Origin of the sequence: Streptococcus sanguinis, from assembly GCF_003943655.1 — a bacterium.
Taxonomy (GTDB): Bacteria; Bacillota; Bacilli; order Lactobacillales; family Streptococcaceae; genus Streptococcus; species Streptococcus sanguinis_F.
The window spans coordinates 1-55479 of record NZ_RJMM01000015.1; the positions used below are offsets into that span (position 1 = coordinate 1).

General features: G+C 42.1%; 54 protein-coding genes and 1 tRNA gene. 50 read left to right on the plus strand and 5 right to left on the minus strand.

Translation table 11 applies throughout. The features are described from left to right. Positions 1-348 precede the first annotated feature (348 nt). From D8886_RS07235 to D8886_RS07255, 5 genes are all read left to right on the plus strand, one after another. Positions 349-588 carry a GlsB/YeaQ/YmgE family stress response membrane protein gene (locus D8886_RS07235; protein WP_002920347.1) on the plus strand — a complete coding sequence of 80 codons (240 nt, stop codon included), beginning with the start codon at positions 349-351 and terminating at the stop codon, positions 586-588. Positions 589-643: 55 nt separating this feature from the next. Beyond that, the gene (gene amaP / locus D8886_RS07240) at positions 644-1225 is read left to right on the plus strand and encodes an alkaline shock response membrane anchor protein AmaP (protein ID WP_002899157.1); all 582 of its coding nucleotides are present in this window, start codon (positions 644-646) and stop codon (positions 1223-1225) included. Positions 1226-1236: 11 nt separating this feature from the next. Further along, entirely contained in the window at positions 1237-1407 is a 171-nt protein-coding gene (locus tag D8886_RS07245; protein WP_002899156.1) for a DUF2273 domain-containing protein, read from the plus strand. A gap of 17 nt (positions 1408-1424) precedes the next feature. Further along, positions 1425-2015 (plus strand): Asp23/Gls24 family envelope stress response protein, encoded by a 591-nt coding sequence (locus D8886_RS07250; RefSeq protein WP_125434828.1) that lies wholly within the window; start codon positions 1425-1427, stop codon positions 2013-2015. A 76-nt stretch (positions 2016-2091) separates the two neighbouring features. Then, entirely contained in the window at positions 2092-2295 is a 204-nt protein-coding gene (locus tag D8886_RS07255; protein ID WP_125434830.1) for a CsbD family protein, read from the plus strand. 113 nt (positions 2296-2408) lie between these two features. On the opposite strand, the gene D8886_RS07260 is transcribed toward D8886_RS07255, so the two are convergent. Continuing rightward, the gene (locus D8886_RS07260; RefSeq protein ID WP_125434832.1) at positions 2409-3467 is read right to left on the minus strand and encodes a TIGR00341 family protein; all 1059 of its coding nucleotides are present in this window, start codon (positions 3465-3467) and stop codon (positions 2409-2411) included. 1213 nt (positions 3468-4680) lie between these two features. On the opposite strand from D8886_RS07260, the gene D8886_RS07265 reads away from it, so the two are divergent. From D8886_RS07265 to rpmH, 14 genes are all read left to right on the plus strand, one after another. Next, positions 4681-5382, plus strand: a complete 702-nt coding sequence (locus D8886_RS07265; RefSeq protein ID WP_125434834.1) for a hypothetical protein — start codon at positions 4681-4683, stop codon at positions 5380-5382. 15 nt (positions 5383-5397) lie between these two features. Further along, positions 5398-5532, plus strand: coding sequence for a hypothetical protein (locus D8886_RS11820; RefSeq protein WP_260468403.1), 135 nt, complete (start codon positions 5398-5400; stop codon positions 5530-5532). A 222-nt stretch (positions 5533-5754) separates the two neighbouring features. Then, positions 5755-5916: a hypothetical protein gene (locus D8886_RS11700; protein ID WP_002908616.1), complete on the plus strand. Its 162-nt coding sequence runs from the start codon at positions 5755-5757 to the stop codon at positions 5914-5916. A 264-nt stretch (positions 5917-6180) separates the two neighbouring features. Beyond that, on the plus strand, positions 6181-7848 hold the full coding sequence (locus D8886_RS07275; RefSeq protein ID WP_002916602.1) for a ribonuclease J: 1668 nt from the start codon (positions 6181-6183) through the stop codon (positions 7846-7848). A gap of 74 nt (positions 7849-7922) precedes the next feature. Beyond that, positions 7923-8702, plus strand: a complete 780-nt coding sequence (locus D8886_RS07280; RefSeq protein WP_125434836.1) for an alpha/beta hydrolase — start codon at positions 7923-7925, stop codon at positions 8700-8702. 106 nt (positions 8703-8808) lie between these two features. Next, a complete protein-coding gene (gene gltX / locus D8886_RS07285) occupies positions 8809-10266 on the plus strand; it encodes a glutamate--tRNA ligase (RefSeq protein WP_002916599.1) in 1458 nt (485 codons plus the stop codon). An 89-nt stretch (positions 10267-10355) separates the two neighbouring features. Beyond that, a complete protein-coding gene (locus D8886_RS07290) occupies positions 10356-10991 on the plus strand; it encodes a DUF6287 domain-containing protein (protein ID WP_125342134.1) in 636 nt (211 codons plus the stop codon). A gap of 174 nt (positions 10992-11165) precedes the next feature. Beyond that, positions 11166-12365 (plus strand): argininosuccinate synthase, encoded by a 1200-nt coding sequence (locus tag D8886_RS07295; RefSeq protein ID WP_125434838.1) that lies wholly within the window; start codon positions 11166-11168, stop codon positions 12363-12365. A 14-nt stretch (positions 12366-12379) separates the two neighbouring features. Then, positions 12380-13765: an argininosuccinate lyase gene (gene argH, locus D8886_RS07300; protein WP_125434840.1), complete on the plus strand. Its 1386-nt coding sequence runs from the start codon at positions 12380-12382 to the stop codon at positions 13763-13765. Between the two features lie 148 nt (positions 13766-13913). Further along, the gene (gene rnpA / locus D8886_RS07305; protein ID WP_125434842.1) at positions 13914-14273 is read left to right on the plus strand and encodes a ribonuclease P protein component; all 360 of its coding nucleotides are present in this window, start codon (positions 13914-13916) and stop codon (positions 14271-14273) included. Then, on the plus strand, positions 14257-15072 hold the full coding sequence (locus D8886_RS07310) for a YidC/Oxa1 family membrane protein insertase (RefSeq protein ID WP_124764983.1): 816 nt from the start codon (positions 14257-14259) through the stop codon (positions 15070-15072). The genes rnpA and D8886_RS07310 overlap by 17 nt, the downstream gene beginning before the upstream one ends. A 21-nt stretch (positions 15073-15093) precedes the next feature. Beyond that, complete coding sequence (gene jag / locus D8886_RS07315; protein ID WP_002893912.1) at positions 15094-16119, plus strand: RNA-binding cell elongation regulator Jag/EloR; 1026 nt, start codon at positions 15094-15096, stop codon at positions 16117-16119. 49 nt (positions 16120-16168) lie between these two features. Beyond that, on the plus strand, positions 16169-16801 hold the full coding sequence (locus D8886_RS07320) for a ribonuclease P (RefSeq protein WP_125434844.1): 633 nt from the start codon (positions 16169-16171) through the stop codon (positions 16799-16801). Between the two features lie 138 nt (positions 16802-16939). Beyond that, a complete protein-coding gene (gene rpmH / locus D8886_RS07325) occupies positions 16940-17074 on the plus strand; it encodes a 50S ribosomal protein L34 (RefSeq protein ID WP_002893904.1) in 135 nt (44 codons plus the stop codon). A gap of 268 nt (positions 17075-17342) precedes the next feature. Here the strand turns inward: rpmH and D8886_RS07330 are convergent, their stop codons facing one another. From D8886_RS07330 to D8886_RS07340, 3 genes are read right to left on the minus strand one after another with little or no spacing between them, the layout of a single operon-like run. Further along, positions 17343-18755 (minus strand): DUF4153 domain-containing protein, encoded by a 1413-nt coding sequence (locus D8886_RS07330; protein ID WP_125434846.1) that lies wholly within the window; start codon positions 18753-18755, stop codon positions 17343-17345. A 2-nt stretch (positions 18756-18757) separates the two neighbouring features. Continuing rightward, positions 18758-18973, minus strand: a complete 216-nt coding sequence (locus D8886_RS07335) for a helix-turn-helix domain-containing protein (protein WP_125434848.1) — start codon at positions 18971-18973, stop codon at positions 18758-18760. 8 nt (positions 18974-18981) lie between these two features. Further along, complete coding sequence (locus D8886_RS07340) at positions 18982-19458, minus strand: DUF2975 domain-containing protein (protein ID WP_125434850.1); 477 nt, start codon at positions 19456-19458, stop codon at positions 18982-18984. A gap of 205 nt (positions 19459-19663) precedes the next feature. On the opposite strand from D8886_RS07340, the gene D8886_RS07345 reads away from it, so the two are divergent. The 7 genes from D8886_RS07345 to D8886_RS07380 all read left to right on the plus strand — a co-directional run bounded on the left by D8886_RS07345 (position 19664) and on the right by D8886_RS07380 (position 25770). Then, entirely contained in the window at positions 19664-20746 is a 1083-nt protein-coding gene (locus D8886_RS07345) for an ArsR/SmtB family transcription factor (protein ID WP_125434852.1), read from the plus strand. Between the two features lie 130 nt (positions 20747-20876). Further along, positions 20877-22118, plus strand: a complete 1242-nt coding sequence (locus tag D8886_RS07350; RefSeq protein WP_049552864.1) for an MFS transporter — start codon at positions 20877-20879, stop codon at positions 22116-22118. A 96-nt stretch (positions 22119-22214) separates the two neighbouring features. Continuing rightward, positions 22215-22985 carry a TatD family hydrolase gene (locus tag D8886_RS07360; RefSeq protein ID WP_049552865.1) on the plus strand — a complete coding sequence of 257 codons (771 nt, stop codon included), beginning with the start codon at positions 22215-22217 and terminating at the stop codon, positions 22983-22985. Beyond that, on the plus strand, positions 22978-23547 hold the full coding sequence (rnmV, locus tag D8886_RS07365; protein ID WP_373083178.1) for a ribonuclease M5: 570 nt from the start codon (positions 22978-22980) through the stop codon (positions 23545-23547). The genes D8886_RS07360 and rnmV overlap by 8 nt, the downstream gene beginning before the upstream one ends. A gap of 11 nt (positions 23548-23558) precedes the next feature. Then, positions 23559-24413: an SDR family NAD(P)-dependent oxidoreductase gene (locus D8886_RS07370; RefSeq protein ID WP_125434856.1), complete on the plus strand. Its 855-nt coding sequence runs from the start codon at positions 23559-23561 to the stop codon at positions 24411-24413. 20 nt (positions 24414-24433) lie between these two features. Beyond that, on the plus strand, positions 24434-25306 hold the full coding sequence (gene rsmA / locus D8886_RS07375) for a 16S rRNA (adenine(1518)-N(6)/adenine(1519)-N(6))-dimethyltransferase RsmA (RefSeq protein WP_125434858.1): 873 nt from the start codon (positions 24434-24436) through the stop codon (positions 25304-25306). Positions 25307-25362: 56 nt separating this feature from the next. Further along, entirely contained in the window at positions 25363-25770 is a 408-nt protein-coding gene (locus tag D8886_RS07380; protein WP_125434860.1) for a hypothetical protein, read from the plus strand. A 15-nt stretch (positions 25771-25785) separates the two neighbouring features. Here the strand turns inward: D8886_RS07380 and D8886_RS07385 are convergent. Beyond that, positions 25786-25868, minus strand: a tRNA-Leu gene (locus D8886_RS07385). 194 nt (positions 25869-26062) lie between these two features. Between D8886_RS07385 and D8886_RS07390 the strand changes: the two genes are divergently transcribed. The 24 genes from D8886_RS07390 (at position 26063) to D8886_RS07510 (ending at position 55274) form a co-directional block, all read left to right on the plus strand. Beyond that, the gene (locus D8886_RS07390) at positions 26063-30745 is read left to right on the plus strand and encodes a Cna B-type domain-containing protein (protein WP_125434862.1); all 4683 of its coding nucleotides are present in this window, start codon (positions 26063-26065) and stop codon (positions 30743-30745) included. A 234-nt stretch (positions 30746-30979) separates the two neighbouring features. Continuing rightward, positions 30980-31858: a ribosome small subunit-dependent GTPase A gene (rsgA, locus tag D8886_RS07395; protein WP_125434864.1), complete on the plus strand. Its 879-nt coding sequence runs from the start codon at positions 30980-30982 to the stop codon at positions 31856-31858. An 11-nt stretch (positions 31859-31869) separates the two neighbouring features. After that, a complete protein-coding gene (gene rpe, locus D8886_RS07400) occupies positions 31870-32529 on the plus strand; it encodes a ribulose-phosphate 3-epimerase (RefSeq protein WP_125434866.1) in 660 nt (219 codons plus the stop codon). After that, a complete protein-coding gene (locus D8886_RS07405; protein WP_185761271.1) occupies positions 32522-33154 on the plus strand; it encodes a thiamine diphosphokinase in 633 nt (210 codons plus the stop codon). Before rpe ends, D8886_RS07405 begins: the two co-directional genes overlap by 8 nt. A 1-nt stretch (position 33155) precedes the next feature. Further along, on the plus strand, positions 33156-34412 hold the full coding sequence (locus tag D8886_RS07410) for a DNA recombination protein RmuC (protein ID WP_125434870.1): 1257 nt from the start codon (positions 33156-33158) through the stop codon (positions 34410-34412). Then, a complete protein-coding gene (locus D8886_RS07415) occupies positions 34402-35346 on the plus strand; it encodes a 3'-5' exoribonuclease YhaM family protein (protein ID WP_002916559.1) in 945 nt (314 codons plus the stop codon). Before D8886_RS07410 ends, D8886_RS07415 begins: the two co-directional genes overlap by 11 nt. A gap of 92 nt (positions 35347-35438) precedes the next feature. Next, entirely contained in the window at positions 35439-36254 is an 816-nt protein-coding gene (purR, locus tag D8886_RS07420) for a pur operon repressor (RefSeq protein ID WP_032909974.1), read from the plus strand. A 21-nt stretch (positions 36255-36275) separates the two neighbouring features. After that, on the plus strand, positions 36276-36740 hold the full coding sequence (locus D8886_RS07425) for a hypothetical protein (RefSeq protein WP_125434872.1): 465 nt from the start codon (positions 36276-36278) through the stop codon (positions 36738-36740). A gap of 215 nt (positions 36741-36955) precedes the next feature. Then, positions 36956-37369: a 30S ribosomal protein S12 gene (rpsL, locus tag D8886_RS07435; protein WP_002893867.1), complete on the plus strand. Its 414-nt coding sequence runs from the start codon at positions 36956-36958 to the stop codon at positions 37367-37369. Between the two features lie 19 nt (positions 37370-37388). Beyond that, positions 37389-37859: a 30S ribosomal protein S7 gene (rpsG, locus tag D8886_RS07440; RefSeq protein ID WP_125434874.1), complete on the plus strand. Its 471-nt coding sequence runs from the start codon at positions 37389-37391 to the stop codon at positions 37857-37859. Between the two features lie 276 nt (positions 37860-38135). Then, positions 38136-40217 (plus strand): elongation factor G, encoded by a 2082-nt coding sequence (gene fusA, locus D8886_RS07445; RefSeq protein WP_125434876.1) that lies wholly within the window; start codon positions 38136-38138, stop codon positions 40215-40217. A 322-nt stretch (positions 40218-40539) separates the two neighbouring features. Beyond that, complete coding sequence (gap, locus tag D8886_RS07450; protein ID WP_002893859.1) at positions 40540-41547, plus strand: type I glyceraldehyde-3-phosphate dehydrogenase; 1008 nt, start codon at positions 40540-40542, stop codon at positions 41545-41547. Between the two features lie 351 nt (positions 41548-41898). After that, positions 41899-43713, plus strand: a complete 1815-nt coding sequence (glmS, locus tag D8886_RS07455) for a glutamine--fructose-6-phosphate transaminase (isomerizing) (protein WP_125434878.1) — start codon at positions 41899-41901, stop codon at positions 43711-43713. A gap of 248 nt (positions 43714-43961) precedes the next feature. Further along, positions 43962-45737 (plus strand): PTS mannitol transporter subunit IIBC, encoded by a 1776-nt coding sequence (locus D8886_RS07460; RefSeq protein WP_125434880.1) that lies wholly within the window; start codon positions 43962-43964, stop codon positions 45735-45737. A gap of 17 nt (positions 45738-45754) precedes the next feature. Next, positions 45755-47710, plus strand: coding sequence for a BglG family transcription antiterminator (locus D8886_RS07465; protein WP_125434882.1), 1956 nt, complete (start codon positions 45755-45757; stop codon positions 47708-47710). Position 47711: 1 nt separating this feature from the next. Beyond that, positions 47712-48149 carry a PTS mannitol transporter subunit IIA gene (locus D8886_RS07470; RefSeq protein WP_125434884.1) on the plus strand — a complete coding sequence of 146 codons (438 nt, stop codon included), beginning with the start codon at positions 47712-47714 and terminating at the stop codon, positions 48147-48149. Between the two features lie 61 nt (positions 48150-48210). Next, complete coding sequence (locus tag D8886_RS07475; protein WP_125434886.1) at positions 48211-49353, plus strand: mannitol-1-phosphate 5-dehydrogenase; 1143 nt, start codon at positions 48211-48213, stop codon at positions 49351-49353. A 272-nt stretch (positions 49354-49625) separates the two neighbouring features. Next, on the plus strand, positions 49626-50672 hold the full coding sequence (locus D8886_RS07480; RefSeq protein ID WP_125434888.1) for a uroporphyrinogen decarboxylase family protein: 1047 nt from the start codon (positions 49626-49628) through the stop codon (positions 50670-50672). Positions 50673-50728: 56 nt separating this feature from the next. Next, on the plus strand, positions 50729-50929 hold the full coding sequence (locus tag D8886_RS07485) for a hypothetical protein (protein WP_125434890.1): 201 nt from the start codon (positions 50729-50731) through the stop codon (positions 50927-50929). An 88-nt stretch (positions 50930-51017) separates the two neighbouring features. After that, positions 51018-52019, plus strand: coding sequence for a uroporphyrinogen decarboxylase family protein (locus tag D8886_RS07490; protein ID WP_125434892.1), 1002 nt, complete (start codon positions 51018-51020; stop codon positions 52017-52019). 15 nt (positions 52020-52034) lie between these two features. Beyond that, positions 52035-52919 (plus strand): transporter substrate-binding domain-containing protein, encoded by an 885-nt coding sequence (locus D8886_RS07495; RefSeq protein WP_125434894.1) that lies wholly within the window; start codon positions 52035-52037, stop codon positions 52917-52919. Positions 52920-53114: 195 nt separating this feature from the next. Next, a complete protein-coding gene (locus D8886_RS07500) occupies positions 53115-53807 on the plus strand; it encodes an amino acid ABC transporter permease (RefSeq protein ID WP_002916549.1) in 693 nt (230 codons plus the stop codon). Between the two features lie 3 nt (positions 53808-53810). Next, positions 53811-54497, plus strand: a complete 687-nt coding sequence (locus D8886_RS07505; protein WP_002928001.1) for an amino acid ABC transporter permease — start codon at positions 53811-53813, stop codon at positions 54495-54497. Between the two features lie 12 nt (positions 54498-54509). Continuing rightward, positions 54510-55274 carry an amino acid ABC transporter ATP-binding protein gene (locus D8886_RS07510; RefSeq protein WP_125434896.1) on the plus strand — a complete coding sequence of 255 codons (765 nt, stop codon included), beginning with the start codon at positions 54510-54512 and terminating at the stop codon, positions 55272-55274. The last annotated feature ends 205 nt before the right edge of the window (positions 55275-55479 follow it).

Below are 55479 nucleotides of genomic sequence, written 5' to 3' on the forward strand. Positions count from 1 at the left end.
TCTTTATATAGTGTTTTTATTATCAGGCAATTATACCATATTTTGTGCATTTAACCTCGTTTAACAACTTCTTTATATAGTGTTTTTATTATCAGGCAATTATACCATATTTTGTGCATTTAACCTCGTTTAACATAGTACAGATAAACAGAAAGAAAACCAAGTTGAATTATTATGTTTCCAAGTTGGAAAATTATATAACTATAGTACAGATAAACAGAAAGAAAACCAAGTTGAATTATTATGTTTCCAAGTTGGAAAATTATATAATTATGTTAATCAAAAAATAATAGTAAAAAATATTATTAAACAATTTTGATTTAGAAAAAATTAGAAAGGAGAATCAATATGCTTTGGTCTATTATTGTTGGAGGAGTTATTGGTCTTATTGCTGGATCAATCACTAAAAAAGGCGGCTCAATGGGTGTTATTGCAAACGTTGTTGCAGGTTTAGTTGGTTCTGCTGTCGGTCAGTCACTTTTGGGAACTTGGGGTCCTAGTTTGGCTGGTATGGCCTTGCTTCCTTCTATCATTGGTGCAGTTATTGTAGTAGCTGTTGTATCATTTTTTGTAGGTAAAAATGCATAAATTGTCTTTTTACTTTCAAAATACAATTTAAAATTTAATGATGTGAGGATTCAATATGTCAAAATCAAGAAAAATACTTTCCCTTATTTTCTGTATTTTAATCTTGACAATTTTGATTCCTGTTTTGCTAGACTTTCATAAAGTCAGCGGTCTGGGGCTCCAGTTATTTAGTTGGAAGTTATTCACGTGGAAGCAGATTCCTTTTGTGGGCTACTATCTTTCTAGGTATGTTTTCTGGGGCACTGTGGTTTTAGCAAGCTTAATCTTACTACTAATGTTAGTGATAGTTTTTTATCCTAAGAGACGTTTGGAAATTCAGCTAGCTGATGCGGATGGGAAACTGATGCTGAAAAATTCAGCGATTGAAGGGTTTGTTCGTAGTCTGTTAACAGAACACGGTTTAATTAAAGATCCTACAGTTTCAGTAAATAGCCGTAAAAACAAATGCATGGTTTCTGTTAAAGGGGCAATCGTTCCTTCGGAAAACATCATTAAGAGAAGTCAGTTGATTCAAGAAGAAATTGCGTCTGGATTGACAGAATTCTTCGGAATCAATCATAATGTCAAGCTTAAAATCTCTGTCTCAGACTTCAAGCCAAAAGAAGCGGCTAAAAAAACTACTAGTCGTGTAAAGTAAGGAAGTAAAAAATGGAATGGTTTAAAAAATATCAATATCCAATCTTGTCTGGATTAGCAGGCATTATTCTAGCATGTTTTATCCTATCCTTTGGCTTCTTTAAGACTCTATTTGTCTTGATTTGCGCTACTCTAGGGGCAGGAATCGGATATTATATTCAAAACAAAAATATATTTAAATAAGAATAAAGGAGTTTAACATGTCAAATAAAGATGTTAAAGATGTTGCTAAAAAAGAAGTCGCTCAAGAAGTTCACGAAGTAAAAGGTGAATTGACTTACGATGATAAGGTCATTCAAAAAATTATCGGTCTCTCTTTAGAGAAAGTTTCAGGTTTACTGGCTGTTGACGGTNGCTTTTTCTCTAATATAAAAGATAAATTGGTCAACTCTGACAACGTGACTCATGGTGTCAATGTTGAAGTTGGTAAAGAACAAGTAGCTGTTGACTTGAATGTGGTTGCAGAATATCAAAAGAATGTTCCTGCTTTATACAAAGAAATCAAGAAAGTCGTTGCAGAAGAAGTTTCTAAGATGACTGATTTGGAAGTTGTTGAAGTAAATGTCAATGTTGTTGATATTAAAACAAAAGAACAACACGAAGCGGATTCAGTAAGCCTTCAAGACCGAGTGACAGATGTTGCTGAATCAACAGGCGAATTTGCTTCTGAGCAATTCGAAAAAGCAAAATCTGGCATTAGCGGTGGTTTCTCAGCTGTTCAAGAAAAAGTTGGCGATGGTGTAGAGGCTGTTAAAGACGCTGCATCAAATGAAAAAGCTCGCGTTCATTAATCCTCGAACTGGAATTAGAGATTCTTATATTGTTTCATTTCTTTAAAAATTGAAACTGACAATGGAGGTCTAAATTATGTCTACAGAAGAAAAATTCAACCAAGCTAAAGGTTCTGTTAAAGAAGGCCTAGGCAAATTAACTGGTGATAAAAAAACAGAAAAAGAAGGAGCTGCTGAAAAAGTAGTTTCTAAAGTTAAAGAAGTTGCAGAAGATGCCAAAGATGCTGTTGAAGGAGCCATCGAAGNCGTTAAAAATATGGTTAAAAAAGACGATAAATAAAACCAATAGTTGATTTTCCTTATAAAAAAGTCTTTGTTAACTATAGTAACTAAAAAGAGAGAACATTTAATCCTGTTCTCTCTTTTTTGTGTATTTGACTAGGAAAATTGTTCCTATTCCTTGTTTTTAGTTGGAGTTTCTTTCTTCTCCTTTTCCTTATCAATTTTTTGAAGTTCATGGTCATTTTTATATTGAATAATATACTCGACTATGTCTTTTTCGGTCAATCGATCATTGGATAATTGTGAAATTTGAATTGAAATATTTTTCAAGCCATAATCGTTTTGTTTACTAAGAATTTCTTTCACTTCCTCATCTGAAAGATAGTTTCCTGAAATAGTTAACTTTAAAGTATTATCTTCTTTGTCATAGTTCTTTTTTAGGATTGTGTTGTCTTTAAACTGTTCAGATAAGTATTTATTTATAGATTCATTGATTAAGGTCTCTCTCACTAAGGTAGTCGCTGAAACCAAACTTGGAATAATAAGAATAAGCGAAACTAGAATTAATATTTTTCGCATTTTATAGGCTTCTTGATTGTGTTTAATGTAATGATTTTTCACCATAGTAAAGCTCGTCCCTATGTATGTAGCAAGCATAATAAAACTATAGTTAATGAAAAATAAGTAGGATGCTCCTAACATAAACTTAAAGTTTCCCGTTGCTATAGCATAGCCTACAGTACATACTGGGGGCATAAGAGCTGTTGCGATAGCTACTCCAGGTACAATGTTATTTGCTTCTTTTTTTCGTGCTCCAATAACTCCAGCTACCCCACCCACAAAAGCTATAACTATATCCCAAATTGTTGGTGAAGTTCTGGAAATAATTTCTGAACTTGCATAAGAAATTGGAGAAATAAAAAAATAAATCGTAGATGCTAAGAGGCTTAAGAAAACTTGAATAGAAAGAATTTTAAACGACTTTCTGAGCAGTTTCATATCTAGTATTGCTAATGAAAAACCAATTCCAATAATAGGTGTCATTAATGGAGAAATCAACATTGCCCCAATGATAACTGGAGTGGAATCCATGTTTAAGCCAATAGATGCAATCAACATTGCACAAAACAAAGTAGCTAAATCGCTTCTTGATAAATCTAAATCATCGTAGAGCTTATCTCTGAATTCAACTAAAGAATAAAGTTTATCCTCTTTTAAAATTTTTCTCATAATAGTATTCCCCTTATTAAAGTTCTCTAAATTATAAATTCATGCGAAGCAATGAATGAAATAAGTAATATTCCAAATAAAATACTGGAAGAGGTAGATAACCGTTATTTATTTTAACATAAAAATATTACGATTAGAATCAAATTTCTTAGTAGAGTACTCTTAACATTCTTACTGGATTAAAAAAGCAACACATACTGAATTATTAACCAAATAACAAAACAGTATTAGTTTGTCACGGCCTTTTTTCTTTGTGTAACTACTTTTTCAAAATTCTTAAAATATTTTTGTATTTTTGATGTGTAAACGCTTGCAAAAATCTAAATAGAGTACTATAATAGAGTTAAGGAAATAGAAAGAAAGGAAGCCAAATTCATTCGCTTTTAAGTTTACTTTGTTGGTATAGTTGTTTGTAATACATAAGTAGTTGCTTTACTTGACATATTGGTTGAATTGTCAGACAGGCCTGCTTAGCTTGCCTGATTGTAACGATAGTATAGAAAGTAGAAGCTTTTAGATGGTTTTCAAACTTCGAGAATTCAATCAATAGTGCTTTATTATGTTATAGAGATTTCCAATGCTAAGATAAAAAGAAAATCATTAGCGGTTGAAGGAATTAAAAGTTTATAAAAAATAATAAAAACAATAAATCAAAAAATTGTTATTCAGTTACACCTTGGATGAACTGATTGCTCTCATACCAGCGAAGTAAACCAGACCTCTAGCCGAGTAAAGCTAGAGGTCGTTTTTTGCTACGATTGGCATGCCGTGTATCTGGGGTGAAAACCCTCTGGGAACTGTTTTCTTGTACTTTGCAAGTATAAGATACCGTTGACGGGAAAGGGTTTTCATTGTATATTTATATTAGGGATGATGATTGGAAAACAATTAGCAGTTAGGAGGGTATGATTATGCCGATTATAAGAAAAGTTCAAGTGTATCTTTTGCTTCTGTTTTTCTCTTTGAACAGTGTCTTGCCAAGTCAGATTGTCTTTGCGGAATAGTGGCAGAATGGTGTCTAAAGATTTGATTGACAAATACTGCTGGATTTCGCTGATTCAGTACAATGGCATGCGGGTCAGCAAGCGGATGCTCCGATACTATGGTGTTGACTGGTGATAAGCAATTTGCAAGACCAAGTGAGCCAATAAAAGGTGAGAAACCCGAATATCATACAGCTTGATATTCGGGTTTTTGGAAAGGTAAAGAGAAAATGAAGCTGAAAAAAGAAAAATGTCGGCACCAGCTGTTTGACTATGAGGCCGACTATGTCATCTGTCCGGCCTGCGGTGAGCCTATTGCGGAGAATATACCGAATAATCCCAATTTCAAGCTGCAGATGATTCGGCGGATTCGGAAGTATAAAATATTTTTAAGGTGGAAAAAAGGTTATTTCTTTTTCTTGTTTTTAATATTATTTTTAATGTTATTCATTATCTTCAATTATCAATTCTTGGATAGTTTAGTGATTAAAAGCTACGGGATTACAGGTATTGATTCTTTTGAGCCTATTCTCAAATGGAGCTTCTATCCCTTCAAAGATGTTGTAGAGACAGCGGCCGTCCTCACTTTTATTCTTGCAGGACCTCAGCTTGATAGACGAGAATGGCTGAGACGCTGGCATCTTCAAAAGCATGCACATTACTATTTGGCATCATATCTTTATCCAGTAATCAGAGTAGCAAATTATATTCTTTTAATTTATCTAGGCAGTGAATTTTGGAGTAAGCTTATTTATTTAGAAGAGATGGACTTGTTGAATTATCACTTAGGTGGTCAGGAACTGATTTACGCTAGCGCGGTCTATGCTAAGGAAAATCTTCGCGGCCTCTACATTGTGCTGGGCCTTAATTTTCTTGCAGACTGCTGGCTCTTTTTCTACCAGCGCTTGGCTATATGGGTGAATCGTTTTTAGGATTTATGAAAGAGTATGAATATAAAAAAAGAAAAATGCCGCCACCAACTGTTTGACTATGTCATTTGTACGGCCTGCCTCTTTCTGCCTCTGATCTTTCCTTGCCATATCGGTCTTTGGGTAGCATTGATTGGAATTTTGACGACTTAAATCCTGCCCGGCTTTCTCAGTAATCCCAATCACAGTTTTGTCTCGGCTGATCTCAGCCCCATCGATTTTCCTCATTTGATTGAGCGGCTGTTTCTTCTGGACATTATCACTTTTGGGTAGAAGTTGATTGGGCTTTCCGAGCATTTCGGCAATGAAAATTTCTCCCCCCTGTCTGTCCTTCTGCCCTACACTCCTTGTAATAAGCTAGAACGTAGATTCTCAATGAGGTTTCTGCTTATAGAGGTAGCGCTTCCGATTCTAAGCTTGATAGCTAGCCTGCTGTTCTTTTCTGCTCATGCTCTGGCAACGGTCGGGCTGGCTTTCTTGGTTACAGCTGCGATAATGGTTTATTTTGTCCGTTTTAATCTGACTGGCAAAGCCTAACCCTAAAAAGGGACAGTTTGCGGCTGTTTCTTTTTTGCTGTCGGTGTGTTTTTTCGTGGTTAGAAAAATAGCTTCATTCTAAGTGACAATGGAAAAACAATTTTTCTTTGTTTTGAAAAAACATGAAAAAATGCTATAATAGGTTAGATATGCGAACCTTAGGTTTGCAAGACTGTAATTCGACTTGGCTAGCCAAGGACCGTTAGTAATAAAATAAAGAATCTTTGATAAAAGTGAGATTCTGAAAATTGAATAGGAGAAAAAATGAGCAAGAGCAATATTAAACTGATTGCTTTGGGCGGCGTACGTGAAAATGGTAAAAACCTCTACGTTGCCGAAGTGGATGATTCCATTTTTGTATTGGATGTTGGGTTGAAGTACCCAGAAAATGAGCAGTTGGGTGTGGATTATGTCGTTCCCAACATGGACTATTTGTTTGAAAATAAGAAGCGGATTGCGGGTGTCTTTCTGACGCACGGCCACGCAGATGCGATTGGCGCTCTGCCTAATCTTTTAGCAGATGCGAAGGTGCCAGTTTTCGGATCAGAGTTGACGATTGAGCTGGCTAAGCTTTTTGTTAAAAATAACGATGCGGTTAAGAAGTTCAATGATTTCCATGTGATTGATGAAAATACTGAGATTGAATTTGGCAAAACAGTGGTTTCCTTCTTCCGGACGACTCACTCGATTCCTGAGAGTTTGGGAGTTGTCATCAAGACCAGAAAAGGCAGTATCGTTTATACAGGCGATTTCAAGTTTGACCAGTCTGCCAGCCCGTCCTATGCGACAGACTTTGGCCGTCTGGCTGAGATTGGCCGCGAGGGTGTTCTGGCCTTGCTCAGTGATTCAGCCAATGCAGATAGCACTGTTCAGGTGGCTAGCGAGAGCGAGGTTGGCAAGGAAATCGAAGATACGATTGCCGACTGGGACGGCCGTGTGATTGTTGCGGCGGTTGCTAGCAACTTATCTCGTATCCAGCAGGTCTTTGATGCAGCGGCAGAGACTGGCCGCCGCGTGGTTTTGACAGGCTTTGATGTTGAAAACATCGTTCGTACGGCTATCCGTCTCAAGAAGCTGTCCTTGGTGGACGAACGCCTCTTGATCAAGCCCAAGGAAATGTCTAAGTTTGAAGACCATGAGCTGATTATCTTGGAGACTGGCCGGATGGGTGAGCCTATCAATGGCCTGCGCAAGATGTCGATCGGACGTCACCGCTATGTGGAAATCAAGGAAGGCGATTTGATTTACATCGTAACAACGCCGTCTATTGCCAAGGAAGCGGTCGTGGCTCGCGTGGAAAATATGATTTATCAGGCAGGGGGCATTGTCAAGCTGATTACCCAAAACCTGCGGGTTTCGGGTCACGCAAATGCGCGTGATTTGCAGCTCATGATTAACCTGCTGCAGCCTAAGTACCTCTTCCCGATTCAGGGTGAGTACCGCGGATTGGATGCTCATGCTAAGGCTGCCATGGAAGTTGGCATGCTGCCGGAAAATATCTTCATTCCTAAGCGTGGCAGCATCATGGAATACGACCATGGTGATTTTGTGCCGGCTGGTGCAGTATCAGCTGGAGATGTCATGATTGATGGAAATGCGATTGGTGATGTAGGCAATATCGTCCTGCGTGACCGCAAGGTCTTGTCTGAAGATGGGATCTTCATCGTGGCACTTACAGTTAACCGTAAGGAAAAGAAAATCATTTCCAAGGCTAAAGTACACACCCGTGGATTTGTCTATGTGAAGAAGAGCAGAGATATTTTGCGCGAAAGCTCTGACATTATTAATAAAACAGTGGAAGATTATCTGGCGCAGGATAGCTTTGACTGGGGTGAGCTGAAGGGTGCTGTCCGTGATAGTCTGGCCAAATATCTCTTTGACCAAACCAAGCGCCGCCCAGCTATTTTGCCAGTTGTTATGGAAGTGCGGTAAAAATCTGAACACAAATACAAGAAAAGTCGGGCTTCGGCTTTTTCTTGTCAGAAAGATACGAAGGAGAAATGCGAATGGCAGTGATGAAAATAGAGTATTATTCTGAGGCTTTGGAGATGGAATGGGGTGTCAATGTTCTCTATCCGGACGCAGCTCGTGTGGACAAGCCGGATGATAAGGACATTCCTGTTTTGTACTTGCTTCATGGTATGAACGGGAATCACAATAGCTGGCTCAAGCGCTCAAATATTGAGCGTCTGGTTCGCTCGACCAACTTGATTGTTGTCATGCCTAATACCAGCAATGGCTGGTACACCGATACTCAGTACGGTTTTAACTNTTACGAAGCCATCGCTGAGGAGCTGCCTCGGGTGCTCAAGCGCTTTTTCCCAAATATGTCGGATAAGCGGGAGAAGAATTTTATCGCTGGTCTTTCCATGGGCGGATACGGAGCCTTTAAGCTGGCTCTCAAATCTAACCGCTTTTCATACGCGGCTAGTCTTTCTGGCGCTTTGAGTTTTCTTGATGCTCGTCCAGATAATGCTGAAATGGCAACGCCAGCCTATTGGCGAGGAGTTTTTGGAGACTATAAAGACTGGACCAGCAGACCCCATTCGCTGGAAAGTATAGCCAAGCAATCTGATAAAAAGACTAAGCTTTGGGCATGGTGTGGCGAAGAGGATTTTCTCTATAAGGCCAATCAGGAGGAAGTGAAAAACCTGCAAGACTTAGGCTTGGAGATTACTTACAGCCACAGTCCAGGTAAGCATGAGTGGTATTACTGGGAAAAGCAGTTGGAGAATGTACTGGCCTGGCTTCCTATCGACTTCCAGCTGGAAGAGCGCCTGTCATAAAAATAGACTGTAAAGTCGTATTCTGCCTTCAGAGTATGATATAATGATTACGTTTGAAAATCGGAGTGGGAATGATTCCCCGAAATGCAAATAGGAGAATGGAACTTTGACAAAAGCGATTCGAGTGCGTTATGCACCAAGTCCGACTGGACTTTTACACATCGGAAATGCGCGGACTGCGCTCTTTAACTACCTCTATGCTCGTCACTATGGTGGAACTTTCATCATCCGTATTGAGGATACTGACCGCAAGCGCCATGTAGAAGACGGGGAACGCTCACAGCTTGAAAATTTACGCTGGCTGGGTATTGACTGGGATGAAAGTCCTGAGACTCACGAAAACTACCGCCAGTCTGAGCGCTTGGATATTTACCAAAAATACGTCAATGAACTCTTGGACAAGGGCTTGGCTTACAAGTCCTATGTAACTGAGGAAGAATTAGCGGCCGAACGTGAACGTCAGGAAGCAGCTGGTGAAACCCCGCGTTATATCAATGAGTTTCTAGGCATGTCAGAGGAAGAAAAGGCAGCCTACATCGCTGAGCGTGAAGCAGCGGGGATTATTCCGACGGTCCGTCTGGCTGTCAATGAAGCTGGTGTCTACAAGTGGACTGACATGGTCAAGGGCGAAATTGAGTTTGAAGGCGGAAATATCGGTGGTGACTGGGTTATCCAGAAGAAAGACGGCTACCCAACCTACAACTTTGCTGTGGTTATTGATGACCATCTGATGGAAATCTCTCACGTGATTCGGGGAGATGACCACATTGCCAACACACCTAAGCAGCTCATGGTCTATGAAGCTTTAGGCTGGGAAGCGCCAGAATTTGGACACATGACCCTGATTATAAACTCTGAAACAGGTAAGAAGCTGTCCAAACGCGATACCAATACCTTGCAGTTTATCGAGGATTATCGCAAGAAGGGCTACCTGCCAGAAGCAGTCTTTAACTTTATTGCACTGCTGGGCTGGAATCCTGGCGGCGAGCATGAGATTTTCTCTCGCCAAGAATTGATCGAGCTTTTTGATGAAAAACGTCTCAGTAAGTCCCCAGCTGCCTTTGATCAAAAGAAGCTGGACTGGATGAACAACGAATACATCAAGAATGCAGATTTTGACACAATCTTCGCTCTGGCTAAGCCATACTTGGAAGAAGCGGGCCGTTTGACCGATAAGGCAGAAAAGCTTGTAGAGCTCTACAAACCACAAATGAAGTCTGTGGACGAAATTGTGCCGCTGACTGACCTCTTCTTTGCGGACTTCCCAGAGTTGACAGATGCGGAGCGTGAGGTCATGGCTGGTGAAACGGTACCGACCGTGTTGACAGCCTTCAAAGAAAAGCTAGAAGCTATGTCTGATGCAGATTTTGTGACAGAGAATATCTTCCCGCAAATCAAAGCTGTCCAAAAAGAGACAGGAATCAAGGGCAAAAACCTCTTTATGCCGATTCGAATTGCCGTTTCGGGTGAAATGCATGGACCAGAGCTGCCAGATACCATTTACCTGCTAGGTCGTGAAAAATCCATCCAGCATATCGAAAACATGCTGAATCAAATTCAATAAGATGAACCAGCTTTCAAGCTGGTTTTTACTTTGCAAATTTTTATTTTTATGTCACAATTGTAATAAGAAAATACTTTAAGGAGAGAAAAATGAAAAAATGGATCATTATCTTGGTTGGAGGGCTAGTAGCCTTACTCGTGCTAGTAACCTGTAACCAAAAGAAAGAGCAGACGAATCCTGCTTCCAACAATTCTAAAGCAAGTTCGACTAGCTCCGCATCTTCTAAAAAGTCTGAAAGAGGGGCCAATTCGAGCGAACTTGATGGTCAAGCGGACAATCAGGAAACTTCTGATACAGGCTCCCAGCAGAATTCGGAAACTGAAGCTGAAAAGTCTGCCAAGGAAACTAGCAAAGGAGAGAAAGAGACGGCATCAACTTCTAGTTTGGATATGAAGGCTATTGCTTCTGGGGATTTTTCCAGCATGATTGGTACTTGGCAGGATGCCAAAGGGAACAGTTATACATTTGATGCGTCAGGTATTGAGTCAGATGTTGCCAAGCTTGAGACAGGAGATTACTCTGGGCCAGATGAAAATGGGATTTACCGAGCAGGGATTCGTTGGAAAAACCAAACCGGTGCTGCCTTTCTTATAATCCCAGCAGGAAAGAGTCTGCCAGCTGGGGAGACTGTCAATGGGACGGATCCGACTGATACCAGTCAAGATCGCTTTATCATTACTCAGAGCGTTTCTGAACATCCCGATGTTTTTTACCGCGTAAAATAAGGAGTCTTGACAGACTCTTTTTTCTTATTTTGAGTCCAGTATATAATATATTAATTTTGAATAAAAATTGATAAAATGCTTTTATTTTAATAAATATTAAATTTCCTCTTGACATTCGCATTTTCATACAGTAGAATGTTTAAAAATAAAATGTAGAAGGATAGAGGTAATCGCATGGTTAAAGAGAAAGTCATTTTAGCGTATTCCGGCGGCTTGGACACTTCGGTGGCTATTACTTGGCTGGACAAGGATTATGATGTGATCGCGGTCTGCATGGACGTAGGTGAAGGAAATGATTTAGATTTCATTCATGACAAGGCGCTGAAAGTTGGCGCTATCGAATCACATGTTATTGATGTTAAAGACGAGTTTGCGGAAGACTACGTCTTGGTTGCTCTGCAAGGACACACCTTCTACGAACGAAAATATCCTCTAGTGTCCGCTCTGAGCCGACCTTTGATTTCTAAGAAATTGGTTGAAATTGCTCACAAGACAGGGGCGACAACCATTGCCCATGGCTGTACCGGAAAAGGAAACGATCAGGTTCGTTTTGAAGTGGCTATCGCCTCCTTGGATCCCAGTCTCAAGGTCATAGCTCCGGTTCGGGAGTGGAAATGGTCTCGGGAAGAAGAAATCAATTATGCCAAAGCTAATGGTGTGCCAATTCCTGCGGATCTAGATAGTCCATACTCAGTCGATCAAAACCTTTGGGGACGAGCCAATGAGTGTGGTGTCTTGGAAAATCCTTGGAATGAAGCACCGGAAGACGCCTATGATTTGACAGTTGCGCCAGAAGCAGCACCAGACAGCCCAGTCTATGTAAATATTGAATTTGAGGCAGGTGTCCCAGTTGCTTTAGATGGCAAAAAGATGAAGCTTGCGGACTTGATTCTTGAGCTGAATGACTTGGCAGGACAACACGGTGTTGGGCGGATTGACCATGTGGAAAATCGTCTGGTAGGGATTAAGTCTCGGGAAATCTATGAATGCCCTGGTGCGGTGACTCTCTTGGCTGCCCACAAGGAAATCGAGGATCTGACTCTAGTCAGAGAATTGGCTCATTTCAAGCCGATTATCGAAAATGAGCTGTCTAATCTCATCTATAATGGCCTCTGGTTTAATCCAGCGACAGAAGCTTTGATTGCCTATCTCAAATCCACTCAGCAGGTGGTTAATGGAACAGCTAAAGTGAAGCTTTATAAGGGATCTGCGACAGTTGTAGCGCGTAAGTCTAACAATTCTCTCTACGACGAAAGTCTGGCTACCTATACCAGTGCAGATACTTTTGACCAGGATGCCGCGATTGGTTTTATCAAGCTATGGGGACTTCCGTCTAAGGTTCACGCAGAGGTTCAGGCTCACAAGGACAAATAGAAAGGGGCTTTCCTATGGCGAATCATAAACTGTGGGGCGGACGTTTTGAAGCCTCTCTGGAGGGATGGGTAGAAGAGTTTGGTGCCAGCATCGGATTTGATTATCGTCTGGCTCCTTATGATCTGCAGGGCAGCCTAGCCCATGTCAAAATGTTGGGGCAGACAGGAATCATTGCTCCAGAGGAAGCGGCTGCTATTCAGGTAGGCTTGGAAAAGCTGCTGGCACGTTATGAGGCTGGAGAGATTGAGTTTGATGTGCGTAATGAAGATATTCATATGAATTTGGAGGCTCTTCTGACCGAGGAGATTGGGCCAGTAGCTGGTAAGCTCCATACGGCTCGCTCCCGTAATGACCAGGTGGCGACAGATATGCACCTTTATCTCAAGGATCAGCTCGGTCAGATTGCGGATAAACTCTTGAATTTGCGACAGGTGCTGCTGGACTTGGCAGAAGAGCATGTAGAGACCATCATGCCAGGTTATACCCATTTGCAGCATGCCCAGCCGATTAGCTTTGCCCATCATCTGCTGGCCTATTATCAGATGTTCAGCCGTGATAGTCAGCGCTTTGCCTTTAATCTGGAGCATACGGATTTGTCTCCTTTGGGAGCAGCAGCTCTAGCGGGGACGACGTTTCCAATTGACCGGGAGCTGACGGCTGATTTATTGGGCTTCAAAGGCATTTACCACAATTCCTTGGATGCGGTAAGTGATCGAGATTTTATCTTGGAGTTTCTATCTAACAGTAGCATTCTCATCATGCATCTGTCTCGTCTCTGCGAGGAGCTGATTAACTGGTGCAGCTATGAATACGGCTTTGTCAGCCTGTCAGATACCTTTAGCACTGGCTCTTCCATCATGCCGCAAAAGAAAAATCCGGACATGGCGGAGCTGATTCGGGGCAAGAGCGGCCGGGTCTATGGGCATCTCTTCAGCCTTCTGACGGTTATGAAATCCCTGCCCTTGGCCTATAATAAGGACCTGCAGGAAGACAAGGAAGGCATGTTCGATACAGTAGATACTATCCAGAGGTCGCTGGATATTATGGCGGGTATGCTGTCTAGTTTGACAGTAAACAAAGAAAAAATGCTGGTTTCAACTCAGCAGGATTTCTCCAATGCGACAGAATTGGCTGACTATCTGGCCAAGAAAGGACTGCCTTTCCGGGAAGCCCATGAGATTGTCGGAAAGTTGGTACTGGAATGCAGCAAGGCAGGCTATTATCTACAGGATATTCCGCTGAGCCGCTATCAGGAAGTGTCGTCGCTGATTGAGGAAGATATTTATCAAGCGCTCGAATCACAAACTGCTGTACAAAAGCGGGATTCCCTTGGCGGAACTGGATTTGCGCAGATCCGTCAGGAGTTGGAAAGAGCGAAGAAACAGCTGGAAAAGGAATAAGATATAGGGAACATCGCAAGGAAATTGCGGTGTTTTTTAAGTGAATCGACCTTTTAAATATTTGCAAAAACAGCGTCATAGCGGCTCTTATTGGCATTTTCGAAAAATATGGTATAATAGATATAATTTTGGTGGATGGAGTTGAGTTTTGAGAAAAAACTATCGCGTCAAGAGCGAAAAAGATTTTAATGCGATTTTTAAAAAAGGGCAGAGTTTTGCTAATCGAAAATTTGTCGTTTACATGTTAGAAAAAGAGCAAAAGCATTTTCGAGCAGGAATTTCCGTCAGTAAAAAGCTGGGGAATGCAGTAGTTCGTAATCGTATTAAAAGAAAAATCCGCCATGTCTTGATGCAGTATCAAAAACAGTTAGTTCAGGCAGACTTCGTCGTTATCGCTCGTAAAGGAGTGGAAGAGTTGGACTACCACCAAGTTGAACAAAATTTATTGCATGTGTTAAAAATTGCTAAACTTTATCAGGAAGGATTCATTTGTGAAACAGAAAAGTAAATTAGGGATTTTGCTGGTTGCCTCGCTGCTCTTTCTCACAGCCTGCGGAACCAGTCAAGTAACGGCCGATTCAAATGGCTTCTGGGAGAAGCTGGTCTATTTCTTTGCCGACACCATTCGTTTTCTATCCTTTGGTGGAAGCAAGGGGATTGGGATTATTCTCTTTACCTTGATTATCCGGACAGTGCTCCTGCCGGTCTTCCAATTCCAGACGACTTCTTCGCGCAAGTTGCAGGAAGTACAGCCGCATATCAAGCAGCTGCAGGAAAAGTATCCTGGTAAGGATATGGAGAGCAGAACAGCCTTGGCTGAAGAAACTCAAAAGCTCTACAAAGAAATGGGTGTCAATCCCTACGCCTCATTCATTCCGCTCTTTATCCAGATGCCGGTGCTCCTGGCTCTGTTTCAAGCCCTGACTCGGGTTGAATTTATGAAAACAGGTCACTTCCTCTGGCTCAATCTAGGAGCGACAGATCCGACCTTTATTCTTCCTCTGTTAGCGGCTCTCTTCACTTTCTTCAGTACTTGGCTTTCAAACAAGGCCTTGCCTGAGAGAAATGGCGGGATGACAGTCATGATGTACCTGATGCCAGTGATGATTTTCTTTTTTGCCCTTTATGCGGCGAGCGGGGTAGCCCTCTACTGGGCGGTCTCAAATGCTTATCAGGTGGTTCAGACCTTGCTGCTGAGCAATCCTTTTAAAATCATCGCCGAGCGGGAAGCTAAGGAACGATCAGAGCGTCAATTGGAACAGAAAAAGAAACGTGCCCTGAAAAAAGCACAGAAAAAGAAAAAGTAAGTAAGAAGGAGGACTCTTGCAATGGTTATTTTTACAGGAGCAAGTGTTGAAGAAGCCATTCAAAATGGTTTGAAAACGTTGGATATTCCACGTATGAGAGCGCATATCACTGTTATTTCACGTGAGAAAAAAGGCTTTTTAGGCTTGTTTGGCAAGAAGCCAGCTCAGGTGGATGTCGAGCCGATTGCTGAGACGACAGTTGTCAAGGCCAATCAAAAGGCTGTAAAAGGTGTTCCCGAAGAGATTAATGCTCAGAATGAGCCTGTGCAGTCTGTCAGTGAAGCAACGGTTGATTTGGGCCGTGTGGTAGCTGCCATCAAGAAGGTCGAAGGAGAAGGCGAAGTTATCTCAGATGAGGTCAAGGCTGAAATTCTCAAAAATGACAAGCAAGCCAATACGATTTTAGAAGAGACTGGCACTATTGATCTTCTCAAGACTAACCAAGCTATTGATGAGGCAGTTGCTCAAGCAGAAGCGGACGATAGCAAGGTTATCTCTTTTGAACAAGCGGCTAAAGACAAGGCTGAGCCGACAGAAACAGAAGAAAGCTCTTTTGCTGATTTAGGCATCCAAGTCGAAGCAGACTATGATATTGAAGAAGTAGTTGAAAACGTAACGAACTATGTTCAGAAAATTGTTGATGAGATGGATGTTGAAGCGGGCATTTCCAGCAGCCACAACCGCCGAACTATCAACATGCAAATTGATACCAATGAACCGGGGCGCGTGATTGGCTACCACGGAAAAGTCTTGAAAGCTCTGCAGCTATTAGCGCAAAACTATCTTTATAACCAATATTCTAAGAGCTTCTATATTTCCATTAATGTCAATGACTATGTTGAGCATCGGGCAGAAGTGCTGCAAAGCTATGCGCAGAAACTGGCTCAGCGGGCTTTGGAAGACCGACGTGGTCAGCACACAGACCCTATGTCTAACAGCGAGCGCAAAATTATCCACCGCATCATCTCTCGCATTGATGGCGTGACTAGCTATTCCGAAGGCGACGAGCCAAACCGCTATGTCGTTGTGGATATTGACAGCGAATAAAAAGAAAGCCAGCAGAGATGCTGGTTTTTGTATATAGAAAGGATTTTTTATGTCACTTTTTCCAGCTATTGAAAGTTATCTGCCTCATCAAGGGGCTAAGTATATATCTCCAGACAAGGCCGGGCAACTGCGTGAGTCTATGTTGGAGTTGAGAGCTAAGGGTCAGGAGGCACGCAAGGAGTTTGCAAACCTGGTCAAGGATTTTCAGAGCCTCTATCCTAAGCTAACCTTGGAGCGAACCAGCCAGTGGATGAATCAAGCCCAAATCCTGCGACCCCATTTTTGGAATTATCTAAAAGGCTATGGGGAAATCACAGAACCTATGTTCGCCCTGCGCTTGTATGGAAGTGCAGATGATTTTGGGGTATCGCTGGAAGTTAGCTTCATGGAGCGTAAGAAAGACGAAGATAGTCTCTCAAAGCAAAATCGAATCTTGCAAGTACCTATTGATAGACCCATTTATTATTTTGCTCAGATAGATGGTGTGAGTCACCGCTTTGAAGGCACAGAAGATAATCGCAGGTTACTTATGAAACAGGTCCAAGAAGGTCAGGTTCGCAAGGTTTTAGCCAAATACGATGTTAATCTATCTGGGGCTAATTCTAGAGAAGAAGTCTTGTCTAATTTACAAGAAGCAATGACTGCCCTGATTCCCTTTTATGAAGCGACTCGGAACATATGATTACGTTTACAAAGAGAAAGTTATTTAAGTAAGTGTTGACAAAAGCCCCGGAATCATATAGAATAGTAAAGTATGTTTAGTAACTGATCACAACTAGCCGGCTAAACGAATACAAGAATCTAAGAGGAGGTATTCATCGTGAAACGTACTTATCAACCAAGTAAAATCCGTCGTGCGCGTAAACATGGTTTCCGCCACCGTATGTCAACTAAAAACGGTCGTCGTGTATTGGCAGCTCGCCGTCGTAAAGGACGCAAAGTTTTGGCTGCTTAATCCAAACGATTTATCAAGAAACCAGCGGAGACTCGAGACCGCTGGTTTTTTTGCGCTTTTAACGAGAGGACTCTATAGAACGAAGTTCAGTACTTGATAAGCGGTAGCAGTTTTGTCCTTTTTTCTGAGTTCATAGATTTGAACTTTGTCCTCATAAGTTAATTTCATTTTAAAAAAACCCAAAAGTTAGATTTTTTGTGTCTAACTTTTGGGGTGCGGTTCATAATCTACTTTCTGGTTTTTGAATGTCGTTAAGATCCATTGCTCCTTATCCTACTGGTAAAAGTATTGGATACAGATAGCAGAGTAAGGTAAAGCTTATCAGGGCGTAAAAGATACCGATGCGAATAGCTTGGATAGGTTTATAGAAACGAATCAGGGTCAGTAGGCACCAGACTAAGAGAACTAGGATGAACCATGCTGAAATCAAGCGCAGCGGTGTTGGTCCATAGAGATAGATGTAGATGCCAAATAATTTCCAGCCAGCTAGCAAGGCTAGCAGACCCGTAAAGATAAAAAGGATAGTAGCTGCGAATCGCGTCCCTTTTTGGTCCCAGAGCGGTTTTTTGGCAATCAGATAGAAGACGCCTAGGACTGCAAAGTTAAGGATAGACACCCGAACCAGCTGCCAGAAGCCAGCTACGGCAACAGTTGAAGCATTCTGCGGAGAAATAGCCTGAGCTACTGTTCCGGCACTTAGGAGCTGGCCGAGCTCACCCAGACCCGTCAGGAAGAAGAGTGCATAGGTCAGGCAAAGGCTGCCGATGATAATGTAGGTTGCGAAAGCGGGTGCTACTCGCAAAGGGCGGATACTTGCTTGAAATTTTTTGTAGCTAAGTTTAGTATCTTTTTTGCCTAACAGACTGCCGGCCAGTAGGCCATACAAGTAGAGACTGACAGGAACAGCCAGGCAGGCCTTGAAGAGAATCATGCTGCTATCAAGACTTGAAAAGAGGGAGTCAAATAGATTCTCAATGAAATCAGCGGTATTGCTGAAGAAAGAGGCAAAGCTGTCTGAAACCTGACTCAGCTGGGACCAGACAAAGTAGACCAAGATTCCTGCGACAAAGAAGCTGCTGACGATAATCGCGAGCTGTTGGGCTTTCTTTGAAGACAGACTGTCAGAGCTTTCGGAAGAGTCCTGCTGCTTGCCTTCTATAAAGACTAGAATAGCAGCAATGAAATTTTTAAAGGGCAGGATGCAGAAGGCTTGAATGGCATCAAACCAGACTAGGATCCCCAAACGCCCTTGGCTTAACCAGCCTGTGCGGGACAGAATGTAGAAGGCGAATGAGATGTGGATGGCTAGGAATTGGAAAAATTCTAGCTGACGATGAAGCCCCCAGAGACTTAAAGCTAGGGCTTGAGCTAGCGTCATGATCAGAAAGCTTCTAGCCTCTAACTTGCTGTCAAGATTCTTTATCTGTAGTGATGGATAGGCTAATTTCCTGATTAAGGCTTCGCTTAGCAATATAAGACCGATTGCAAAAGGGAAAAAGGATGCAGTTTGATAATTAAAAAATACTGCAGAGTAAAAGTAGGTTAAAAGATAGAGGATTAGATAGCTGATTTTAAAGAATCGCAGTTGCTTGTCCTCTAGGCCTGTGAAGATGGTCTGTCGTTCTGCTTCTGCGGGCAGACAAGGCTGGACATTCATCTGATCTTGTGCTGGATATTCCATAATTATTTCTCCTCCTCATCAGGGATATACTCCAAAATATCGCCAGGCTGGCAGTCTAATTCACGGCAGAGAGCGTTGAGTGTTGAGAAGCGGACAGCCTTGGCTCGATTATTTTTTAGGATAGATAGGTTGGCTGGTGTTAGGTCAATCAATTCTGCTAAACGGCCAGCGCTGATGCGCTTTTTCGCCATGACAAGGTCTAAATTTATTTGAATCATAAGACCTCCTAAATAGTGTAGTCCACTTGATCCTGCAGCTCAATGGCCTTGCCAAAGGCGTTGCGGATGACACGGATAATCAGGGTCAAGATGCTGCAAGAAACAGTGACTAAGAGCATGGGCAAGTAAGCTGTCAGTCCCATAAAGAGGGAGATAAGAGCGACAGTGCCCACTTCCCAGCCAAGATAGCGCATGTACTGAACATTTTGTGTGATAAAGACCTGATTTTTACCGATGCGGCTAAGGAGCCGATAGAGATGGACAATACAGGTTAGAGCCAGGCAGCCGAGGACATAGCCGAGCAGCAGCAAGACCCAAAAGCGCATCTCCCCTTGAAAGAAAGGAGAGGGGAATTCGATAACTAGATTGACGACCCAAGGTCCTAGAGCTATCAAGATAATGGAAGCAATAAATAAAAGGCTGATACTGATTTTTGTAAGAGTAATGCTCATATCTTCAGTAGTCTTTTTCATTTTGTCTGTCATAATTTCCTCCGACTAACGTTTCATTTCTTAGTAACTATAGCACGAATGTTATCGATAATCAATAAGAAAATATCGAAAAATGATAAAATCGGTCTTAAGGACTAGATGAACTTTTCTAAAAAGTTCTTATTGTATAGATATGGATTTCTTGCCAGGAGATGAATAGAGCAGAAGGGGATGAATATTTCGTCTGATTTTTGGTATAATGAAAAATAGGAATTGTATACTCTTTCTGGTCAGAAACGGAGTATGTGTAAGGAGGGAAGAATCTGTGGGTGTAAAGCTTGTTCATTATCGTAGTAAGTTATATGAATTTCTCATGGTTCCTGCCATCGTTTCAAGGGATGATAAACATATGTGGAAGGATTTACGGCAGGATCAAAAGGAGCTGCTTCTTGATGTACAGCCGCACTATGATAAGCTCTATCAAGATTTGCTTCCCTTAAAAAACGAGCTTGTTGCGGTTAGTTTGTTTGAAGGAGCTACGGTGGGACTGGCTCCTCTCCTCTACCTCTACTTGCTAGAAAAAGGAGAAGATCCGGCCAATTTGCATGACTTGTTAGAATGTCTGAAAAAACTAGACGCAGAGCAAATCATCTATTGTTTATCACTTAAGCTTTCTAAAGGGGAAGTCATCAAGGGACATCCTGAAGATCTGCTGGCTTTTATAGAGCATAGTGACAAGTCTCCGGAAAATAAATGGTACTGGTACCAAGCTATTCAGCATCCAGAGAAGCTTCGGGACCAATTAGTTTCCTTGTTGGAAAGAGTGTTCGAGCTCTATCAGTCTATTTATGAGCAGTTTGAGCAGGAAGTACTAGCTTTTGAACAAGAATTTAGCCTATCTGATGTGATGAATGATGATGAGCAGAATGCCAAGCTTCTTGAAAAGGACACACAAGTCTTTGTTCTGTCACCTATGTTTATTGACTCTTTTCTCGAAAGGGTTCCTGATTTCACTTCCTATTCCTTAGTCCTTTCGACGAGAAGTTCCCAGTTATCAAAGGCGGAATCGGAGCTAGACGGTGAAACATTGGCTCTGACCTTAAAAACTCTTGGAGATGAAACCCGCTATAAAGTCTTGATTGAATTGATTCAACCGCATGCCAAGAATAAAGATATAGCTAAAAAACTGGGGCTTACAAGAGCCTCTATCTCATTCCATACGCAGAAGCTGCTAAATTCTGGCTTGCTGGAACTTGTGATGGATGATGATTCGGTTAAATACATGGTCAATAAAGAACTGATTCGAAAGATTATAGAGAAGTTCAAACAAGACCTAACATAGTTTCAGAAGACCTGGATTCATTCTAGGTCTTCCTTTTGTAAAGCATAAATCTAATAAAAATTTGACANATACCTAATTTATTGTTATAATTTGTTAAACAAAAATCTAACAAGAGTAAAGGAGATGTCGTATGATTGTTTTTGCAGAAAACAAAAATTTTCGCCAGTTGCTCATCAATCAATGGATTTCAGGTTTTGGAGATATTGTTTTTTATTTGGCTTTGATGAACTATGTTTCCGCCTATTCCTTTGCTCCACTTGCGGTTTTATTGATTTCTCTTTCTGAAACGCTGCCCCAGTTAATTCAAGTTTTTACTGGAGTCGCGGCGGACTTTCAGAAGAATCGCATTCATAAATACCTGCTTATACAGTTTAGTAAGGTGCTCTTATATAGCTTGGTAACGTTTTTGCTGCTTGGACAAGATTTCTCTTTCTTGATTCTGCTTGTGATTTGCTTGATTAACTTTCTATCGGATAGTCTGAGTTATTTTTCAGGTGCCATGCTGACACCGGTTTATGTAAAGGTTATTGAGCAAGATATGACCTCTGCTATGGGCTTTCGGCAGGCTAGTATGAGTCTGGTTCATATTTTGGGGAATCTAGCTGGCGGTTTTCTCATCGCTTGGATGAGCATCGGAGCTTTGGCAGGTCTGAATGCTCTGACATTCTTGCTAGCTTACCTTGGTTTTTGGCATATTAGTAAAAGCTTACAGAACTTAGAACCCGAGTTTAGCAGTGCCAAGGAGCTAAATAAAGAGAATTATTGGCAGCATTTATTGGATTCTCTTAAGGTCTTACTGGGATTGAAAAATGTTGTGAGGTTGTTATTGGTTTCAATCTTTGGGCAGGTCACTCTGAACATTCTGACGCCAGTAGCGACTCTTTTATTGCTGAAAAGGCCTTTTTGGAATCTGCAGATCGGTCAGTCCATTGCTGTGTTAATTATTCTAAGTTCCGCTGGTCTGATCTTAGGGAACATTTTGAGTGGCAGTTTGCTAAAAAAACTTTCGACTAAGCTTGCTATGTATAGTAGCCAAGTATTTGAGGGATTTATTCTTTGCGGTTTTTTCTGGCAAAACTTTTTACTTGTACTGATAGCAAGCTTTGCTTGCTCAGTTACAGTCGGTCTGCTAAGTCCTAGATTGCAGAAATCTGTGTTCAGTATGATTCCAGAAGAGTCTATGGGAGCCATCCAGTCAGCTATTAATCTATTTAGCATGGCTGTTCCGAGTGTTTTATCCATTCTGTTAATAGCTATTGCCAGCAGCATGGGAATTATTTATATTCTCCTCCCGCTTGTGTTAATGCTGGTACTGTCTTTCTACTTAATTATTCCAATGGAGAACTTTAAGACGGATTCGGATAGTTGTTGAATGGTAGCTATCTTATTTTTTCTGCTTTGAAGAGACTTCTGATTTTTCAGGTCATTTTTGGTATAATAAAGGACAGGAAATACAAGGAAGTAAACCATGAAGATTTTTGATACACACACGCATTTAAATGTGGAAGAATTTGCTGGTCGAGAGGAAGAGGAGCTGCAGCTGGCTGTAGAAATGGGCGTCAGCAAAATAAATATTGTCGGTTTTGACCGACCGACCATTGAGCGCGCCCTGGAGCTGGCAGATTGCTATGATCAGCTTTATGCTACGATTGGCTGGCATCCGACTGAGGCGGGGACTTATGATGAGGCGGTGGAAGCCTATCTGCTGGACAAGCTTCGTCATCCCAAGGTGGTGGCTTTGGGCGAGATTGGGCTGGACTATCACTGGATGACTGCGCCCAAGGATGTTCAGGAGCGGGTGTTTCGACGCCAAATCCAGCTCTCTAAAAAGCTGAATCTACCCTTTGTCGTTCACACACGTGATGCTTTGGAAGATACTTATGAGATTATCAAGAGTGAGGGAGTTGGTCCTCGAGGCGGTATTATGCACTCTTATTCTGGCTCTTTGGAAATGGCAGAGCGATTTATCGAGCTAGGGATGATGATTTCCTTTTCTGGAGTTGTGACTTTTAAGAAAGCGACGGATATTCAGGAGGCTGCGCGGAGCCTGCCTTTGGACAAAATCCTCGTCGAGACTGATGCACCTTATCTGGCGCCTGTTCCCAAGCGTGGCCGAGAAAACAAAACAGCCTATACCCGCTATGTTGTAGAGAAAATTGCTGATCTGCGTGAGCTGACTGTCGAAGAAGTAGCGCAGGCGACCTATGAAAATGCAAAGAAGGTGTTTGGGCTTGACTGAGAAGATAAAAATCCCTCAGGTAATCGTCGTTGAGGGCAAGGATGACACAGCCAATTTGCAGCGATTTTACCAAGTTGACACTTATGAGACGAGAGGTTCCGCTATCAATGAAGAAGACCTAGAGCGGATTGAGAAATTGCACCAGCTGCGAGGTGTGATTGTCTTTACCGATCCAGACTACAATGGCGAGCGTATCCGTCGAATGATTATGGAGGCTGTGCCTACTGCTCAGCATGCCTTTCTCCGCCGTGACGAGGCGGCTCCCAAGTCTAAGAACAAAGGTAAATCGCTTGGAGTAGAGCACGCTTCATTTGAGGATTTGCAGCAGGCATTGGCTGGTTTGGTCGGATATTTCGATGATGAGGATAATTTTGACATCACCAAAAGCGATCTTGTGCGACTAGGTCTGCTTATGGGAAGTGACAGCCGTCAGCGTCGAGAGTATTTGGGTGAAGAGCTCCGTATCGGCTATTCTAACGGCAAGCAGCTCCTCAAACGCTTGGAATTGTTTGGGGTGACTTTGGCGGAAGTGGAAGATACCATGCGCAAGTATTCAGTCTAACGGAGTAAGAAATGAAAAAAGTAATTATTACTGGCGGCAATAGTGGTATTGGCTACCAGGCTGCTAAACAGTTAGCTGAAAAAGGGTGGTCAGTGACCCTATTTTCCCGGCGAAAAGAAGCTGCTGAGCAAGCCTGTGAGAAAATCCGTCAACAAACAGAAAATCCGCATGTAGATTATATCTTGGTTGATTTATCTGATATGAAAAGTGTCAGGCAAGCGGTAGAACAGTATATCCAAAAAGAAGAGACTTTAGATGTTTTAATTAACAATGCGGCTGATTTTGATTTATCAATCAAAAAGCCGATTCTTACGAAAAATGGATTAGAAAAGCAGTTTGCGACCAATGTGGGGGCTCCGTACTTACTTTCTGCCTTGTTGAAGGGCTTGTTGGAAAAGTCAGAAAGTGGTCGGATTGTTAATATTTCTTCCCAAGGGCTAGTGCTTTATCCTTTCATGAAGCTTGATTTTGAAAATTTATCCGGTCAAAAACATTACAGTCCTGCTAAGACCTATTATCAGAATAAGCTGGCCTTGTTGATGCTGTCGCTTTATATGCGGAAGCATTGGAAAGGTATCAAGGTTCAGGCGATTCGTGTGACCAATGTCAAAGTAGATATGCGCCGCTATAATCACCTCAGCGCTTTTATGAAAAATCTTTATAAAATTAAGTCAAGATTTTCGATTAGTCCTGAAAAAATGGCGAAAGTCTATATAGCCTTATCTACAGAAGCTGGCTATGAGGGCTTTTTGTATGACGAGAAATGCAAAGAAGTTAAGGCTAATGCATTTGCTTACGAGGAAGAAGAGCAGAAAAAACTTNACACCTTGCTAGGGCAAATGACCTCCTTAAAAGATAATGAATAACGAATTAGAAAAGAGAAAAGATGCGAATTGCGGACCATAGTGTGACCCGTGCCATTCTGGAGCGTCACGGTTTCACTTTTAAAAAATCTTTCGGTCAGAATTTCCTGACGGATACCAACATCCTCCAGAAGATTGTGGACACAGCCGAGATTGACAAAAAGGTCAATGTCATTGAAATTGGGCCTGGAATTGGGGCATTGACAGAATTTTTGGCGGAAAGTGCCGCGGAGGTCATGGCCTTTGAGATTGATGATCGGCTGGTACCGATTTTGGCGGATACTCTGCGCGATTTTGACAATGTGACAGTGGTCAATCAGGATATTCTCAAGGTTGATTTGGCCCAGTACATAGCAGAGTTTAAAAATCCAGACCTGCCTATCAAGGTAGTGGCGAATCTGCCCTACTACATCACGACGCCGATTCTCATGCATTTGATTGAGAGCGGGATTCCTTTTAGTGAGTTTGTCGTTATGATGCAGAGAGAAGTGGCGGATAGGATTTCGGCTCAGCCTAATACCAAGGCCTACGGCAGTTTGTCGATTGCGGTGCAGTATTACATGACAGCTAAGGTTGCCTTTGTTGTGCCGCGGACAGTCTTTGTGCCAGCGCCCAATGTAGATTCGGCTATTCTCAAGATGGTGCGCAGAGACCAGCCAGCAGTGGCGGTACAGGACGAGAAATTCTTTTTCAAGATCTCCAAGGCCAGCTTTGTCCATCGCCGCAAGACGCTCTGGAACAACCTGACCAGTCATTTTGGCAAGACAGAGGAGACCAAGGCAAAATTAACAGCTGCTTTAGAGCAAGCTGAATTGTCTCCAAGTGTTCGGGGAGAAGCCTTGAGCCTCGAAGAATTTGCTCGCCTGGCAGATGCTTTGAAGTCTGAAGGATTATAAAAAAATAGAAGATCTGCTCTACATAGCTGGTCTTCTATTTTGCTAATGAGGTACATATGAAAGTGAAATTTCTGTCTTTGTTTTCTTCCCTGCTCTGGTTTTCGCAGTCTTTACTCCATCTCCTGCTTATGCTAGGTCTGCCTCTGGGACGTTTGGTATTTGGCGGCACTTATATAGTATTTCCTTTATGGCTGAGGCCTGTCAACTTCCTGCTTTTCTTGCTGTGGGGTTTCTTTAGTCTTAGTTATCTATCTTTGGGTGGTTGGCTAAGAAGTAGCTTGGAGTCTTCTGTTCTGAGAGAAATCATCTTAAGCGGAACTGTTTTTCTCTTTTTGGCTACTGTTTTCAATTTCTTTGTGACTGCGAGTCTATTAGAGAAGTATTTAACAGGGGGACTGACCTTTCTGGCTTTTCTCAGCAGTGTAATTCTACTTCATAATAACAAAAAATCCTATCAATCATGATAGGATTGCTTTTTATGCGGAGGAAGGGATTTGAACCCTCACACCCGTACGGGCACATGCGCCTGAAGCATGCGTGTCTGCCGTTCCACCACCTCCGCTTGAGATTCTATTATAACTTATTTTTGTGAAAATGCCAATAGAGAATATCAGTTTTTTTCACTGTACGAAAAAAGCAGAAAAATTTCTATTTTTTCTTTACTAAAATAGTTCTATGATATTGCTATTATAGCAAGTATTTGTTACAATAAGATTAATTACTTATTTAGGTAACGAAATAAAAAAGGAGAATGTTATGAAACTGAAAAAATGGCTGCTGTTTTTGATGCTGCCCCTTCTGTTTTTGCTGGATTTGAAGCTGTTTACAGCAACGGCTCAAGCGGATGTTTTGAAGAATGCAATCACAGATATTAAAATCTGGGACCACTCTAATGGCCGCGAAGCAACCAAGGTTAACGGTGCTTATAATTTGGTTCAAGGGGGAAATTATCGTTATGAGCTAGTTTTTGATTTGTCAGCTTACGATAGCCAGCTCAAGGATGGGGACACCTTTACCTTTACAGTACCAAACGGTGCAACCATTGCTAATGGTACAACCTTTACCCTGACGGATAATGAAACACAGGTCCAGCTTGGAGCTGCTAAGATGACGTCGAATGGTTCGGGTAAGGGTGGCCTTATTACGGTCACTATTCAAAATTTAGCAGATTACAAGGCTAAAACAACTGCTACTGGTGTAAGAGGAAGCTTCTTTTTCGACTTTCAGGCGACAACAGTAGGCGCTGAACAGGATTGGAATTATAAGCCTGATGAAACTCAAGGTGCGATGAGCCATAAGGTAACCATTAACGAGCGCAAACAGAGCGGTTTTTCAACAGCTGGTGAAAACTACGCTAAAATTGGGGGAGTTATTGCTAAGAAGCCATATAATTCGGCTATTCTAGGCAAGAGCGGTGACTACTCACATAACTGGACTGTTCGTATCAATACTCAGCAAAAGACCTATAACTCTCCGATTGTTATCAAGGATGTCATTCCTGATAGCAGTGCGCCTATGCAATTCGTTCCGGAGCAATTTGTCCTTCGCCAAGGGGAGTACACACAGAGTTTATCAAGTATTGCGAATTCTGTTATCTTGAAAGAAGGTCAAGATTATACGGTTGCCTATAATGACACTTATACAGAATTTACTCTAACCATCAATAACCCAAGCAACCACGCCTTTATGTTGAACTATATGACAACTTCACCAGCTGATGGTTCTTTGGTGTCGAATACGGCTGAGATGGAAGTTGATAATGAAAAACTGCCATTCAGAGATGATCGTCCTGGTGTTACGTCTTCTACAATAGAACGTAGCAGCCGGATTACAGAAGGCGGTGTCATTACAGCGGATATCAGCAACAGTCTGGTTCTCTACAAGCAAGATTCTAAGACTGGCAAAATGCTGGAAGGTGCTGTCTTTAAGGTGACAACTCCTAGCGGTGAAGAGATTACTCTGCCACCGACAGATGCTAATGGTCGGGTTTCTACACAGCCTTTCTCAAGTGAAGAAATCAAAAAAGGTCAATTCACAGTAGAAGAAGTAACAGCTCCGGAAGGCTATGTACTGGACAGCAATCCGATGAAGGTGACTATCAAGGCTGAGGGTGCAGTTAAAACAGTCAAGAATACGGTGGATCCAAATGCCAGCAAAAAGCTGACAGTCAAGAAAGTTTGGAAAGATGAAAACAATCAGGATGGCAAGCGTCCAGCTTCTATTGCTGTAGATGTCTACGCTAACGGTCAAAAGCTGGCTGATAAGACAGTGACCGTAACTGGTGGCAGTACAGATGCGGAGTGGACAGCTCAGACAACTGATTTACCAATCTTTGATGCAAATGGTCAAAAAATCACCTATACAATCGGTGAAGAACAGCTTGATGGCTACGATGCTCCAGAAGTAGAACAGAAAAATCTCACTGTTACCAATAGTCGTACGCCAGAGAAAATCGCTATCAAAGCTAGCAAGAAATGGGATGACGCTGAAAATCAAGACGGCAAACGTCCTGCCAATGTTGTTGTAAAACTTTATAAAGAAGTCGGTGGTCAGAAATCAGAAGTTGCGAACCGAACTCTGACCGAAGCTGACCAGTGGGCAATCGAGTTCACCAACTTGAACAAATATGAAAAGGGACAAGAAGTTGTTTATTCTCTGGAAGAAGACGCGGTCCCTCACTATCAATCTCAGGTAACTGGCAATGCTGCTGATGGCTTTGTAGTGACCAACACTTACAAGCCAGAAACCATCAAGATTTCCGGTCAGAAGAAGTGGGATGATGCGGAAAACCAAGACGGCAAGCGTCCAAATGCTGTTAGAGTCAAGATCTTGAAAGGCCAAGATATTGTCGATGTACAGGAAGTGACTGCTGCTAATGGTTGGAAATATGAATCTAATCCTCTTCCTAAATATGCAGCTGGCCAAGAAATTGCTTATACTGTTGCAGAAGAAGCTGTCTCAGGCTACACGAGCAAGGTGGACGGCTACAACATCACCAACTCTTACACTCCAGAAACGGTCAAGATTTCTGGTCAGAAAGTCTGGGATGATGCAGATAACCAAGACGGTAAGCGTCCAGCTTCTGTTAAGGTTAAAATTCTGAATGGTGATACGGTTGTTGATGAGCAAAATGTTACTTCCGCTAACGACTGGAAGTATGAGTCTAAGGCTCTACCTAAATATGCGTCAGGTCAAGAAATCACTTATACCGTAAGTGAGGAAGCTGTTCCAGGTTATACTAGCAAAGTGGATGGTTACAACATTACCAACTCTTACACTCCAGAGACAACGACTGTGTCTGGAAGCAAGACTTGGGAAGATGGAGATAACCAAGATGGCAAGCGCCCAGCTTCTATCACAGTTAATCTGCTAGCTGACGGTCAAAAAGTCAATACCCAGACAGTCGGTGAGGCAGAAGGCTGGTCTTACAACTTTACTGGCTTGCCAGTCTACAAGGATGGCCAACGGATTACCTATACAGTAACGGAAGAAGCTGTTCCAGGTTATTCAACTAATCTTAATGGCTACAATATCACTAATTCTTATACACCAGAGAAGACAGAAATCACTGCCAGCAAGACCTGGAATGACAGCGATAATCAAGACGGCAAACGTCCAACTAAGATTAGCATTAAGCTGATGAAGACAGTCGGCGGTGTCAAGACAGAAGTCGCTAGCAAGGAAGTGACCGCTGCTGATCAATGGCAAACCAAATTTGAAAATCTGCCAGTCTATGAAAATGGTCAGAAGATTGATTACTCTATCGAGGAAGATGATGTAGCTGGCTACACTAAAGAAATCAAAGATTTCACAGTTACTAACTCTTACACTCCAGAGATGATCAAGATTTCCGGTCAAAAAGTCTGGGATGACGCTGATAACCAAGATGGCAAGCGTCCAGCTTCTGTTAAGGTTAAGGTGAAAAATGGCGATACTGTTGTAGATGAATTGGAAGTAACAGCTGCTAACGATTGGAAGTTTGAGTCGAAAGCCCTTCCTAAGTATGCAGCAGGTCAAGAGATTGCCTACACTGTTACTGAAGAAGCAGTTGCGGACTATCAAACTAAGATTGATAAGTTCACCATTACTAATTCTTACACTCCTCAAAGTACAGAATATGCTGTTACGAAGGTCTGGGATGATGCTGATAACCAAGACGGCAAGCGTCCAGCTTCTATCACAGTGCAACTGTATAGCTCAGTAAATGGTGAAGAGCCAGCTGCTGTCGCAGGTAAGACATTAACCTTGACAGTTGCTGATAAGGCAGATGCCAACACATGGAAAGCAAGTTTCACTAATCTGCCTCAGTTTGACAAGGGACAGAAGATCACCTACTCCGTCAAAGAGGATGATGCAACAGTAGCCGCTTTGAAAGAAAAAGGTTACAGTCCGAAAGTAGAAGGTCAGATAATCACTAACTCTCATACTCCAGAGCAGGTTAAAGTTTCTGGTCAGAAAGTCTGGGATGATGCAGACAATCAAGACGGCAAACGCCCAACATCTATTACAGTTAAGGTAATGGATGGAAGCACTATTGTTGATACACTTGAAGTAACAGCTGCTAATGGATGGAAGTTTGAATCTAAAGACCTGCCTAAATATAGAAATGGTCAAGAGATTGTCTACACGCTTTCTGAAGTGTCAGTTGCTCAATATGAAACTAAGATTGATAAGTTCACCATTACCAACTCCTATACTCCAGAAACCGTTAAAGTCTCTGGTCAAAAGGTTTGGGATGATGCAAATAACCAAGATGGCAAGCGCCCAGCATCTATCAAGGTCAAGATTTTGGACGGAGATAAGGTGGTAGATGAGCTGGAAGTAACAGCTGCTACTGACTGGAAGTTTGAGTCCAAGGATTTGCCTAAGAATAAGAAGGGCAAGAAAATAAACTACACAGTCCTTGAGGAAGTGACAGTTGAGGGTTATAGCAGCAGCCAGGAACAAGAAACAGATGGCAGCTACACCTTGACTAATAGCTATAAACCAACACAGATTGCTGTTAAGGGAACTGCGGTATGGTCAGATGCTGAAAATCAAGATAAGGTTCGACCTTCTAAGGTTACCGTTCGCCTCTTGGCAGATGGCAAACCAATCAAAGAACAGGTTGTGTCAGGAGAAAATGGTTGGCAGTATGACTTTAGCGGCCTTCCTAAGTACAAGGACGGCAAGGAAATTGTCTATAGTGTTGCGGCTGATCCAGTTGATGGCTACAAGCTTGAGATTAACGGTACTCAGCTGACCTTCAGTCATATCCCTGCTAAGAAAGAGGCTGTTGAAGGAGTGATAACTAATAAGCCAGGTGGTCAAGCTCCGAAAGTCGGAGGGAAAGCTCTTCCTCGTACTGGACAGGAAGAAAGTCTTCTTGTTACTATTCTTGGCTTCTTAGCGGCTCTTCTCGCAGGAGGAATGCTTATGGCTAAGGCGAAACGCAGCTAATCAGTTTTGTGACTTACTGAAAATTACAGTGAGCATCTCATTCGATATAAAAAAGCGAACAGGTTCTTTTGGACTTGTTCGCTTTTATCATGCCGTTTTTATTCCAAATATTTTAAAGCAGCTGCTTTCTATGAAAAATGGATCCAACCTTAAGAAATGCCTTCTATGTAAAACAAGCAAGCTAAATCTCGCATTTTTTGTTATAATGAGTGTATTAACTTTTAAGGAGCAATCTTGCAAGGAAAAATCATTAAGGCTCTGGCTGGTTTCTATTATGTAGAGTCGGATGGACAGGTTTATCAAACCAGAGCGCGGGGTAATTTTCGCAAAAAAGGGCAGACACCTTATGTCGGTGATGAAGTCGAATTTTCAGCAGAAAAAGACTCGGAAGGCTATATTTTAAAAATAGCAGAGCGAAAGAACAGTCTTGTACGGCCGCCGATTGTCAATATTGACCAGGCAGTTGTAATCATGAGCGCGAAAGAGCCGGATTTTAATGCCAATCTGTTGGATCGCTTTCTGGTGCTTTTAGAGCATAAACAGATTCATCCTATTATCTACATCAGCAAGTTAGACCTGCTTGAAGATGAGCAGAGCTTGGATGTCTATGTGCAGGCCTATCAGTCCATCGGCTATGAGGTCGTTAAAACCACTGAGGAGTTGCTGCCTCTGCTGACAGGGAAAATCACTGTTTTCATGGGACAGACTGGAGTCGGGAAGTCCACCCTGCTCAATAAAATCGCCCCAGACCTGCAGCTAGAAACAGGAGAGATTTCTGAAAGTCTGGGCCGCGGCCGTCATACGACAAGAGCCGTTAGCTTTTACAATCTAAATGGTGGGAAGATTGCCGATACGCCAGGATTTTCGTCTTTGGATTACGAGGTGAGTGCAGCTGAAGATCTCAATCAAGCTTTTCCAGAAATTGCTGAGTTCAGCCAGTCCTGTAAGTTTCGTACTTGCACTCATACCCACGAGCCAGCTTGTGCTGTCAAGCCAGCAGTTGAGTCCGGCCAGATAGCTTCATTCCGCTTTGATAATTATCTGCAGTTTCTCAGCGAGATTGAAAATCGTCGGGAAACCTATAAAAAAGTTGCCAAAAAAAATTCTAAATAAGGAGAAGAACTATGACATCATTCAAAATTGCCCCTTCAATCTTAAGTGCGGACTATGCTAATTTTGAAGCAGAATTGAAGAAGTTAGAAGCGACAGGTGCTGAGTATGCCCATATCGATATTATGGATGGTCATTTTGTACCCAATATCAGCTTTGGGGCTGGGGTTGTTGCCAGTATGCGTCCTCACAGCAAGCTAGTCTTTGACTGCCATCTGATGGTTTCCAATCCTGAGCACCATATCGAAGAATTCGCTCGTGCTGGTGCAGATATCATCAGCATCCATGGCGAAGCGACGCCACATATCCACGGAGCGCTGCAGAAGATTCGAGCAGCGGGAGTCAAACCTAGTGTTGTGATTAATCCGGGAACACCAGTCGAAGTAGTCAAAAATGTTTTAAATCTGGTTGACCAAGTCCTTGTGATGACAGTTAATCCAGGCTTTGGCGGCCAGGCCTTTCTGCCAGAAACCATGGATAAGATTCGAGAACTGGTCGTTCTGCGCGAAGTCAATCAGCTGAATTTTGATATTGAAGTGGATGGCGGTATTGACGATAAGACCATTGGTATTGCTAAAGAAGCCGGTGCCAATGTCTTCGTAGCAGGCAGCTATGTCTTCAAGGGCGATGTCAATCATCAAGTTCAGACCTTACGGGATGCCCTACATGACTAAGGTTGCGCTGTTTGCTGGCGGAAACTTGGAGCATTTTAGCTTAGATTTTGATGTGTTGGTCGGAGTAGACCGTGGGAGCCTCTTTCTGCTTGAGCAAGGAGTTTGTCCTGATTTGGCTGTCGGGGATTTTGACTCAGTGACCAAGGAAGAGTTGCTGCGTATAAAAGATAGAGCCAAGGAAATCATTCAGGCCCATCCTGAAAAAGATGATACAGATTTGGAGTTAGCTGTTCTAGCTTGTTTTGAGCGGTATCCAGATGCTTGTCTAACTATTTTTGGAGCCTTTGGCGGCCGTCTGGATCATGCCTTGGCCAATGTTTTCCTACCCAGTAATGAAAAAATTGCACCATATATGGAGAAGATTTTTCTGGAAGACGAACAGAATCTGCTGACCTATGTTCCCAAGGGTCGCCATGAAATCAAACCGGTAGCTGGCATGCGCTATCTGGCCTTTCTGCCGTCGGATGATGCTGCCTTAACGATTGAGGGCGCCAAATATCCGCTCAATAAAGATAACTTTTTTTTCAAAAAAGTGTATGCTTCTAACGAATTTATAGATAAGCCCATTTATTTGGACTTTGATAGCGGCTATACAGTCGTCATTTACAGCAAAGACAGGAGCTGATATGGAGTTTATAATTATCCTCATTCTTTTGGGAAACCTAGTGCTGACCTTTCTCCTATGGCAAAAGCTTAGTCAGCAGACTGAGACGCTAAAGCAGGTCTTGGAAAATCAGGCAGATCATCTATCGGATCAGTTGGACTATCGCTTGGAGCAAGAAAGCCAGAAAAAGCAAACGGCTCAGAAAGAGCTGGAATTAGCTATGGGAGATCGTTTGAGCGAGGTCAGGACAGATTTGCACCGCAATTTGACAGAGCTGCGCTTGGAAATCAGTGACAACCTGACCAAGAATCGGGATAAAACTGACGAGCGTATGCGGCAGATCCAAGAGTCAAATGAAACACGTCTAGAACAGATGCGGCAGACCGTTGAAGAAAAACTGGAGAAAACACTTCAGACTCGTCTTCAGACTTCTTTTGAGACCGTTTCTAAGCAGTTGGAGTCTGTTAATCGAGGTCTGGGAGAAATGCAGAGTGTTGCTCGAGATGTCGGTACACTCAATAAGGTCTTATCCAACACCAAGACCCGAGGGATTCTTGGGGAGTTGCAGTTAGGCCAGATTATCGAGGACATCATGACGGCCAGTCAGTATGAGCGAGAGTTTGTGACGGTGGCCGGCTCCAGTGAGCGTGTCGAATATGCTATTAAACTGCCGGGACAGACAGAGCATGAATATGTCTATCTGCCTATTGATTCTAAGTTTCCTCTTGCTGATTACTACCGTTTGGAAGATGCTTATGAGTCTGGCAGCAAGGAAGAGATTGAGCTCTACCGCAAGTCTCTCTTAGCAAGTGTTAAACGCTTTGCCAAGGATATTAAGAGTAAATATCTGGCACCACCAGCTACGACCAATTTTGGAATTATGTTTCTACCAACGGAAGGTCTCTATTCGGAAGTTGTCCGCAACCCAGCCTTTTTTGACAGTTTGCGACGTGAGGAGCAGATTGTGGTAGCGGGACCATCAACCCTATCTGCCTTGCTTAATTCATTGTCTGTCGGCTTTAAAACGCTCAATATCCAAAAAAGTGCGGACGACATCAGCAAGGTTCTAGGTTCTGTCAAATCCGAGTTTAACAAGTTCGGTGGCATTTTGACCAAGGCTCAGAAACATCTGCAGCATGCTTCGGGCAACATTGATGAACTCTTGACCCGACGGACAGGAGCTATCGAAAGAACCTTACGCCATATTGAGCTGTCTGACCAAGACCTCGATTTGAACTTACTTGATTTTTCAGAAGAAAGGGAAAACGATGAAGATTAATCAAATGAAAAAAGATGAACTGTTTGAAGGTTTCTATCTGATCAAGTCAGCAGAAGTCCGTCAGACAAGGGCTGGGAAAAATTATCTGGCCTTTACTTTCCAAGACGATACAGGGGTAATCGAGGGCAAACTCTGGGATGCTCAGCCACATAATGTTGAAGAATTCACTGCTGGCAAGGTCGTACACATGCAAGGCCGACGGGAAGTCTACAATAACACGCCCCAGGTCAATCAACTGACCCTGCGTCTTCCTAAGGCTGGAGAGCCCAACGATCCAGCGGATTTCAAGGAAAAACCGCCAGTAGATCAGAAAGAAATCCGAGACTATTTATCTCAGATGATTTTCAAGATTGAGAATTCGGTCTGGCAGCGCGTGGTCCGCTCGCTTTATAGCAAGTATGACAAGGAGTTCTATTCCTATCCAGCTGCCAAGACTAATCACCATGCTTTTGAGTCTGGTCTGTCCTTTCATACCGCTACTATGGTCAAGCTGGCAGATGCTATCGGAGACATTTATCCTCAGCTTAATAAAAGCTTGTTATTCGCAGGGATCATGCTCCATGACTTGGCCAAGGTTATTGAGCTCAGCGGTCCAGAAAATACAGAGTACACTGTGCGAGGCAATCTGATTGGCCACATCGCTTTGATTGATGAAGAATTGACCAAGACCTTGATGGAGCTGAAAATTGACGATAGTAAGGAAGAGGTTATTGTCCTGCGGCATGTTCTTCTCAGCCACCACGGTCTCTTGGAATATGGCAGTCCTGTCCGGCCTAAGATTATGGAGGCGGAGATTCTGCACATGATTGATAATCTGGATGCGGAGATGATGATGATGACTGCTGCCTTAGGACTTGTAGATCCAGGTCAAATGAGCAATAAAATATTCGCTCTTGAAGGCCGTTCTTTCTACAAACCAAAACTTGAACAGTAAAATACGAAAAATGGACATTACTTGGAAAAGAATGTTCGTTTTTTTGTTTCTGTTATGGTATAATGAATAAAATAACTTTAATTGGTGAAAAAATGAAATTAAGAAGAAGTGAGCGTATGGTGGTTATCTCCAATTATTTGATTAACCATCCTTATGAATTAACGAGCTTAAATACATTTGCAGAAAAATATGAATCTGCCAAATCTTCTATTTCAGAAGATATTGTCATTATTAAGCGAGCCTTTGAAGAGATTGAAATTGGGACCATTGAAACGATTACTGGTGCCGGTGGAGGAGTGATTTTCAGCCCGTCCATCTCCGATACAGAAGCTAAGACCATTGTGCAAGGTCTTTGTGATCAGCTGTCTGAAAGTAATCGGATTCTTCCGGGAGGCTACATTTACCTATCTGATTTGCTCAGTACTCCATCCATTTTGAATAATATCGGACGGATCATTGCAAAAAGCTTTAAAGGTCAACAGATTGATGCAGTCATGACGGTTGCAACTAAGGGTGTACCTTTGGCCAATGCAGTAGCCAATGTACTTAATGTACCTTTTGTCATCGTTCGTCGGGATTTAAAGATTACAGAAGGGTCAACGGTCAGTGTCAACTACGTATCTGGCTCCAGCGGAGATCGTATTGAAAAGATGTTCTTGTCCAAGCGCAGTCTCAAGGCCGGCAGTCGCGTCTTGATTGTGGATGACTTCCTCAAAGGTGGGGGGACTATTACAGGGATGATTAGCCTCTTATCTGAGTTCGACTCTGAGTTGGCAGGTGTAGCTGTCTTTGCGGACAACGCGCAGGCTAATCGCGATTATCTGGACTATAAATCGCTCTTGAAAGTAACCAATATTGATGTCAAGGCGAATACCATTGATGTGGAAATTGGAAATATTTTTGATTAGGGAAAAGGGCGGAGATTATAGATGAAAACAGTTTTAGAAAAGTTTGACCACAGTCCGCTGTGGATTCGTTTAGGAGTATTGTCGATTTTGTTTGGGATTCTGATTACTGGCATGGTTTTTGTGCAGGGGCAGTCTAATACCAATAGGAATTCAGTTAGTTCAGCTGCCAGCATCGCATCAAGCAGCTCTTCTTTACAACTGTCTTCTGCTCAAAAAGAAGCACAGGAAAAAGAAATTCAGGAAGAGGAGCAAGCAGTTCAGGCTGCAGAAGAAGCGGTTAAACAGCTTGAAACCATGCAAACTTTGGAAGATTTACAGCTAGCTAAGACTGCAGCAGAGAAGGTCAAAGATGCAGCTACTAAGGCTAGATTCCAAAGCCGTATTCATGCAATAGCTGTCCTGATTGACCCAGAAGGGGCTCAGGCTGGTGTTTATGAAAATCCAGCTGCTGTATCAGAAGAAGCAGTGGCTCAGCCGCAGCAATAAGTTAGCAGCAATCTAATAAGCAGAGATAAGCTTAAAATAGAAAAAATGTATTGACAGAAAAGTATCGTCGTGCTATAATGATAGACGGTACTTTTTACTTTTGGTCTCTCAAAAGTGTACAGAGACGTGCTGACAAATGTTGCAAAAGTACACGCAGATGGTAGCTGTCACCAAGTGTATCATCACCAAAATTAAAAAAATACAGGAGAATGTAGATGCCTACAATTAACCAATTGGTTCGCAAACCGCGTAAATCAAAAGTAGAAAAATCTAAATCACCAGCTTTGAACGTTGGATACAACAGCCATAAAAAAGTTCAAACAAACGTATCTTCACCACAAAAACGTGGAGTTGCAACTCGTGTCGGAACTATGACACCTAAGAAACCGAACTCTGCCCTTCGTAAGTTTGCCCGTGTACGTCTGAGCAACCTGATTGAAGTTACAGCTTACATCCCAGGTATCGGACACAACCTGCAAGAGCACAGCGTAGTGCTTCTTCGTGGTGGACGTGTAAAAGACCTTCCAGGGGTACGTTACCATATCGTCCGCGGTGCACTTGATACAGCAGGTGTTACTGATCGTAAACAAGGCCGTTCTAAATACGGTACTAAAAAACCAAAAGCATAAGGAAAGGGGAGAAAGATAAATGAGTCGTAAAAACCAAGCGCCTAAGCGCGAAGTATTGCCAGATCCGCTTTACAATTCAAAATTAGTTACTCGTCTTATCAACCGCGTTATGCTTGATGGTAAGCGTGGTACAGCGGCTTCTATCGTTTACGGAGCTTTTAACCAAATCAAAGAAGCAACTGGAAACGATGCGTTGGAAGTATTTGAAACAGCTATGGAAAACATCATGCCTGTACTTGAAGTTCGTGCTCGCCGTGTCGGTGGTTCAAACTACCAAGTTCCGGTTGAAGTTCGTCCAGAACGCCGTACAACTCTTGGACTTCGCTGGTTGGTAACTATTGCTCGTCAACGTGGTGAGCACACAATGGTTGATCGCCTTGCAAAAGAAATCTTGGATGCATCTAACAATACTGGTGCAGCTGTTAAGAAACGTGAAGATACTCACCGTATGGCTGAAGCCAACCGTGCCTTCGCACACTTCCGTTGGTAAGATTATGACACCAAGAGCGCTAAAGGCGCAAGGCAAAAATAGGAAACTGATGCAGTGTTCAAAGAACACAAAGCAGTTTATCTTTTTTGCGCAGAGCCTCGCTCGGGTTCAAATTAGCTAAAACGATTAGTATTAGCTATCATTCAACTGATTATCTCACAAGTTGAAACCAACAAAAACAAGATAAGCATTGAGAACGGGTAGGTCCTGCCTATCCGTTTTTGCTAAATAATGTTATAATAAACTGTAAAATAAATTAATAGGAGAAATAACCAAATGGCTCGCGAATTTTCACTTGAAAAAACTCGTAATATCGGTATCATGGCCCACGTCGATGCTGGTAAAACAACAACAACTGAGCGTATTCTTTACTACACTGGTAAAATCCACAAAATCGGTGAAACTCACGAAGGTGCGTCACAAATGGACTGGATGGAGCAAGAGCAAGAGCGTGGTATCACTATCACATCTGCTGCGACAACTGCTCAATGGAACAACCACCGTGTAAACATCATCGACACACCAGGACACGTGGACTTTACAATCGAAGTACAACGTTCTCTTCGTGTCTTGGATGGTGCGGTTACTGTTCTTGACTCACAATCAGGTGTTGAGCCTCAAACTGAAACAGTTTGGCGCCAAGCAACTGAGTATGGAGTTCCTCGTATCGTATTTGCTAACAAAATGGACAAAATCGGTGCTGACTTCCTTTACTCAGTAAGCACTCTACATGACCGTCTTCAAGCAAATGCTCACCCAATTCAATTGCCAATCGGTGCTGAGGATGACTTCCGTGGTATCATTGACTTGATCAAGATGAAGGCTGAAATCTATACCAACGACCTTGGTACAGATATCTTGGAAGAAGATATTCCTGCTGAATACCTTGAACAAGCACAAGAATATCGTGAAAAATTGGTGGAAGCAGTTGCGGAAACTGATGAAGACTTGATGATGAAATACCTTGAAGGTGAAGAAATCACTAACGAAGAATTGAAAGCTGGTATCCGTAAAGCAACTATCAACGTTGAATTCTTCCCAGTATTGTGTGGTTCAGCCTTCAAGAACAAGGGTGTTCAATTGATGCTTGATGCAGTTATCGATTACTTGCCAAGCCCACTTGATATCCCAGCAATCAAAGGTATCAACCCAGATACAGATGAAGAAGAAACTCGTCCTGCATCTGATGAAGAGCCATTTGCAGCTCTTGCCTTCAAGATCATGACTGACCCATTCGTAGGTCGCTTGACTTTCTTCCGTGTTTACTCAGGTGTCTTGAACAGCGGTTCATACGTATTGAACACTTCTAAAGGTAAACGTGAGCGTATTGGACGTATCCTGCAAATGCACGCCAACAGCCGTAACGAAATTGAAACTGTTTATGCAGGTGATATCGCTGCTGCAGTAGGTTTGAAAGATACAACTACTGGTGACTCACTGACTGATGAAAAAGCTAAAATCATCCTTGAGTCTATCAACGTTCCAGAACCAGTTATCCAATTGATGGTTGAGCCTAAGTCTAAGGCTGACCAAGACAAGATGGGTATTGCCCTGCAAAAACTGGCTGAAGAAGATCCTACTTTCCGCGTTGAAACAAACGTTGAAACTGGTGAAACAGTTATCTCTGGTATGGGTGAGCTTCACTTGGATGTCCTTGTTGACCGTATGCGTCGTGAGTTCAAGGTTGAAGCTAACGTAGGTGCACCTCAAGTATCTTACCGTGAAACTTTCCGTGCTTCTACTCAAGCTCGTGGATTCTTCAAACGCCAATCTGGTGGTAAGGGTCAATTCGGTGACGTATGGATTGAGTTTACACCGAACGAAGAAGGAAAAGGCTTCGAGTTTGAAAATGCTATCGTCGGTGGTGTGGTTCCACGTGAATTCATTCCAGCGGTAGAAAAAGGTTTGGTTGAGTCAATGGCTAATGGTGTCCTTGCTGGTTACCCAATCGTTGACGTGAAAGCTAAACTTTACGATGGTTCATACCACGATGTTGACTCATCTGAAACAGCCTTCAAGGTTGCGGCTTCACTTGCTTTGAAAGAAGCTGCTAAGACTGCACAACCAGCTATCCTTGAGCCAATGATGTTGGTAACAATCACTGTTCCTGAAGAAAACCTTGGTGACGTTATGGGTCACGTAACAGCTCGTCGTGGACGTGTTGACGGTATGGAAGCGCATGGCAACAGCCAAATCGTTCGTGCTTATGTTCCACTTGCTGAAATGTTCGGTTATGCGACAGTTCTTCGTTCAGCATCACAAGGACGTGGTACCTTCATGATGGTATTTGACCACTACGAAGATGTACCTAAGTCAGTACAAGAAGAAATCATTAAGAAAAATAAAGGTGAAGCTTAAGCTTTGAGCTGAACCTAGGCACTCGCGTTTGCGGGTGCTTTTTCTATTTTTGGAGAACTGTCCCCTCAATAAAAAGGGGAAATGATTGATTTTGTAAGTTGTATTTCTACATTTTCAAAAGATACTGCTTTGCTTTTTCAAATCAATGAAAGCCGAAATGAAAGTTAGTGAAAGAATTCGTAATACTTGTTAATAACAATGAAATCAGTTGCATTTTACCTCAATTAAGTATATAATAGAAATGTTGAAAGGTGATTTGTAGCAACTCAAGTTACTCTTTTCACATAAAAATTTTTTGATTTTCATAAGGAGGAAATCACGAATGGTAGTTAAAGTTGGTATTAACGGTTTCGGTCGTATCGGTCGTCTTGCTTTCCGTCGTATCCAAAACGTAGAAGGTGTTGAAGTTACTCGCATCAACGACCTTACAGATCCAGTAATGCTTGCACACCTGTTGAAATATGACACAACTCAAGGTCGTTTCGATGGTACTGTTGAAGTTAAAGAAGGTGGATTCGAAGTTAACGGTAAATTCGTTAAAGTTTCTGCTGAACGTGACCCAGAACAAATTGACTGGGCTACTGACGGTGTAGAAATCGTTCTTGAAGCAACTGGTTTCTTTGCTAAGAAAGATGCTGCTGAAAAACACCTTAAAGGTGGTGCTAAGAAAGTTGTTATCACTGCTCCTGGTGGAAATGACGTTAAGACAGTTGTATTTAACACTAACCACGATGTTCTTGACGGTACTGAAACAGTTATCTCAGGTGCTTCATGTACTACAAACTGCTTGGCTCCAATGGCTAAAGCGCTTCAAGACAACTTCGGTGTTGTTGAAGGATTGATGACTACTATCCACGCTTACACTGGTGACCAAATGATCCTTGACGGACCACACCGTGGTGGTGACCTTCGTCGTGCTCGCGCTGGTGCTGCAAACATCGTTCCTAACTCAACTGGTGCTGCTAAAGCTATCGGCTTGGTTATCCCAGAATTGAACGGTAAATTGGACGGATCTGCACAACGCGTTCCAACTCCAACTGGATCAGTTACTGAATTGGTTGCTGTTCTTGAAAAGAACGTAACAGTTGATGAAGTAAACGCAGCTATGAAAGCAGCAGCTAACGAATCATACGGTTACACAGAAGATCCAATCGTATCTTCAGATATCGTAGGTATGTCTTACGGTTCATTGTTCGACGCAACTCAAACTAAAGTTCTTGATGTTGACGGCAAACAATTGGTTAAAGTTGTATCATGGTACGACAACGAAATGTCTTACACTGCACAACTTGTACGTACTCTTGAATACTTCGCGAAAATCGCTAAATAATTCAATGGTAAAAGAAAGAGGCTCATTTGAGTCTCTTTTTCTGTACCTTGCTTTGTGAGAATCATCAAAGACAGGGCTGTGGTTTATTGAGCTTCTATTTTCCAAATTTTTAGTCATAGAGAAAGTCATTTTTACTATATCTGTCCATTTTTATAAATGCTTCAAGGGGCTGTTTTGCGGTAAGAGAAGCTAAGCATACTTTTCTTAAAGAAAACTATACCAATTTTACACTTGACAAACCAAAAAACTGTGTGTATACTAGCTTTGTTGGAGTTATTTAACTTCAAGCGAACTATACCAATTTTTAAAAAGAAGGGCTGGTTTCTAAGGCTAGAAATCAGAAGTAACGTTATGTGTGGAATTGTCGGAGTTGTCGGAAATCGCAACGCAACAGATATTTTGATGCAGGGCTTGGAAAAGCTGGAATACCGAGGTTATGACTCAGCTGGAATTTTTGTAACAACAGGGAAAACTTCTAGTCTAGTCAAGTCTGTCGGTCGTATCGCTGACCTACATGCTAAAATTGGCATTGATGTTGCTGGGACTACTGGTATCGGACATACTCGTTGGGCTACTCATGGAAAACCAAGTGAAAACAATGCCCATCCTCATACTTCACAGACCGGCCGTTTTGTCTTGGTTCACAACGGTGTGATTGAGAACTACCTTGATATTAAGAATACTTATTTAGCTGGTCATGACTTCAAGGGGCAGACAGATACAGAGATTGCTGTGCATCTGATTGGCAAATTTGCTGAAGAAGAAGGTTTGTCTGTTTTAGAAGCCTTTAAAAAAGCTCTTCACATTATACGTGGTTCTTATGCCTTTGCTTTGGTGGATTCAGAAGATGCAGATGTTATCTATGTTGCTAAAAATAAATCTCCACTTTTAGTCGGACTAGGTGAAGGCTACAATATGGTCTGCTCAGATGCCATGGCCATGATTCGTGAGACAAGTCAGTTTATGGAAATTCATGATCAAGAGCTGGTTATTGTCCGTAAAGACAGTGTGGAAGTGCAGGATTATGACGGGCATACTCTGGAGCGTGAAAGCTATACTGCTGAGCTAGATCTGTCCGATATCGGTAAGGGGACTTATCCATACTATATGCTCAAAGAAATCGATGAGCAGCCAACTGTGATGCGTAAGCTAATCAACACATACTCTGATGAGAATCAACAGATGGTTGTGGATCCTGAGATTGTTAAAACGGTTCAGGAGGCAGATCGAATTTATATCATTGCAGCTGGAACTTCTTATAATGCAGGTTATGCTTCTAAAACGATGCTAGAAGAATTAACTGATACACCTGTGGAATTGGGTATTGCATCTGAATGGGGTTATGCTATGCCGCTACTGAGCAAAAAACCAATGTTTATTTTGCTTAGTCAGTCAGGTGAAACTGCTGATAGTCGTCAAGTTTTAGTAAAAGCTAATGAAATGGGAATTCCAAGTTTAACTGTAACTAATGTTCCAGGCTCTACACTATCTCGTGAAGCAACTTATACTATGTTATTGCATGCTGGTCCAGAAATTGCTGTAGCTTCAACTAAGGCTTATACAGGACAAGTGGCGACATTAGCATTTCTTGCTAAGGCAGTTGGTGAAGCTAATGGTAATGAAAAAGCTAAAAAGTTTGATTTAGTGCGTGAACTATCAATTGTAGCTCAGTCTATTGAGTCTACACTTTCAGAGAAAGAATTGATTGAAGAAAAGGTTAGAGGACTCTTAGAAACAACTCGTAATGCTTTCTACATTGGACGTGGTCAGGACTACTATGTAGTTATGGAGGCTAGCCTAAAACTTAAGGAAATTTCTTATATTCAGTGTGAAGGTTTTGCAGCTGGGGAACTTAAACATGGAACTATATCTTTAATTGAGGATGGTACACCTGTTATTGCCTTAATTTCTGACAATCCAACCGTTGCTTCTCATACTCGTGGTAATATTTCTGAAGTAGTAGCTCGTGGAGCTAATGCTCTGACTATTGTGGAAGAAGGAATAGAAAAAGAAGGTGATGACATTATTATTAATAAAGTTCATCCATATCTATCTAGTATTTCTATGGTTATTCCTACTCAATTGATTGCTTACTATGCTTCACTTCACCGTGGACTGGATGTAGATAAACCACGTAATTTGGCTAAGGCTGTTACAGTTGAATAAATAATAAATAGATGAACAATAGGCGTAAGATTGGGAGGGTTATCTCTTAGATTTTACAGCCTATTTTTTATAACTCATAATTTGAATTTTTGATGCGGTTTTCGGTACATTTTGTTTTGTAATATGGTATAAAAAGAGAATTTTGTGACAAAAGTTGATTTTTTGGCACAAAATCTGTGACAAAGCTTTAGTTTTAAGCGCTTTCATTTTTGTATATACTAGATTCAAAGAAAAGGAGGAAAATCCTAATGGAAGCAAAAGTATCTTTGAAAGTTAGAGTTCAAAAACTGGGAACATCACTGTCAAACATGGTTATGCCCAATATTGGGGCTTTTATTGCTTGGGGAGTGTTAACTGCCCTCTTCATTCCTGATGGCTATCTACCAAATGAACAATTGGCTGCCATTGTTGGTCCTATGTTGACTTATCTACTGCCGACTCTAATTGGTTATACAGGTGGTTATGTAATTCATGGACAACGTGGTGCCGTCGTAGGGGCTATTGCTACTGTTGGTGCAATTACAGGTTCTAGTGTTCCAATGTTTATCGGAGCTATGGTAATGGGACCACTGGGAGGATGGACTATCAAGAAATTTGATGAGAAGTTCCAGGAAAAAATTCGTCCCGGCTTTGAAATGTTAGTTAATAACTTCTCAGCTGGTCTAGTTGGTTTTGCATTATTGCTTTTGGCTTTCTACGCAATCGGTCCAGTCGTATCGACTCTTACTGGAGCTGTTGGAAATGGTGTTGAGGCTATTGTCAATGCTAAACTCCTACCTTTGGCAAACATTATCATCGAACCAGCAAAGGTACTTTTCCTTAATAATGCTCTTAATCATGGAATCTTTACACCTCTGGGAGCTGAGCAAGTATCTCAAGCTGGTAAATCTGTTCTCTTCCTCTTAGAGGCTAATCCTGGACCAGGTCTAGGTATCCTCTTGGCTTACGCTTTGTTTGGTAAAGGTTCTGCGAAATCTTCTTCTTGGGGAGCAATGGTTATCCATTTCTTCGGTGGTATCCATGAAATATACTTCCCTTATGTTATGATGAAGCCAGCTCTTTTCCTAGCTGCGATTGCTGGAGGTGTGTCAGGTACCTTTACATTCCAATTTTTAGATGCTGGTCTTAAATCTCCAGCTTCTCCAGGATCTATCATTGCGATTATGGCTATGGCTCCAAAAGGTGTGTGGCCTCATCTTAATGTCCTGCTTGGGGTATTAGTGGGAGCAATTGTCTCCTTCCTTGTAGCAGCTCTTATCCTACGTGCAGATAAGTCGACTGATGATTCGTTAGAAGCTGCTCAAGCTGCTACTCAAGCCGCTAAGGCTAAATCTAAGGGGCAAGTAGTTCCAGTAGCTGTAGATACAAACATTTCAAGAGATTCAGTAGAGAAAATTATTTTTGCTTGTGATGCTGGCATGGGGAGTTCTGCGATGGGAGCAAGTATTCTTCGTGATAAGGTTAAAAAAGCAGGTCTGGGAATTCCAGTATCTAATCAGGCTATCTCAAATTTGGTTGATACACCAAAAACATTAATTGTTACTCAGGAAGAACTGACACCAAGAGCTAAAGGCAAGAGTCCAAGTGCTATTCATGTTTCTGTCGATAATTTCTTAGCGTCCCCTCGTTATGATGAAATTGTAGCTTCATTAACAGGAGCTGCTCCAATAGCAGAAATTGAAGGAGATATACCAACTTCAGCACCAGTAGATGGTCAGGAAATTGACCTTAACCATATTGATGCTGTAGTAGTTGCTTATGGTGAAGCACAAGGATCTGCAACTATGGGCTGTGAAACGATTCGGGCTATCTTTAGAAACAAGAATATTCGTATTCCAGTTTCTACTGCCAAAATTTCAGAATTAGGTGAATTTAATTCTAAAAACATAATGATTGTAACAACTATTGCTTTACAGGCAGAAGTGCAGCAAGCAGCACCGAATTCTCAATTTCTTATTGTGGATAGTTTAGTAACAACACCAGAATATGATAAAATGGTTGCTAGAATGTATAAATATAACTAGAGGTTTCTAAATTACGAATGCTATTAACCAAACGAGAAGAACAATTATTGAAGGCTTTCCTACATGTAGGGAAGCTTTCAATGCAAGACATGACTGAAATCTTACAGGTCTCATCTAGAACAATTTATCGGACTTTATCAGATTTGACAGATAGCATAGAGCAATATGGGATTGAAATAGCGAAGCGTGGGAAATACTATATTTTGACTGGCGAACTGGACGATTTACCGACAGAACTTGAAGTGTTAGTTGAGTATAGTCCCCAAGAAAGACAAGAGTTGATTACTTATCGCCTTCTGACTGAGAATGGTTTTGTCACCAATGAAGCCTTGCAAGAGTGCATGAAAGTCAGTAATGTAACTATTATTCAGGATATTTCAGATATTGATAAGCGTCTTTTAGACTTTGATCTGAAAATTGAACGGCAAAAAGGGTATCGCATTTCTGGTGATTCAGTTAGTAAGAGAAGATTTTTGGCTATTTTACTGACAAACTGTATCTCAGTAGCAGATTTTTCAACCGGTAATTTTGGGAGCTTTAATATTTTAGAAGCAGATAGAACTAGGCTGGCCAGTCAGATTGTTAATAAGCAACTGTCAGGTTTTCCAGATATGGATGCTAGGATGAAGATGTTTTTTGCGATCTTGTTATCTCTTATAGGTCAGGAACAAAACATTGAAAATTTGCCTAATACTAGTAAGCAAGCTTTGGAAATTTCTCAAAAAATTTTTCAAGCATACTCTAAGCAGACTGAGCAATTTTATAGTATTCAGGAAATTATCTATTTTGCGAGCATCTTGGATGAATTAATCATTAAACGTCAGGAAAATCCGCTCTTTACGGAGAAATTTGATGGTGAATTTTTCTACAATATTTCAAATCTGATTGATACGGTTTCTATGTACACCAAGATTGACTTTTTTAAGGACAAGGTTTTATTTAATTTTCTTTTCTATCATATTCGGCTCAGTTTAGGCGTCCCAATCCTTTTTCAGGGTGAAAATTTGCCAGAATCTGTCCAGCTTTTAGTTGAAAGGAATAAATTTCTTTATACAGTCATCAGTCTTTTGGTGAATGATATTTTTCCGAAATATCTTCATACAGAGTATGAGTATGGCATGATTGCCCTGCATTTTATCTCTAGCTTAGGCCGTAGTCCAGAGATTTATCCAGTCCGTATTTTGCTTTTAACGGACGAACGTCGGGTCACTAGAGATTTATTAGTCAGTAAAATTAAGAGTGTTGCTCCTTTTGTAGAGTGGATAGATATTCAGTCTCTAGTAGATTACCACAGTATTGATCTCAATCAGTATGATTATTTTTTATCTACCAAGCCGCTGGCTAATCAGGAAATCGATGTAATTTCTAGTTTTCCAACCGTCAAGGAATTGCTTGAATTGCAGGAACGGCTTCAGTATGTACAGGCACATCGTACAATTGTCGCGCGTGATGCTATCGCTCCAGAGAAAAGTTATGATTTGCAAGATTATTTGATATCTAGCAGTCAGCTTTTGAGTCAATTTGAGTTGGTTCAACTGGAGAATAATCAATCATTTGAGCATACGGTAGAACAAATTATCCAATATCAGAAGAATGTGAGTGACAGAGATTACCTAACAAGAAAACTGCTATCTCACTTCCAGAATAGTCCTATGGCTATTCCTAATACTGGTCTGGTGCTTTTACATAGTCAGTCTAGCAAAGTAACAACAAATAGTTTTACTATGTTTGAACTCAAACTACCTATCTCTGCATTGTCAATGAAACGAGAGAAAGAAGAGGTCAAAAGGTGTCTGTTAATGCTAATGTCTAAGGAGGCTAGCGAGGAAGTGAGAGATTTAATGACAGCTATCAGTCAGTCGATTATTGAAAATCATCTTTATACAGAGATTTACAAGACGGGAAATCAATCCATTATTTATCAGATGCTAAATACTATTTTTAACGAAAAAATTAAGAAATTGGAGAACTAATATGAAACTTGAAAAACATTTGATTAAGCTTGAAAAACAATTTTCTAACAAGGAGGAAGCTATCCGTTATTGTGGGCAAGTTCTTTATGAGGGTGGATATGTTAATGAAAACTATATTGAAGCCATGATTGAGCGTGATAAAGAGCTATCTGTTTACATGGGTAACTTTATCGCCATACCGCATGGAACAGATGCAGCGAAAAAGGATGTCCTCAAGTCTGGTATTACAGTCGTTCAAGTCCCAAGAGGGGTTGATTTTGGGAATGAATCTAACCCTCAAGTGGCAACGGTTCTTTTTGGTATTGCTGGTATTGGTAATGAACACTTAGAAATTATTCAGAAAATTTCTATCTTCTGTGCAGATGTAGATAATGTTCTTAAATTAGCAGATGCTCAGTCAGAAGAGCAAGTGTTGCGTTTACTTGATGCTGTTGAATAATTGAATTTCTTCATTTGTCATCTAGTATATATTTCACTCAAACAAGAAAAGGAGAAATTCAATGAAGCATGCTGTTCATTTTGGTGCCGGCAATATCGGTCGAGGTTTTATAGGCGAAATTCTATTCAAAAATGGTTTTCATATTGACTTTGTGGATGTCAATAATCAGATAATTCATACTCTAAATGAAAAGAGCAAGTATGAAATTGAAATTGCACAGGAAGGACAGCCCCGCATAGAGATAGCTAATGTGGCTGGCATTAATAGTAAGGAACATCCTGAGCAAGTCATTGAAGCGATTCAAAAGGCGAATATCATTACTACTGCAATCGGACCTAATATACTCCCTTTTATCGCTGAACTTCTAGCTAAAGGAATCGAAGCTCGGCGGGCTGCAGGAAATACGCAAGCATTGGATGTTATGGCTTGTGAAAATATGATTGGTGGTTCTCAATTTCTCTATCAAGAAGTCAAGAAACATTTAAGTCCGGAAGGTTTGACATTTGCTGAGAACTACATAGGTTTTCCAAATGCTGCAGTAGACAGGATTGTTCCAGCACAAAGTCATGAAGATCCTCTTTTTGTTGTGGTTGAGCCCTTTAATGAATGGGTTGTTGAAACCAAGCGTCTTAAAAATCCAGATTTACGTCTAGAAGATGTGCATTATGAAGAAGATTTAGAACCTTTTATTGAGCGAAAACTTTTTTCAGTCAATTCTGGACATGCAACTTCAGCTTACATTGGTGCACATTATGGTGCCAAGACAATTTTGGAAGCTCTTCAGAATCCTGATATCAAGTTTCAGATTGAATCCGTTTTAGCTGAAATTCGGAGTCTCTTGATTGCCAAATGGAACTTTGATAAAAAAGAATTGGAGAATTATCACAAAGTCATTATAGAACGTTTTGAAAATCCTTTCATAGTCGATGAGGTTAGTCGAGTAGCTCGTACTCCAATCCGAAAATTAGGTTATAATGAACGATTCATCCGGCCGATACGTGAATTGAAAGAACGCGGTTTGTCTTATGAAAACCTACTTAAAACAGTTGGCTATGCCTTTGACTATCGAGATGTAAATGATGAAGAAAGTGTTAAATTAGAACAACTTTTAAGTAATGAGCCAATCAGAGAAGTTGTTGCTCAGATTACAGGTCTAAATGATCAGGAACTGATAAATCAGATTGTCGTTCTTATCAAAGAGTAAATCAGATTTGAGGTCTCTTCTACTTGCTTAATTGATAGGTAGTAATGAATTTGATAAAAATTTGCGCAGCAGGATTTGCCTATAAAAAATACCTATCTCATCCATAGAAAATATATATGGTCCTTATCTAAAAAGGGTACGAAAAATAAGGGTATTCAGCAGAGTCTGAAAATCCTTGAAAAAGCTAGCTTAGTCTAGCTTTTTTATTTTGCTTTGATAAATATTTTTAATCAGGCTGATAGGGAAAATATATTTCCCAGGAGAAGGAGAGGATGGTAAGATATATTACAAATTCAAAGAAGGAGGAAGTAATGGTCAGCAAGAAAGAATTAGTGCTGAGAGTTTTTCGGGGTGAAGAAGTTGACCGAGTGCCTGTTGGATTCTGGTTTCACTTTGTAAGCCAAGAGGAAAAGATGCTGGGCCTGGACAATCCAATGATTTTCAATAAAAGTGTTGAGGGGCATGCTGCTTATGTTCGAGCTGCACGGCCAGACTTTGTCAAGATTATGAGCGATGGCTTCTTTAAGTATCCTAGCACGCTTTATTCGGATCATGTTGAGTCCATTCGGGACTTAGCTGTTATCCAGTCTATCGGTGAGTATCATCCTTGGATTGAGCAGCAGATTGAGATAGTTAAAGCTGTAAAGGCAAGCTATCCGGAGGACCTCGCTTCCTTCTACAATATTTTTGCGCCGGTCTCCTATCTCAAGCGCTGGTTCCACAGGGAAGGGTCGCGAGGAGATAGAGAAATTGCAGATTTTCTGGCAGAGGATTCCGAGCTGACAAGACATGTTTTAGATGTCATTGCTGGTGATATTGCTATTTTAACTAGACGCATCATTGAGGAAGCGGGCATTGAGGGGATTTATCTTAGTACCCAGCAAATCCAAGACGGCCGAGTAGATGCGGCCAGTTATCGTCGTTATATTGAGCCTAGCACGGTTAAGGTCCTGGAAGCGGCCAATGCGGCTGGCGGTCAGAATATTCTCCACATCTGCGGCTTTGAAGGGGCCAGCAATGATTTGGAGCTGTTCAAAGACTATCCGGCTCAAGTCTTTAACTGGGCAACCCATCATGAGGGGGTCAGCTTAGCGGAAGGGCGCAAGCTCTTTGGCGGTCAGACTGTCCTGGGCGGCTTTGAAAATGGCAGAGCAGCTCTTCTAAATACAGGCAGTCGTGCAGAGTTAGAGGCTGAGACCAAGCAACTGCTGGCTGCAGCTGGCAGTCAGGGAGTGATTCTAGGGGCTGACTGCACTGTACCAGATGATTTCGAAGTAGAAAGACTGGACTGGATTCGTCAGGTAGCTAGTCAGTTCTGATAGATTTGCCAAAGCAATCAAAGGGCAATTTTCAACTCTTTCAAGGAGGAAGATAGATGAATCGGTATCAAAAAAGGCTTGCTGCTCTTGCTCTGATATTCTTGATAATAGGAACCTTTCTGAGCATCAGTCAGATTTATGCCCATCAGTCCTCAGACAAAAAAGAAGACGATTTGCAGGTGCTCAAGAAACTGCCAGAGCAGTCAACTGGCTTGATGCAGCCCAATGATATCGCGGCTCTGCTCTTGTTGGATTAGAATTGTACTTAAAAAGATGAATTAGCCTAATTAAAAAGCTAAAAAACAAATCATTGGCTAGATAGGAATGATAGAAAAAGGAGAGAAGATGACTTCAAAAAGAGACTTAGTACTGAAAGCTTTCAGAGGAGAGCCCGTTGACCGAGTGCCAGTTGGTTTCTGGCATCATTTTACCAGCGAGGATGAGTGGCTGGCTGGTTTTGGAAATCAAGCCATTATTGAGAAAAATCTGGCAGGTCATCAAGCTTTTCAGGCAGAAGTAGAGCCAGACTTTATCAAGCTGATGAGTGATGGTTATTTTGCTTATCCTAACGAGCGCTTGAAAAAAGTCCAATCTATCAAGGAGTTAGCAGATATCGAGCCGCTAGGTGCTGACCACCCTTGGATTAGTGAGCAGGTGGAGCTGGTTCAGAAGATTAAGGCTAACTTTACAGAGGACTTGGTCGCTATTTACAATATTTTTGCGCCAGTGACCTACTTCAAATGGTTGGTCGGCAAGGTTGCTGGAGGAGATGATATCATTGCAGATTTCCTGGCGGAGGATGCGGCGCTCACGAAGCGGGTGCTAGATGTGATTGCTAAAGATATTGCGGCTCTGACGGAGCGGATTATCAAGGAAGCGGGTGCGGATGGAATCTACCTCAGCGTTCAGAGCATTCAGGATGCGCGGGTGTCGGCTGAAGACTATAAGGCTTTTATTGCTCCTAGTGAATTGGCAGTGCTGGAAGCAGCCAATGCGGCTGGCGGAGTGAATATCCTGCACATTTGTGGCTACGAAGGCGCGCGAAACGATGTTCATCTTTTCACAGATTATCCAGCTCAGGTCATCAACTGGGCAGTGGGGCCAGAAGGCATCAGCCTAGCGGAGGGCCGGAAATTGTTTGGCGGTCGCACTGTCCTGGGTGGCTTTGAAAATGGCAAGGATGGCCTGCTCTACACGGGGAGTCAAGCAGCTATTCAAGACGAGACCAAACGGCTGATAGCAGAGTCTGGCAAGGAAGCTTTGATTATCGGGGCTGACTGTACTATTCCAAGCGATATTAAGGCAGAGCGGATTCAGTGGGTTCGCCAAGCAGCAAGCTTAACATAAGAAGGAGACGAAAGAATGAGCAAGAAAAAATGGATTATTGGTGGAGCAGCAGTGATTGCTGTTGTAGCAGCGACTTATTTGGGGCGGACCTTGACAGGTGCTTCATCTAGCAAGACGAGCAGCTCTGCATCTGGCAGTGGCAAGGTCACGACTTTGAAAGTGGCACATACACAGAACTATGTTCCTTATGACTTTGTGGATGAAAAGGGGGAATCAGATGGCTATGAGGTTGCTGTTCTCAAGGCTATTGATGAAAAGTTGCCAGATTATCAGTTTGAATATACTGGCACTAGTGATGAGGATCTTTTAGTCGGTCTGGAATCTGGGAAATATGATATTGGAACCAAGGGAGCATGGTACACCGAAGAGCGGGCGAAGAAGTTCATCATTCCAGAAAGCCCAATCGGGGCTAGCATTATCGGTTTCACTATCCGCAAGGAAGATGCTGAAAAATACAAGAGCATTGATGATTTTGCCAAGGAAAAGGGCAAGTTAGTACCTATTTCTCCGCAGAATGCTCAATGGGCCGTTATCGAAGAGTATAACCAGAAGCATAGCGGTGCTCCTATTGATTTGACTGCAGCAGAGTCCTTCAAGGTTGCTGATGCTTATGCTTGGGTTCTGGAAGGGCGCTACGATGCCTTCTTTGACATTAAGCTGTCTTTTGAAAAAGCTGTGACAGATAAAGAAGGTTCTTACCATCAGTATGCGGATCAACTGACTTGGTTCCCCTACAAGGGGATTCCGACCTATCCACTGCTTCACAAAAACGAAAAAAATGAAGAATTTGCCAAGGCATACGAGAAGGCTACTAAGGAACTGGAAAAAGACGGAACCTTGGCTAAACTATCTGAAAAGTATTTCGGAGAAGATGTCTTCTCTTATGTGGACAAGGATTAGTGGCTACTGTCTGCTGATTATGAAAAATCAAAAGGCTGACTGAGAAACTAGCTAAATACAGAGCTGGTGGCTTCTAAGCTGACCTTGATGCTGTTTGAAGGAATTTTCAAAGAGAGAGCAAGGCTGCTCCAATCTGAAAGTGCCCGTCCAAGAGAAGCTTATTCTATCTAATCACTGTCGAAGGAGAAGAAAATTATGGTCTCGTATGACTTATCCCGTGTCTTTGGCCTGCTGCCTAGTCTGCTGCAGGCTCTGCCGACCACTTTATGGATTATGTTTGTGACAGCATTGATTGGCTCCTTGCTGGGTGGTCTGTTGGCTTGGGCTCAGATTGCTGAGGAGCAGTCTTTTGCTGGTCTGGCTAGAGGATATATATTTATTCTTAGATGTACACCGCCTATTGTCTTACTTTTCTTGGTTTTTTATGGTATTCCAGAGTTTTTAGAATGGTGGCTGGGGCTGGATATCAATAATTGGTCGCGGACTGTTTTTGTCATCATCACCATGATTTTGCTCTTTGCGGCCATGATTGCGGAAGTCTTCAAGGCAGCTTATCTTGCTGTTCCCAAGGGACAGACCGAGGCAGGTCTCAGTATTGGCTTGACACCGGTACAGACTTTTCTGCGCATCGTCCTGCCACAGGCTTTTCGCATCGCCCTGCCCAATCTCACGACTGCCCTTCTTAATCTCATGCGGGATGCTGCTCTGGCTTATACGATTGGGGCAGTTGATGTCATGGGAGCAGGACAAAATCTCATCAGCCGGAATCTGGGAAATTATTCCCTCGAAACCTATACAGCGGTGGCCTTGATTTACTGGGGGATTGCCCTAGTGGTTTCGCTGGCTTCCCAGCTTCTGGAAAAAAGTCTGACAGTCAAGGAGAGGTAAAGCATGGATTTGAATTATATTGTAAATACCTTTCTGGTAACGTTGAAAGGAATTCCAGTAACCCTGATCATTATGGTGGTGGCTATTCTGCTCAGCTTTATTCCGGCTCTGCTTCTAGCTCTGGGGCAGATTTATAAAGTTCGAGGTGTGCGGACCTTTTCGGTGGTTTATCTGGCCTTTATTCGGGCAACGCCGCCCATTTTGCTCATTCTCTTTTTCTACAGTCTTTTTCCTAGCTTACTGAATCAAATATTCAAAAGTCTGGGTAGTCAGGTAGACGTCTTTAAGTTCAATCCGCTTTACTATGCTTTCATCATCTATAGCCTAATGACGACAGGTAGTTTGTCGGAAATACTGCGCTCTGCCATTTTGACAGTGGATAAAGGGCAGTTGGAGGCGGCTCAAGCGATTGGTTTAACGAATTTTCAAGCTTATCGGAGGATTGTTTTTCCTCAGGCATTGCGCTCTGCCCTGCCCAATCTGGCCAATCTGGTTATCAATCTAGTCAAGGGAACCTCGCTGGTGTTTGTCATGACGGTCAAGGATATCACAGCCTTGGCTAAGATAGAGGCCTCCCATTCTTACCAGTATTCAGAGTCTTACCTGGTGATTTTTGTTATTTATCTCATTATTTGTGGCTTGATTCAGTGGATTTTTAGGGACTTGGAAAAGCGCTCCGCTCTTGCTTAGGAAGGAAAGATTATGTTAGAAGTAAAACATATCTCCAAACGATTTGGAGAGCACCAGGTGCTGGCAGATGTCAGTCTCAAGGTCAATCAAGGTGACGTTGTGGTTATTCTGGGACCCTCAGGCTCTGGGAAAACAACATTTCTGCGCTGTCTGAATCACTTAGAAAAAGCGGATGACGGTCAGCTGACTTTGTCTGGTAAGGACTATGATTTGGCTAAACTCAGCAAAAAAGAGATTTTGGAAATTCGTAGAAAGACGGCCTTTGTCTTTCAGCATTATAATCTCTTTGCCAATAAAACGGCCCTTGAAAATATCTTAGAGGGCTTAGTGATCGCTCGTAAGATACCGAGGGAAGAAGCGCTTAAGATTGCGGAAGAGTCCTTGAAGCGCGTGGGCCTCTTGGCCTACAAGGACTATTATCCCTCTCAGCTATCAGGCGGCCAGCAGCAACGGATTGGGATTGCCCGTGCCATTGCTGTCAAGCCAGATGTCATCCTGCTGGATGAGCCAACTTCGGCTCTAGATCCGGAATTGGTCGGCGAAGTTCTCAGCGTCATGAAACAGCTGGCTCAGGAGGGAGTGACCATGGTCGTTGTGACCCACGAGATGAGCTTTGCTCGTGATGTGGCTAACCATGTCATCTTTATGGACGGAGGTCACATAATCGAAGAAAATCCTCCTCAGGAATTCTTCTCTAGTCCGAAGGAAGAGCGGACCAAACAGTTTCTGTCCCGCATTCTGTCGGATGCCAGTTATAGTGTAGAGTATATGATTTAAAATCTGGATTGTGTCCAGATTTTTATTTTGGCTTCAAGCCAGTTTTTCTCGCATAGAAAAACAAGAAAACCACCAGCTAAGCTGGTGGCTGCCAAGGCTTTGAGCTTTCATTTCTTTTTCCTGGTATAATCTACTTGTTCAGGTAAGACAAAGTAGGAAAAAGAAATGTCTAAAACCAGTTACAGTTTATCACATACCAAATGGA

Coding starts and splice junctions, on each gene's coding strand:
- D8886_RS07235 (WP_002920347.1), top strand. CDS start 349: ATGCTTTGGTCTATTATTGTTGGAGGAGTTATTGGTCTTATTGCTGGA.
- amaP (WP_002899157.1), top strand. CDS start 644: ATGTCAAAATCAAGAAAAATACTTTCCCTTATTTTCTGTATTTTAATC.
- D8886_RS07245 (WP_002899156.1), top strand. CDS start 1,237: ATGGAATGGTTTAAAAAATATCAATATCCAATCTTGTCTGGATTAGCA.
- D8886_RS07260 (WP_125434832.1), bottom strand. CDS start 3,467: ATGAGAAAAATTTTAAAAGAGGATAAACTTTATTCTTTAGTTGAATTC.
- D8886_RS07265 (WP_125434834.1), top strand. CDS start 4,681: ATGAAGCTGAAAAAAGAAAAATGTCGGCACCAGCTGTTTGACTATGAG.
- D8886_RS11820 (WP_260468403.1), top strand. CDS start 5,398: ATGAATATAAAAAAAGAAAAATGCCGCCACCAACTGTTTGACTATGTC.
- D8886_RS11700 (WP_002908616.1), top strand. CDS start 5,755: ATGAGGTTTCTGCTTATAGAGGTAGCGCTTCCGATTCTAAGCTTGATA.
- D8886_RS07275 (WP_002916602.1), top strand. CDS start 6,181: ATGAGCAAGAGCAATATTAAACTGATTGCTTTGGGCGGCGTACGTGAA.
- D8886_RS07290 (WP_125342134.1), top strand. CDS start 10,356: ATGAAAAAATGGATCATTATCTTGGTTGGAGGGCTAGTAGCCTTACTC.
- D8886_RS07295 (WP_125434838.1), top strand. CDS start 11,166: ATGGTTAAAGAGAAAGTCATTTTAGCGTATTCCGGCGGCTTGGACACT.
- argH (WP_125434840.1), top strand. CDS start 12,380: ATGGCGAATCATAAACTGTGGGGCGGACGTTTTGAAGCCTCTCTGGAG.
- jag (WP_002893912.1), top strand. CDS start 15,094: ATGGTTATTTTTACAGGAGCAAGTGTTGAAGAAGCCATTCAAAATGGT.
- D8886_RS07320 (WP_125434844.1), top strand. CDS start 16,169: ATGTCACTTTTTCCAGCTATTGAAAGTTATCTGCCTCATCAAGGGGCT.
- D8886_RS07330 (WP_125434846.1), bottom strand. CDS start 18,755: ATGGAATATCCAGCACAAGATCAGATGAATGTCCAGCCTTGTCTGCCC.
- D8886_RS07335 (WP_125434848.1), bottom strand. CDS start 18,973: ATGATTCAAATAAATTTAGACCTTGTCATGGCGAAAAAGCGCATCAGC.
- D8886_RS07340 (WP_125434850.1), bottom strand. CDS start 19,458: ATGACAGACAAAATGAAAAAGACTACTGAAGATATGAGCATTACTCTT.
- D8886_RS07345 (WP_125434852.1), top strand. CDS start 19,664: ATGAAAAATAGGAATTGTATACTCTTTCTGGTCAGAAACGGAGTATGT.
- D8886_RS07350 (WP_049552864.1), top strand. CDS start 20,877: ATGATTGTTTTTGCAGAAAACAAAAATTTTCGCCAGTTGCTCATCAAT.
- D8886_RS07360 (WP_049552865.1), top strand. CDS start 22,215: ATGAAGATTTTTGATACACACACGCATTTAAATGTGGAAGAATTTGCT.
- rsmA (WP_125434858.1), top strand. CDS start 24,434: ATGCGAATTGCGGACCATAGTGTGACCCGTGCCATTCTGGAGCGTCAC.
- D8886_RS07380 (WP_125434860.1), top strand. CDS start 25,363: ATGAAAGTGAAATTTCTGTCTTTGTTTTCTTCCCTGCTCTGGTTTTCG.
- D8886_RS07390 (WP_125434862.1), top strand. CDS start 26,063: ATGAAACTGAAAAAATGGCTGCTGTTTTTGATGCTGCCCCTTCTGTTT.
- rpe (WP_125434866.1), top strand. CDS start 31,870: ATGACATCATTCAAAATTGCCCCTTCAATCTTAAGTGCGGACTATGCT.
- D8886_RS07405 (WP_185761271.1), top strand. CDS start 32,522: ATGACTAAGGTTGCGCTGTTTGCTGGCGGAAACTTGGAGCATTTTAGC.
- D8886_RS07410 (WP_125434870.1), top strand. CDS start 33,156: ATGGAGTTTATAATTATCCTCATTCTTTTGGGAAACCTAGTGCTGACC.
- D8886_RS07415 (WP_002916559.1), top strand. CDS start 34,402: ATGAAGATTAATCAAATGAAAAAAGATGAACTGTTTGAAGGTTTCTAT.
- purR (WP_032909974.1), top strand. CDS start 35,439: ATGAAATTAAGAAGAAGTGAGCGTATGGTGGTTATCTCCAATTATTTG.
- D8886_RS07425 (WP_125434872.1), top strand. CDS start 36,276: ATGAAAACAGTTTTAGAAAAGTTTGACCACAGTCCGCTGTGGATTCGT.
- rpsL (WP_002893867.1), top strand. CDS start 36,956: ATGCCTACAATTAACCAATTGGTTCGCAAACCGCGTAAATCAAAAGTA.
- rpsG (WP_125434874.1), top strand. CDS start 37,389: ATGAGTCGTAAAAACCAAGCGCCTAAGCGCGAAGTATTGCCAGATCCG.
- fusA (WP_125434876.1), top strand. CDS start 38,136: ATGGCTCGCGAATTTTCACTTGAAAAAACTCGTAATATCGGTATCATG.
- gap (WP_002893859.1), top strand. CDS start 40,540: ATGGTAGTTAAAGTTGGTATTAACGGTTTCGGTCGTATCGGTCGTCTT.
- glmS (WP_125434878.1), top strand. CDS start 41,899: ATGTGTGGAATTGTCGGAGTTGTCGGAAATCGCAACGCAACAGATATT.
- D8886_RS07460 (WP_125434880.1), top strand. CDS start 43,962: ATGGAAGCAAAAGTATCTTTGAAAGTTAGAGTTCAAAAACTGGGAACA.
- D8886_RS07465 (WP_125434882.1), top strand. CDS start 45,755: ATGCTATTAACCAAACGAGAAGAACAATTATTGAAGGCTTTCCTACAT.
- D8886_RS07470 (WP_125434884.1), top strand. CDS start 47,712: ATGAAACTTGAAAAACATTTGATTAAGCTTGAAAAACAATTTTCTAAC.
- D8886_RS07475 (WP_125434886.1), top strand. CDS start 48,211: ATGAAGCATGCTGTTCATTTTGGTGCCGGCAATATCGGTCGAGGTTTT.
- D8886_RS07480 (WP_125434888.1), top strand. CDS start 49,626: ATGGTAAGATATATTACAAATTCAAAGAAGGAGGAAGTAATGGTCAGC.
- D8886_RS07485 (WP_125434890.1), top strand. CDS start 50,729: ATGAATCGGTATCAAAAAAGGCTTGCTGCTCTTGCTCTGATATTCTTG.
- D8886_RS07490 (WP_125434892.1), top strand. CDS start 51,018: ATGACTTCAAAAAGAGACTTAGTACTGAAAGCTTTCAGAGGAGAGCCC.
- D8886_RS07495 (WP_125434894.1), top strand. CDS start 52,035: ATGAGCAAGAAAAAATGGATTATTGGTGGAGCAGCAGTGATTGCTGTT.
- D8886_RS07500 (WP_002916549.1), top strand. CDS start 53,115: ATGGTCTCGTATGACTTATCCCGTGTCTTTGGCCTGCTGCCTAGTCTG.
- D8886_RS07505 (WP_002928001.1), top strand. CDS start 53,811: ATGGATTTGAATTATATTGTAAATACCTTTCTGGTAACGTTGAAAGGA.
- D8886_RS07510 (WP_125434896.1), top strand. CDS start 54,510: ATGTTAGAAGTAAAACATATCTCCAAACGATTTGGAGAGCACCAGGTG.